Origin of the sequence: Allorhizobium sp. NPDC080224, assembly GCF_050281005.1 — a bacterium.
Classification (GTDB): domain Bacteria; phylum Pseudomonadota; class Alphaproteobacteria; order Rhizobiales; family Rhizobiaceae; genus Allorhizobium.
This window is the reverse complement of the sequence record NZ_JBNNWJ010000001.1, coordinates 1786321-1842390: the sequence shown is the minus strand read 5'-3', so window position 1 is coordinate 1842390 and position 56070 is coordinate 1786321. Positions and strand designations below refer to the sequence as shown.

The window sequence follows — 56070 nt, the reverse complement described above, 5'->3', positions numbered from 1 at the left end:
TCTACAATGTCGAAAAATTCTTCGGCTGGGTGGCGACCGTCAACGACTTCTGCGGTGCGATCGGACAGGCAGCGCCTGCCGATGCAGCCGAGTGACCAGCCTCATACCAACCAGCCCCTATTAGACCAGGAGAATGTCAGAATGCCCAAGACCATCGTCGTTCCGGAAGGCACCCAGAAGCCGATCGCCCCCTATTCGCCCGGCGCCCTTGCCGACGGCATCCTCTATGTCTCGGGGACCCTTCCCTTCGACAAGAACAACGACGTCGTGCATGTCGGCGACGCAGCCGCCCAGACACGCCATGTGCTGGAAACCATCAAGTCCGTCATCGAGACCGCCGGCGGCACGATGGATGACGTCACCATGAACCACATCTTCGTCACCGACTGGGCCAACTACCAGGCCGTCAACAAGGTCTATGCCGAATACTTCCCGGGCGACAAGCCGGCGCGCTATTGCGTGCAATGCGGCCTGGTGAAGCCGGATGCACTGGTGGAGATCGCGACCGTCGCGCATATCGGGAAGAAGTGAGCGGCAAGGATCGCCCCTCATCCGCCTCCTGAGCCGGTCGAAGGGCGCCACCTTCTCCCCGCGAGCGGGGAGAAGAGACCAGAACGCAATCGCCTGCACCTGGGCTTTCCTTGCACAAGGGCGGCCATCCCCTCTCCCCGCTTGCGGGGAGAGGGTCAGGGTGAGGGCTTAAGCCAGAGCAAAGACGCATGCATTACGACATCCACGGCCTCACCTCCCCCGATGCGCCGACCATACTGCTCTCGTCAGGCCTTGGTGGCTCGGGCGGCTATTGGGCACCGCAGATCCCTGTCCTCTCAGAGCGTTTCCGGGTCATCACCTATGATCATCGGGGCTGTGGAAAAACGGGTGGCTCAGTTCCGGAAGTCGGCGGCATCGCGGCCATGGCCGACGACGTGCTGGAAATCGTCGAGACGCTGAAGCTGGAGAGTTTCCATTTCATGGGGCATGCGCTGGGCGGTCTGATCGGGCTGGATCTGGTGCTGCGCCGGCCGGAACTGATCGAGAGCCTCGTGCTCATCAATGCCTGGAGCAAGGCCGATCCGCATTCCGGACGTTGCTTCGACGTGCGTATCGCGCTCCTGGAAAACGCCGGTGTCGAGGCCTTCGTCAAGGCACAGCCGCTCTTCCTCTATCCCGCCATTTACATGGCGGAAAACCCGGAGAAGATGGCGGCGGAAGAGGCCCATGCGCTTGCCCATTTCCAGGGCCGCGACAACATCCTGCGCCGCATCGCAGCACTGCGCGCCTTCGATGTCGACGACAGGCTCGGCGAGATCCAGACGCCGACGCTCGTCATCGCCACCCGCGACGACCTGCTCGTCCCCTATTCCCGGTCGCTGCGCCTTGCCGAAGGCCTGCCAAACGCAAATCTCGTACTCACCGTCGCCAGTGGACACGCCGTCAACGTCACCTATCCGCAAACATTCAACAGCGCGGTCGTCGACTTTCTGTCGACCCTCGAACACGCCTGAAGGAATTGCCCATGCTGGCCACCAAGACCATCGCACCTGTCGCATCTGCACCGGAAGCCACCTCGCCGGAAAAGAGCGCGACCTATCGCAACGGCATGGCTCGGCTTGCCGCCGCCGTCACCATCGTCACAACCGATGGCCCCGGCGGACGCGCCGGCTTTGCAGCAACCGCCGTCACCAGCGTCTCCGACAATCCGCCGACGCTGCTCGTCTGCCTCAACAAGGGATCTTCCGCCTATCCTGCCGTCAGCACCAACGGGTTCGTCACGGTCAATGCTCTCTCGGCAGAACACGAGCCTGTCAGCCGGCTCTTCGGCGGCAAGACGCCGGTCGATGAACGTTTCGCCGCCGCCACCTGGGAGACGACGGCATCCGGCACGCCGCGCCTGGTCGATGCGCTCGTCTCGTTCGAATGCCGGGTCACGGAAGTGCATGACGGCAGCACCCATGACGTGTTGTTCTGTGAGGTTCTCGACGTCACCACCCGCGACGAGGGTCAGGCGCTGGTCTATTTCGACAGGGCCTATCGTACCGTCTAAACATCTGTAGTGAAACGCAAAACGGCCCGCTTGATGCGGGCCGTTTCGTTAATTGCCTAATTCTCTCAGTACCAGCCGACAGCGACCTGCGCCTCTTCGGACATGCGGTCCGGCGTCCATGGCGGATCGAAGCTCATCTCGACTTCGACGCCCGAGACGCCCTCGACCGAGCCGACGGCATTCTCGACCCAGCCCGGCATTTCGCCGGCGACCGGGCAACCGGGGGCGGTCAGCGTCATGACGATCTTCACCGTGCGGTCGTCCTCGATGTCGATCTTGTAGATCAGGCCGAGTTCGAAGATATCGGAGGGAATTTCCGGGTCATAGACGGTCTTCAGCGCCGCGATGATATCGTCCGACAGGCGGGCGACCTCTTCCGGCGGGATCGCCGTGTTGATGATACCTTCGCGGACGTCGGGCTTGGTTTCGGTGTCACTCATGGTGTTCATTCCTCAGGCGAAGAAGCTGCGGGCGTAATCCAGCGCGTCCGCCAGCGCATCGACTTCTTCCCTTGTGTTATAGAGACCGAAGGACGCCCGGCAAGTGGAGGTCACGCCGAAACGAGCGAGCAGCGGCTGGGCACAATGGGTGCCGGCGCGAACGGCAACGCCGCGACGGTCGATCATGGTGGAGACGTCATGGGCATGAATGCCGGCGAGTTCGAACGAGAAGATCGCCCCCTTACCCGGTGCATTGCCGATGATCCTCAGCGAATTGATCGCCGAGAGGCGCTCATGCGCATAGGCGCGCAGGCTTTCCTCATGGGCGGCAATCGCCGGACGGCCCAGGCTTTCCATATAGTCGAGCGCATAGCCCAGGCCAATTGCCTGAACGATCGGCGGCGTGCCGGCCTCGAAACGATGCGGCGGCTCGTTGTAGGTGACGCGATCCTCGGAGACCTCGATGATCATCTCACCGCCGCCCATGAATGGGTCCATGTCGCGAAGCCGGTCCATCTTGCCCCAGAGCACGCCGATGCCGGAGGGACCGTAGAGCTTGTGGCCGGTCACGGCATACCAGTCGCAGCCCAGATCCTGAACGTCGACGGGCATGTGCACAGCACCCTGGCTGCCATCGACCATGACGGCGATGCCGCGCTCATGGGCAATACGGCAGACTTCCTTGATCGGGACGACCGTGCCAAGCGCGTTCGACATATGGGTGATGGCGATCAGCTTGGTGCGCTCGGTCAGGCAGCCTACAAAGGCCTCCATGTCGAAGGCGCCGTCATCGGTCACCGGCGCCCAGACGAGCTTGGCACCCTTGCGTTCCCGCAGGAAATGCCAGGGCACGATGTTGGAGTGGTGCTCCATGATCGAGAGAACGATCTCGTCGCCCTCGGCGATATGCTTCATGCCCCAGCCATAGGCGACCGTGTTGATCGCCTCGGTCGAGGACTTGGTGAAAATCACCTCGTCGATCGAGGGGGCATTCAGGAAGCGGCGGACCTTTTCGCGCGCCGCTTCATAGGCGTCTGTCGCGGCATTGGACAGGAAATGCAGGCCACGATGCACGTTGGCGTATTCGTGGGAATAAGCATGGGAAACAGCGTCGATCACGCTTTGCGGCTTCTGCGAGGACGCCGCGTTGTCGAGATAGACCAGCGGCTTGCCATAGACTTCGCGCGACAGGATCGGGAAATCCCGCCTGACGGCTTCGACGTCATATCCTGTCTTTACCGCGATCGTGTCAGCCATGATGCTCCAGCCAGTCGGTGATGATCTCTTCCAGGGCCTCGACGAGCGGCTCGTTTTCCAGCTCCTCGACGATCTCGGCAACGAAGCCATTGATCAACAGCGCACGCGCCTTCTTTTCCGGAATGCCACGCGACATTAGGTAGTAGAGATGGCTCTTGTGGATGTCGGCGACCGTCGCACCATGGGCGCACTGCACGTCGTCGGCGAAGATTTCGAGTTCCGGTTTCACCGAAAACTCGCAATCATCCGACATCAGCAGCGTGTTGCAGGCCATGCGGGCATCGGTTTTCTGGGCATCCGGAGCAACCCGGATCATGCCCTGGAAAACGCCCTTGGCGCGATCGAAGACGACGTTGCGGATGATTTCCGTCGAGGTGGTGTTCGGTACGTCGTGGCCGAGCGTCATGGTGACATCGGTATGGGTTTCGCCGCCGAGCAGGTTGACGCCGCGTAGCATGAAGTCGGAGCCTTCGCCCGCGGTCTTCACATGCACTTCCTGGCGCACCAGCTTGCCGCCGGCATTGACGATGAAGAGCCTGAACTTCGCATCCTTGCCCAGTTCGGCGCGGATCTGGCCGAGATGCGTGTCGGCATCGCCTTCGCCCTGCAGGATCACCCAGGTGATCTCGGCACCCTCGCCGAGCTTCAGATCGGCGACGACGGAGGCGAGTGCGGCCGAACCGCTCTGGCCGACATGACGCTCGATAATGGTTGCCTTGGAACCCTTGCCGAAGCTGGCGGGGAACCGCAGATGCAGCTGACCGGCCGCGTGAACCGACTGCAGCTCGATCGGGGCTTCGATCTCCGTGTCCTCTGCCACTTCGAGCGTAAAGCCGTCGCGCACGAAGGCGCCGTTCAGGCGGCCGATCGTGTCGTCCGCGTTGAAAGCCGTCAGACCTTCGGCAGCGGCGCCCGTGGAGAGCGCGTCGCGGTAGAGTGCGATGCTCAGACCATCCGGCAGCGCTGACGGTCGCTGGGCCACGCCCTGCAGGACGTTGAGCACATGAGTGCCCGACACCAAGGGGTCAACCGTCTTGGCAACAGCTTGCGGCTCATCCGCTGGAAGCGCACGCAGCAGCGCCTTGAGGTCGGTATAGTGGAAGGTCTCGACGCGGCGCGTCGGCAGACCCTGGCGCTTCAGCGCGTCGAACAGGCCGTCGCGCTTCAAAAGCACGGCGCCATCGCCCGGAAGGCTGCCGACCTGATTGGTATAGGCGTCGATGAGCTGGGTCTCGGCTACGGTGAGCCGGTTGGCCGCTTGCAATGTCATCGTTGCAACTCCTTCAAAACTTGAGAGCCCTTTAGGCTGCCTGACCGGTGATGTCGGCATAGCCGTTGGCTTCGAGTTCCAGCGCCAGGCTCTTGTCACCCGACTTGATGATCTGGCCCTGGTAGAGAACATGCACGCTGTCCGGCACGATGTAGTCGAGCAGGCGCTGGTAGTGGGTGATGACGACGGTTGCGCGGTCCGGACGCTTCAACGCGTTGACGCCGTCGGCGACGATCTTCAGCGCATCGATGTCGAGGCCCGAATCGGTTTCGTCGAGAATGCAGAGCTTGGGCTCGAGCAGCGCCATCTGCAGGATTTCGGCGCGCTTCTTTTCACCGCCGGAGAAGCCGACATTGAGCGGACGCTTCAGCATGTCAGGATTGATCTTCAACTCGCCTGTGGCTTCCTTGACGCGGCGGATGAAGTCCGGCGTCGTCAGTTCGGCTTCGCCACGCGCCTTGCGCTGCGAGTTCATCGCTACTTTCAGGAACTGCATGGTGGCCACACCCGGGATTTCGACCGGATACTGGAAGGCGAGGAAGATGCCCTTGGCGGCGCGCTCGGCCGGATCAAGTTCCAGAATGCTCTCGCCGTTATAGAGAATGTCGCCTTCGGTGACTTCATAGTCTTCGCGGCCAGACAGAATGTAGGACAGCGTCGACTTACCCGAACCGTTCGGGCCCATGATGGCAGCCACTTCGCCGGCCTTCACGGTCAGGTTCAGGCCCTTGATGATTTCGGTGCCGTCTTCGGCGATGCGGGCATGGAGATTTCTGATTTCAAGCATAGACAAATCCTTTCGGACGAATGGGTAACGCGCGAAGCGCAGAGAAATGACTGAGCGGGTGGTCGACCTTAGCCGACCGAACCCTCGAGCGAGATGTTGATCAGCTTCTGCGCCTCGACCGCGAATTCCATCGGGAGCTGCTGGATGACGTCGCGGACAAAGCCGTTGACGATCAAAGCGATCGCCTCTTCTTCCGGGATGCCGCGCTGCATGGCGTAGAACTTCTGGTCTTCCGAGATCTTCGAGGTCGTCGCCTCGTGCTCCACCTTGGCCGTCGAGTTCTTCACCTCGATATAGGGCACGGTATGCGCGCCGCAGGTGTCACCGATCAGAAGCGAATCGCAGTTGGTGAAGTTGCGGGCGTTTTCCGCCTTGCGGTGCATCGAGACCTGGCCGCGATAGGTGTTCTGCGACACACCGGCCGAAATGCCCTTGGAGATGATCCGGCTCTTGGTGTTCTTGCCGAGATGGATCATCTTCGTGCCGCTGTCGACCTGCTGATGGCCGTTCGACACGGCGATCGAGTAGAACTCGCCCTGGCTGTCATCGCCGCGCAGGATGCAGGACGGGTATTTCCAGGTGATGGCCGAGCCGGTTTCGACCTGGGTCCAGGAGATCTTCGAGCGCGCACCACGGCAATCGCCACGCTTGGTGACGAAGTTGTAGATGCCGCCCTTGCCGTCCTTGTCACCAGGATACCAGTTCTGGACGGTCGAATACTTGATCTCGGCGTCATCGAGCGCCACGAGTTCGACGACGGCTGCGTGCAGCTGGTTCTCGTCTCGCTGGGGTGCCGTGCAGCCTTCAAGATAGGACACGTAAGCGCCTTCTTCGGCGACGATCAGCGTGCGCTCGAACTGGCCGGTGTTCTTCTCGTTGATGCGGAAATAGGTGCTGAGCTCCATTGGGCAGCGAACGCCCTTCGGAATGTAGACGAAGGACCCGTCTGTGAAGACGGCGCAGTTCAGCGTCGCATAATAGTTGTCGGTGACCGGAACGACCGAGCCGAGATACTTCTTCACCAGATCCGGATATTCGCGGATCGCTTCCGAGATCGACATGAAGATCACGCCGGCCTTTTTCAGCTCTTCTTTGAAGGTGGTGACGACCGAAACCGAATCGAAGACGGCGTCGACGGCGATCTTCGAGGACTGGACGCCAGCCAGCATTTCCTGCTCTTTCAAGGGAATGCCGAGCTTTTCATAGACCTTCAGAAGTTCGGGATCGACTTCGTCGAGCGACTTCGGGCCGGCAGCCGTCTTCGGCGCGGCATAATAATAAATGTCGTTGAAATCGATCTTTGGATAGTCGACGCGCGCCCAGGTGGGCTCGACCATCGTCAGCCAACGCCTGTAGGCGTCGAGGCGCCATTCAAGCATCCATTCGGGCTCGTTCTTCTTGGCCGAAATGAAGCGGACGATATCTTCCGACAGACCCTTCGGGGCCTTGTCGACTTCGATGGTGGTTTCAAAACCATACTTGTACTGATCCACATCGATCTGGCGAACCTGATCGATCGTTTCCTGCACAGCAGCCATGGTCGTTCTCCAATCTTGCCGGGCCAAATTCCGACAGCTTGTTAACGTTGGGCGGTGACCCGCCATATCTAAGGTTCCCGAGCCACCATTTCACCCTCTTGGCAAGGGAAAAACGAGGATCGGGCCGGTTTTTCGCCGCTTATGCGGCCTGGCCAGCCGGTTTTCGCCGGGCGGCAATCTTCTCAAAGGTCGCAACGAAGCGATCGATGTGCGTTTCCGTTGTCGTCGGGCCGATCGACAGGCGCAGCGCTCCGGTTGCGGCGTCCTCGCCCATCGCGGTCAAAACGTGGCTGGCGCCCACCTTGCCGGACGAGCAGGCCGCACCCGCCGACAATGCGACACCTTCCAGATCGAAGGCGATCTGACCGGTTTCAGCCTTCAGCCCCGGCAGATGGAAGAAACTCGTATTCCCGACCCGTGCTTCGCTCCGGCCGTATATGACAGTCTCCGGTGCCGCAGCCAGCATGCCGGCTTCGGCCCTGTCGCGTAACGCTGCAATTGCGGCGTTGCGCTCGACCAGATCCTTCGACATCCGCGAGGCGGCAGCCCCGAAGCCAGCGACGGCTGCAAGATTTTCCGTACCGGCCCGATGGCCTTTTTCCTGACCGCCCCCGCGCACCAGCGGTTCCGGCATCAATGTTTCACCCCGGGCCACCAGTGCGCCGACACCCTTGGGCCCGCCGAGCTTGTGAGCCGAGAGGATCAGGAAGTCCGCACCGAGCTCGCAAATCGACAGAGGAATGCGCCCTGCCGCCTGCACGGCATCCACCACCAGCAGCCCACCAAACTTCTTTACGACGGCGGAGATCTCCTGGATTGGCTGAATGATGCCGGTTTCATTGTTGACCAGCATGACCGCGACCAAAGGCAGCCCGTCTGCGGGATCATGCGCGGCCAGCAGTGCCGAAAGCGCATCGAGATCTAGAACACCCAAACGCGTCACCGGTATTTCGGTGATCTGATGAGCGGCAAAGCGTCCGCCGGCTCTGACAGCCGGATGCTCGATCGCGGAAACGTAGAGCCGACCGAGCGAAACACGCGACTTGCCCATCCGATAGATGGGCGACAGCACCTGATTGGCGGCTTCGGTCGCGCTTGCGGTCAACGTCACATGAGAGGCTTCCGCGCCAACGAGACTTGCGATCTCGCGGCGGGCCTTTTCGATTAAGGCACGCGCTGCGCGTCCCTCGGCATGCACTGAAGACGGGTTGCCGGGCATTGCGAGCGCCTCGACCATGGCATCGCGCGCCGCGTCCATCAGGGGTGCGGTGGCGTTCCAGTCGAGATAGATGCGCGCAGCGGCCATCCTTGCTTCATACTCCCATACTCATGGCGGCGCATTTTCCTTGAAATTTCCGCCGGGCTTGCCTTATGACACCTTCACCCCGGATGCGACGCCATCCAGTTTCGAACGGTTCTAAACTTCGTTCTAGAAAAGCTGACTGACGCCGTCAAGTCAGCTTTCTAATTTGGTGTTGACGAACCGCAAAAATGTCAGGGACCGGAACCTAATGCCCGAAGTGATTTTCAACGGCCCCGCTGGCCGTCTCGAAGGCCGTTATCAGCCCTCCAAGGAAAAGAGCGCACCGATCGCGATCATCCTTCATCCGCATCCGCAATTCGGCGGGACGATGAACAACCAGATCGTCTACCAGCTGTTCTACATGTTCCAAAAGCGCGGCTTCACCACGCTCCGCTTCAACTTCCGCGGCATTGGCCGCAGCCAGGGCGAGTTCGACCATGGCGCCGGCGAGTTGTCGGATGCAGCGTCGGCCCTCGACTGGGTGCAGAGCCTGCATCCGGATTCGAAGAGCTGCTGGGTTGCCGGTTATTCCTTCGGGTCCTGGATCGGCATGCAGCTCCTGATGCGTCGCCCTGAGATCGAAGGCTTCATGTCGATCGCACCGCAGCCGAATATCTACGACTTCTCCTTCCTCGCCCCCTGCCCGTCATCGGGTCTGATCATCAATGGCGACAGCGACAAGGTGGCCCCTGAAAAGGATGTGCTTGGCCTCGTCGACAAGCTGAAGACGCAGAAGGGTATCCTGATCACCCACAAGACGGTGTCAGGTGCCAACCACTTCTTCAACGGCCAGGTGGAAACGCTGATGGGCGAATGCGAAGACTATCTCGACCGTCGCCTCGACGGCGAACTGGTCCCCGAACCGGCCGCCAAGCGGATCCGGTAAGACGATCCGGATCGTGGCCGATACAAACGTTCTCGTCAGCGCTTGTATCGGCCAGGGTCCTGCCTCGAAAGTGATCGAGGCTTGCCTGGACGGACGCCTTGTCCCTTTCCTGTCCGGTCCATTGCTACTCGAGTACCGGGACGTTCTCTCCAGGACCGAGCCTTTTGTTCAGGCACGATTGTCCGCCAATGAACGTTTAGCATTGCTGGAAATTTTCGTTTCTCGCTGCCACTGGCGCACGGCGCATTTCAAATGGCGGCCCAATCTCGTCGATGAAGCCGACAATCACTTGATCGAATTGGCAATCTCGGCCAACGCGCATATACTCGTTACGTCGAACATCCGAGATTTCGAAAAGGCGGAGCTCAGGTTTCCGCATATCAAGATCGAGACACCAGCAGCGACCGTTCGGAGGCTTGAATATGAACGCTTTAACCGTTGAGCTGAGTTCAGAGGTTCACGAAAAGGTGGATCTGATCGCGGCGGAAAAGGGTGTCTCTCCTGAACGCCTGGTATCAGAAATGGCAGCGGAAATGGTGGAGCAACACGAAGCTTACCGCTTGTTCGAGGAGATGGCCGCCCGCGGCAGGGGAAGAGAGGCGGAAGCCCTCGCCTTGCTTCGTCGCGACTGACCGTCGTGTTCGATTACAGACTGTGATGCTTTGAATGACCTCACCCATGACATTTGACGCCGTCGGCCTCGCAGGTGGCGGAAACCGTTGCTACTGGCAGAGCGGCTTCTTGAAGGCCTTCAGCGAGCATCATCCGCTCAATCCGCGCTTCTATGTGTCCGTTTCTGCCGGGGCCTATCACGGCGCGATGTTTCTTGCCGGTGTCGGCGATCGGGTGCGCGAATCCGCCTTCGCATTCGCCGAAAAGGGGCATCGTGGCATCGACTGGCGGGCGCTGAGGCGGCGGCAATCGCCGCTGGTCGTCGGTGCTCTGTTTCGACAATTGCTCGCCAGCGAATTCGGCGAGGCAGAACTCGCCACCTTGAAGGCTGCGCCGCCGATGCTGATCCAGCTCTCAGGCGTTCCGGACTGGATGCCGGGCACGCTCGGGGCGCTGGGCTCGATCGGCGCCTACCAAATCGAAAAGCTGTTGACCGATGGCACCCATTCGAAGGCAGGGCTTCGCATGAAATTGCGTCCGACCTGGTTCTCCACACACAATGTCGACTATCCCGGTGAGCTGGTCGATGCACTGATGGCGACCTCCTCGGTCCCACCCTTCATGCCGGTCGGACGGGTCCGCGGCCGCGCCTATCTCGATGGCGGGCTCGTCGACAATCCGCCGCTGATGAAGCTGAGCGAGGTCGAAGCGAAGGGCTGGAAGACGCTGCTGCTCTCCACTCGCTTTGGCCGCACGCCGCCGGCGGTCGCCAATCGCATCGTCGTCGGCCCGAGCGAGGACATCCCGGTCAACAAGTTCTCGGTCGGCGACGCAGCCGGCATCCGCCATGCCTATGAAGTGGGTTTGCGGGATGGGCTCGCCTTTGCTCAAAAGGGACCGGCTGCAGACCCCGTCAAGTGAAAGTCAGCTGCTCGGCTGTCGGGACGCCGCCACGAGCACTCCGCCACTTACCGGCTGACCGACACCCGTCGTCCCCGGAAAGGTAAGCGGCAGCCCGCTTGCCGATCGTACAGCCAGATAGGCCCAGGCCTCAGCTTCCATCGCGTCGCCATCGAAGCCGGCCTGTTCTGCGCTCATGACCTCCGCTCCTCTCTCCGCGGCCAATCGCACAAGATCGGCCATGATTGTGCGGTTCAGCCGTCCCCCGCCACAGATGACGAAGGTCTTCGGGAAAGCCGGCAGATGCCCGGCCGACTTCAAGACGGCCGCAGCCGAGATGTAAGCCAGCGTCCGCGCACCATCGGACAGCTCCGCCTCGTGGCCCTCAGGCGGGCGAAAATCGTTGCGGTCCAGCGACCGGCGCTTGCTAGCCGTGAAAAACGGATTGTCCAGATAGCGCTCGGCGAGCGCCATAATGACCGAACCTTCCGACGCGATGCGGCCGCCGTCGTCATAGGGGATGCCGGCATGGGCCTCGACCCATTGATCGATCAGCGTGTTGCCCGGTCCGCTGTCGAAGCCGATGATTATGCCGTCGCGGTCGAGGAAGGTGAGGTTCGAAATGCCGCCGATATTGACGAAGCAGACCGGCCATTGATCCCCCGGCATCTGCTGCGCCAGTGCTTGGTGATAGACCGGCACCAGCGGCGCGCCCTGCCCGCCATGGGCCATATCATTGGCGCGCAGGTCGTAGACGACATTTATGCCGGTTTCGCTTGCCAGGAGCTGACCGTCGCCAATCTGCACGGTCAGCGCTTCGTCGGGCCGATGCAGAACGGTCTGACCATGAAAACCGATGAGGTCGACATCCCCGGGCGTCAGGTTATGCTGCTGCAAGAAAAGGCTCACAGCTTCGCCATGGCGTAACGTCAGGTCTTTCTCCATACGGGAGAGGTCGCCTGGCCGCTCGTGGCGTTGCCTGATCGTCTTGGCATCTTCCAGCGCCTGCTTCAGCCGGTCGCGGAAGGCCGGCTCGTAGGGAACAGACAGGAAGCCACCACGCTCGACCACCGCCTCGCCATCGGTGCGCAACAGCGCCACATCGATGCCGTCCATCGACGTGCCGCTCATCAACCCGATCGCCGTCCTGATTTCCGCCATTTGCCACCCGATTCGGCTGCCGTTCACGCCGGACATTCATGACCGAGACGGGTGCACAATTCAAAAAACAATGCTAAAGCCCGCGCGGATTTCCAAGATCATCACCGAAAGACCAGAGAACCGAAAGCAACAGCGTCATGACGAAGTTCAAGTCCGATTTCCTCCGCATCCTCTCCGAGCGCGGCTTCATTCATCAGATGTCCGATGAAACGGGGCTCGACGATCTGCTCGCCAAGGAAAGCGTGACGGCCTATATCGGCTATGATCCGACGGCATCCAGCTTGCATGTCGGCCACCTCATGCAGATCATGATGCTGCGCTGGTTCCAAACCACTGGCCACCAGCCGATCTCGCTGATGGGCGGCGGTACCGGCATGGTCGGCGACCCCTCCTTCAAGGAGGAAGCCCGCAAGTTGATGACCATCGAGACGATCGAAGAGAATATCGCCTCGATCAAGCGCTGCTTCTCGCATTACCTCGACTATGACAAGGGCCCGAAGGGCGGCGCCCTGATGGTCAATAATGCCGAGTGGCTACGCGGCCTCAACTACCTCGAATTCCTGCGCGATGTCGGTCGGCATTTCTCGGTCAACCGCATGCTCTCCTTCGACAGCGTCAAGACGCGGCTTGACCGCGAACAGTCCTTGTCCTTCCTGGAATTCAACTACATGATCCTCCAGGCATACGACTACGTCGAGCTGAACCAGCGCTACGGCTGCCGGCTGCAGATGGGCGGCTCCGACCAATGGGGCAACATCATCAACGGCATCGATCTCGGCCACCGCATGGGCACACCGCAGCTCTATGCGCTGACGGCACCGCTGCTCACCACCTCCTCCGGCGCCAAGATGGGCAAGTCGGCCTCGGGTGCCGTCTGGCTCAATGCCGACCTGCTGCCGGTCTATGACTTCTGGCAGTACTGGCGCAACACCGAGGATGCCGATGTCGTGCGCTTCCTCAAGCTCTTCACCATCCTGCCGATGGACGAAATCGCACGTCTGGCAGCGCTTGGTGGTTCGGAGATCAACGAAGCCAAGAAGATCCTCGCCACCGAAGTGACGACGCTGCTGCATGGCCGGGAAGCCGCTGAGCAGGCTGCAGAGACGGCCCGCAAGACCTTCGAGGAAGGGGCGCTTGCCGATACGCTGCCGACTGTAGAAGTCGCGTCTGCTGAACTCGAAGCCGGGATCGGCTTGCTCGGACTGATCGTCAAGGCGGGCCTTGCTGCCTCGAACGGTGAAGCCCGTCGTCATGTCCAGGGTGGTGCGGTCAAGATCAACGATGCCGGCGTCTCCGACGAGCGCATGTCTGTGGGAACTGCAGAGGTCACAGCGGATGGCGTCATCAAGCTTTCGCTGGGCAAGAAGAAGCACATTCTCATCAAGCCTGTCTGACCGTCTAAAGACTTACACTGACGACACCCGAAAAGCCCGCGATTGCGGGCTTTTCTGCATTGATCAACAGCCGTTAACCTATGGCGCATTTTTCACCAGCCTACCCGCCCTGCCGCATATCACGGCAACCTCATGCACAAATGCATAGCAGTCGCACATTATTTGCACTGCACAATATTGTTTTACGGGCGTATAAGAACGTCAGTCGCCGATGCGGGAAAGACCGCAGGATCAGCGAACATTCGACGAGGAAACGACCATGAACCCGATCCGCATTGCAAAGAACTGGATCAGCTACCGCCGCACGATGAACGAACTGGGCAACCTGTCTTCGCAGACCCTCAACGACATCGGCATCACCCGCTACGAGATCCGCAACATCGCTTCGCGCTCTTTCCGTTAATCGGACCTGCGCAAAGCAGCCTGTCAAACGGCACCGCATGGTGCCGTTTTTGATTCCGGCTTCATCAAATTGAACGCCCGGCCCGCTGCATGGCTCCAGACATGATGGACCTCGCGCCGCCAGCCGTGATATGGAGCCGCCCATGACGAACAGCACCTTCTCCCCCATTCATATCATCGGCGGCGGTCTTGCAGGCTCGGAAGCTGCCTGGCAGGTCGCGCAATCCGGCGTTCCGGTCATCCTGCACGAGATGCGCGGCGTGCGCGGCACGGATGCGCACAAGACCGACGGCCTTGCCGAGCTGGTCTGCTCCAACTCCTTTCGCTCCGATGACGCAACGTCGAACGCCGTCGGCGTCATCCATGCCGAGATGCGGCTTGCCGGCTCGTTGATCATGGCCTGCGCCGACAGGCATCAGGTGCCTGCCGGAGGTGCGCTGGCGGTTGATCGTGATGGCTTTTCGGAAGCCGTCACGGCCGAGATCCAACGGCATCCGCTGATCACAGTCGTCCGTGAGGAAGTGACGGGCCTGCCGCCGGAGGATTGGGATCTTGCGATCATCGCGACAGGCCCCCTCACCTCGCCAGCGCTAGCCGAAGCCATCCGCGAACGGACGGGCAAGGATGCGCTCGCCTTCTTCGATGCCATCGCGCCGATCGTGCATACCGACAGCATCAATATGGACATCTGCTGGTATCAGTCGCGCTACGACAAGGTCGGGCCGGGCGGCACGGGCAAGGACTACATCAACTGCCCGCTCGACGAAGCGCAGTACAACGCCTTTATCGATGCACTCGTCGCGGGTGACGCCGTCGGCTTCAAGGAATGGGAAGGCACGCCCTATTTCGACGGCTGCCTGCCCATCGAGGTGATGGCCGAACGAGGACGCGAGACGCTGCGCCACGGGCCGATGAAGCCGATGGGCCTCACCAATGCCCACAATCCGACCGTCAAGCCCTATGCGGTCGTGCAGCTACGCCAGGATAATGCGCTGGGCACGCTCTACAACATGGTCGGTTTTCAGACGAAACTGCGCTACGGAGCCCAGGCCGAGATCTTCCGGATGATCCCGGGCCTGGAGAATGCCGAATTCGCCCGCCTCGGCGGCCTGCACCGCAACACCTATATCCACTCCCCGACCCTGCTCGACCAGAGCTTGCAGCTGAAGGCCCGTCCGGGCCTGCGCTTTGCCGGCCAGATCACAGGCTGCGAGGGGTATGTGGAAAGCGCCTCGATCGGCCTGCTCGCCGGCCGTTTCGCAGCAGCGCAGCGCAAGGGCGAGACACCAAGCACTCCGCCGGCGACGACAGCCCTCGGTTCGCTGCTCAATCACATCACCGGCGGACACATCGTCTCCGACGAGGAGCCGGGCAAGCGCTCGTTCCAGCCGATGAACATCAATTTCGGATTGTTTCCCGAGCTTGAGCCCGGTTCGATCATCAAGCCTGAGGGCGTCAAGCGCTTCCGCGGCAAGGACAAGACGATCATGAAGCGACAGCTGATCGCCGCACGGGCACTCGAACACTGCAAGACCTGGCTGGGTGCTGCCTGACGGCGACGTCAGGCCTCAGCCTGTCGTGCTGGAGGCGGTGTCCTGTTCCCGGTCGGCATGGCCAACGTAGTTTCCAAGCAGCCAGAGGGACACCTCTGCCGCGATTGCCGGATTGGCGAAGGTGAACTCGCCATTGTGGAAGGATGCGTCGAGAAACTCGACGGCAATTCCCTTGCCGTTCGGCAAGGGGTTTACACGCACGGTGCCTGGCTCGATCAGATGGCAGGCGAAATGGTTGCGCATGCTGCGCATGAAGCCTGCCTTGTTGTCATGAAGACGGACGAAAACCGCCTTGCCGTCGACCGTGGCGTGCAGGCTGCGGATCGCCTCTTGCGGAAAGGCGCGGCCGAATTCGAGGATAGCGAGGCCAGCATCCTGAAATCCCTCATCCTCCTGGCGCATCATACGCAAGGAGAAATAGGCCAGCGCCAGGACGAGCGCAAAGACGATACCCCAGGTCACCATGATTTGATCTCGCCTCCTTCCCCGCACACACTATCGCAATGGCTGCTAACAGGCGAGCCTTGCGTGAACGTGGTGTAGCCGGGACGTGGCCGCTGTGTCAGAGCCGACCCGTCAGCAGCAGACGCATCATCGCCATCTGCCGTCGCCATTGCGGCGGGCGAATATCAGTCGAGAGAGAGGCATGGCCGATCTTCATCGCCCGCTTGAATACCGATTCTGCCAGCGTCGCAGGCAGGAAGGCGGCAAGCAGGCTCTTCGGTATTGCCCCGGCGGCTCGCGCCTTGCGCAGGTGATCGAGACCAAAACCGGCAAAGGCCTGGATGGCTGCGGTCATCCGCTCGTCGTTGCCCCCGGCCAGAAATGCGTCCCGGTCGAGCCCGACGGAAGCAAGGATCTGTGTGGGGAGGTAAACCTGTCCTCGAGCCCTATGGATCGGCATCAGCAGGATCGCACCGGCAACCGCCAGTGCCACACCCGCATGCCCTGCGATCTCTGAGGCAGCCTCGGCTGCCTCTGCATCGAGGACCAGAGATGAAAGTTGAATGAGCGCCGCCGCCGTCTCGCCGGCATAGCCTTCGAACATCGCCGTCGTTTCCATCGGATCGTCGTAGAGGTCGAAGATGCGCGCGTCGGCCATGGCGACAAGCGGCGCCACCGGCAGGCGCCACGTCTGCACGGCGCGAAGAAGCTCTGCAGCGACAGGATTTCCGGCCGTCTCGCCATGGGCGGCACCTTCCAGCAGGTCCCGCCAGTATTGCAGCCGCACCTCGCCCGGCAAGGGTTCGCGCACGAGATCGCGCACCCGGGCGAGCTCGGCGTTATAGGCATAGAGCGCAACGATCGCGGCACGACGATCGGTCGGCGTCAGGAGGCTTGCCAAGTAGCGGTCGCGATCCGTCTCCTGCAGTGCCCGCAGGCAAAGCGCCTCATTGGCTGACGGGATATCGCTCACGATGCACCTTTCGACGATGATCAGACCGCAATCAAGGCGGCTGCGACCGGGCGTTGCTCGGCCAGCATGATGTTATACGTACGCACCGCAGCACCGGTTCCCATGGGATCGGTGGCAATGCCTTTCGCCTTCAGCGCGGATCGCAAATCAGGATCGACCAGACGCAACTGCCGACCGGTGCCCAAAAGCAGGAATTCGATGCCGGCCTCGGAGAACACACGCGCAAGCGAGGCTTGGGATATCGGCTCCTCCTCGGTCTGCTCCCAGCCATAGACCCCTGAGGGAAGCAGGAGAAGTGACCCACGATGCGACATGTCGGCGAATCGGAAGCCGCCATTGCCGTAGCTGTCTATACCGGGCCGCCCCGGGAAATGGGCGTCACGGATGGTGACGCCCTTGTCTCCGAAGCCAAAGACCATCGGGTCAGGCTCCGGCCTTGGCCGGCATCTTCTCGCCTTCGCTATCGTCCTGCTGGAACGATTCCGGACGCAGCTTGAAGGCGATCAGCACCGGACCGGCGATGTAGATCGACGAGAATGTACCGATCAGAACGCCTGCCAGCATGGCGAAGGTGAAGGAGGCAATGACTTCGCCACCGAACAGATAGAGTGCACCAAGGGCAAGGATCGTACTGCCGGCCGTCAGCACCGTACGCGAAAGCGTCTGGTTGATCGATTCGTCGATCAGGACCTCAAGCGGCATCTTCTTGTAGCGCCTGAGGTTTTCTCGCATGCGGTCATAGACGACGACCGTGTCGTTCAGTGAGTAACCGATAATCGTCAGGATGGCCGCGATACTGGTCAGGTTGAATTCGATGCCGGTTAGGACGAACAGGCCGAGCGTGAAGACGACGTCATGCAGTGTCGCGATGATTGCGCCTAGCGCGAACTGCCACTCGAAGCGGAACCAGATATAGATCAGGATACCGAACAGGGCGGCGGCAACGCCGACAGTCGCGGAATAGGTCAGATCGCTCGAGACGGACGGTCCAACCACTTCGACACGGCGGAAGTCGTATTCGGCTTCCAGTTCACCACGCACCTTGGTCAGAGCCGACTGTTCGGCATTCTCACCGCCATCCTGCGCCTGCAGACGGATCAGCGCGCTCGCATCGTCCCCGAAGCCCTGGGCTTGTACTTCGCCGAGGTTCAACTGGCTCAGACGCTCGCGTATATCGGAGAGATCAGCGGTTCCGTCACGTGCCTGCACTTCGATGATGGAGCCGCCCTTGAAGTCAATCCCGAGGTTCATGCCAACAGTCGCAAACCCGACCAGCGAGGCTACCGAGATGAGCATGGCCAGTCCGAAGTTGAACTTCCGGGCCGCCATGAAGCGAATGTTGCGGTTGTCGAAGAAACCGGTGCGTACGCTCTTCGGAATCTGTTTCGGGCGCTTCCAGCGGTACCAGAACGCCATCAACCAGAAGGTCAGGGTGAAGGCAGTAAAGACGGTCGTCACGATACCGATCGACAGCGTGACGGCGAAGCCACGAACTGGACCGGACCCGAGGAAGAAGAGGACGACTGCCGCAATCAAGGTCGTCAGGTTGGCGTCGACAATGGTCGCAAAGGCCTTCTTGAAGCCGACTTCGATCGCTTGCACCAGTGGTCGGCCATTTCGGGCTTCCTCTCTGATGCGCTCGTAGATCAGAACGTTCGAGTCGACCGCCATACCCATGGTCAGCACGATACCGGCAATACCCGGCAAGGTCAGCGTCGACCCGATCAGCGACAGCGCCGCGAGGATCATGGCGATGTTGGCCGCGAGCGCGATGTTCGCCATCACGCCGAAGGTGCCGTAGAAGGCGAGCATGAAGACGACGACCGCGATACCGCCGATGATGCTGGCGGTCACGCCGGCATTGATCGAGTCCTGGCCGAGGCCGGGGCCAACGGTGCGTTCCTCGACAACGGTCAGCGTGGCAGGAAGCGCACCGGCGCGCAGCAGAACGGCGAGATCGTTTGCGCCTTCGACCGAGAAACTGCCGGAGATCTGTCCGGAGCCGCCGAGGATTGGCTCGCGGATGACAGGCGCGGAAATGACCTGCTGGTCGAGGACGATGGCAAAGGGATTGCCGACATTTTCCTGCGTCGCCTGGGCAAAACGCTGGGCACCGCGGCTGTCGAAGCGGAAGCTGACCACCGGCTCATTTGTGCGCTGATCAAATGCTGCCTGGGCATCAACGAGGTTTTCACCCGAAATCAGCGCACGACGCTCGATGAGGTAGGGAACGGCCGGATCGTCAGCCGAATACAGGACCTCCGATTGTGCCGGCGGACGTGTGTTGATCGCCTCCATCACCGGCATCGACGTGTCGACCATGTGGAAGGACAGTTTGGCCGTCTGGTTCAGAAGCGCCTTCAGACGCTGCGGATCGGTCAAACCCGGCACCTGGACGATGATACGGTCATCACCCTGGCGCTGAATGAGCGGTTCGGTCGTTCCGAGCTCGTCGACACGGCGGCGAACGACTTCCATCGACTGCGTCAGGGCAGAAGACACACGGTAGTCGATGCCATCATTGGTCAGCGTCAGGCGCAGCAGGCCGCCTTCGGCCTGCTCGAGAGCAACCTCCGTCACGGAGCCGCCGGTCAGGCCGCCAACGCTGACGGGATCGGTCAGCGAGCGCAGCGCCTCGATCGCTTCCGGCACCTTGTCCGCGTCGGTGATGCGCACCTGGATCTGCTGGCCCACGCCGGAAAGGCCCGTGTAGCGGATGCCGGCTTCGCGAAGCTGGGTCCGGACGTCACCGACGATCGTCTCCAGGCGTTCCTTGACGATGTCCTGGCGCTCGAGCCTCAGCATGATATGCGAGCCGCCCTGAAGGTCGAGGCCCAGCGTCACCTTGCTTGTGGGGAACCACGAGGGAAATGCTTCCAGTTCCTCGTCCGTGAAGGCATTCGGCAGGGCGACAAAGACGCCGAGCGCAACGGTCAACCAGATGAACAATGTCTTCCAGCGGGAGATGTAAAGCATGGAACTCTCGAATCAGGGCATCGGAAAATGGCAAAGGCCGGCACGAGGCCGGCCCAGCGGGATCAGGCGGCGGTTTCGGTCTTGACCGGCTCGCCCTTGACGCGGACTTCCGCCACATACTGGCGCATCGCACGAACCTTCACGCCGTCGGCGATTTCCAGTTCGAGTTCCTTGTCGTCGATCACCTTGGTGACCTTGGCGACGATGCCGCCACCCATGATCACCTGGTCGCCACGACGAATGGCGGACAGGGTCTCTTCACGCTTCTTCATCTGCGTCCGCTGCGGACGGATCAGGAAGAAATACCAGACCACCATCAGCGGTGCGAAGAGCAGCAGCATTTCCAGTCCGGATCCCATAGCGCTCGGAGCGGCTGCGTCCTGGGCAAAGGCCTCGGTGATAAACATGAAAGACTCCCTATTAAAGCGTATTGGAGAGCCCCTCGGCCCCCTCGTCAGGTCGCCGGAATATAGTGAGAGAGCCCATGAATGCAACAGAAACAGCGCTGAAGCGTACCATTTTCAGGCGCCCTACCCTTTATGCCCGCAATTCTGCGTGATACCGCCCGAGCTGAGGCTTCTACAGCCTGACCGGACGAGGAGGAGTAGAACGATGGACGACCTGACCGCGAGCGCACTTCTGGCGGAAGTGAAGCGTCTCACCGAGGCCGTTGAACGGCTGGCAGGGCCGGCGCCCGCCGTCAACGACTGGGAGGCCGCAGACTGTTTCGTCTGGGCTCCGGCACGGCTCCATTTACAGCCAATCAAGCGCCCGAACCGCGTGGAACTGGACCTGATCCGCGGCGTCGATCATGTGCGCGACATCCTGCACGAAAACACATTGCGCTTCGCCGAAGGCTTTCCCGCCAACAATGTATTGCTCTGGGGCGCGCGCGGCATGGGCAAGTCGTCGCTGGTCAAGGCCGTCCATGCCGACATCATCAAGACGAATGGCCTCGAGCTGAAGCTCGTCGAAGTGCACCGCGAGGATATCGCGACGCTTCCGGGCCTGCTCGAGATCATCAAGGATGCGCCGCACCGGATCGTCGTCTTCTGCGACGACCTGTCCTTCGACCATGACGACACCGCTTACAAGTCACTGAAGGCGGCCCTGGACGGCGGCGTCGAGGGCCGGCCGGACAATGTGCTCTTCTATGCGACATCCAATCGGCGGCATCTGCTGCCACGCCACATGATGGAAAACGAGCAATCGACGGCGATCAACCCGTCGGAAGCCGTTGAGGAGAAGGTGTCCCTGTCGGACCGTTTCGGCCTCTGGCTCGGCTTCCACAAATGCAGTCAGGACGACTACCTGACGATGATCGACGGCTATGCCGCGCATTTTTCGCTGCCGCTTCCCCGCGAGCAGTTGCATCGCGAGGCCCTGGAATGGGCTACCACCCGAGGCGGCCGCTCGGGCCGTGTCGCCTGGCAATACATCCAGGATCTCGCCGGACGTCTGCGGATCTCCACCGACCGCCGCTGAAACAGGCACCACTGGACACAGAAAAGCCCGGAGCGCGAGCTCCGGGCTTTTTCACCACCTGGTACGCAACACACTATTCCAGGTAGGTGATCGGGTTGACCGGGGCTGCATCCTTGCGGACTTCGAAGTGCAGCATCGGACGCTTGACGTTGCCGGTCATGCCTGAGGTCGCGATCGTCTGGCCGCGCTGGACCTTCTGGCCACGCTGCACCGACAGGCTGTCGGCATGGCCATAGACGGTGACCTTGCCATCGTCGTGACGGACGAGAACCGTGTTGCCGAGTTCCTTCAGGCCGTTGCCTGCATAGATGACAACACCATTCTCGGCAGCCTTGATCGGCGTGCCCTGCGGCACGGAAATCGCGATACCATCGCTGCGCTTGCCATCGATATTGGCGCCGAAATTGGCGATCACGGCACCACGGGCCGGCCAGCGATACTTGCCGATGCCGGTCATTTCAGGAGCAGCCGTTTCCGGCTTGGCAGCAGCGACTTCCGTCACCGACTTGTTGGCGGCCGGGGCCTGATATTCGGCGGGCTGACCTGCAGCCGGCACGGAGGCCGTCTTGACCGGGTCGGCGGCGGGTGCTGCCGGAGCCTGGGCAACTGCGGGAGCCGCACTGCTCTTTGCCGGGACCACAAGCGGCTGTCCGATGCGGATGTTGCCGCTGGCCAGATTGTTTGCCTTCTTCAGGTCATCGACCGAAATGCCATTGGCCTTCGCAATTCGCGCCAAGGAATCGCCCGGCTTCACGATGTAGGAGCCTGCACCGGCACCGGCGCCTGCATCCGACTTGCCGGTGGCGGCTGATGCCGATACCTGCTGCTTCTCGCGGGAATTCGGGGCATTCGGCAGAACAGCAACGTTCTGCTGCTGGTCGCCCGGCAGCACAGGCTTGCGGCCATCGGTGGGCAGGCCGGAAGCGTCAGCCGCAGCGCGGGCCGCATTCGGACCGCCGAAGGTCGGGATAATCACGAGCTGGCCTGGAGCCGCGTCGCTGACATGAGTCAGACCATTGGCTTTCAGAATTTCCTTCTGCGGCACGCCGTAGCGATCAGCGAGCGTCGCGATGGTCTCGCCGGGCCGCAAGGTCACGCGGGCAGCACCCGCCGTCGACCAACCGCCCTGACGGGGCGTCGAGCCGGTCGAGGTCGGCTCGACCAGTACCTGACCTGGATTGACGGCCGCAACCTGGCCGGCCTGAGGCGGAGGCGCAGACGGGAAAGGCTGCGCCATGGCAGCGGAACGATCGGAATTGTTGCCAGAGCCAGACGGCGCTGCCAGTTCGGCACGCTGTACGGAGGCCGGAGTGCTTGCCGCCCGGGCAGAGGCCGGCGCCTCGTATGCGGGGCTTGCCGGCATCGGCTGCGCCATGGCCTGAGACTGACCATACATTCCGCCACCACCGATATTCTCGGTGGGGATCGGCGGCTGATTGCGCTGCTGACGAGGGATGGACGCCGTGGTCAGACTGTCGGTGGAGAAGACCGAGCTGAAGCGCGAGGCGTCTGAACTACACCCGGCTGCCGTACCCGCCAGGAGGAGCGCGCCGCACAAACGAGCGACAGGCAATCCAGCTTTCGGCGATACACTTTTACGCATGACTCGACCCACATATGACACAACTTGATGTAGGTTCATTAAAGCGCGTTAGTATTACCGGTCAGTTAACCCCGTGGATTCGTTATGAACGAATTCGGCGAAGCGCATATAAATTATGCAAAGGCGGGCGTCCTTGCGCCTGCGTCCAAAGGGTTTTCAAGAGTTCCAAAAAAATATCAGTTCAGAGGTGCTGGGCAATCTTCGGCTGCAGCGGCAGGAAGGGAACCTCGAACAGATCCTCCCGTTCGAACCGGCTTCCGGTCTTGGTCAGACGGACCATGACGCAGCGCTCCTCATCCAGCATGATCGGCGCGAGCAGCATGCCGCCGGATACAAGTTGTTCAGCAAAGAACCGGGGCATCACGGGATAGGCCGCCGTACAGATGATCCGGTCGAAGGTCCCCTCGCCCGGCAACCCGTTCGAGCCGTCTACCTGACGCAGTATGACGTTGCGAATCGCAAGCTGCTCCAATCGACGCTGAGCGCTCGCAATCAGGGTCTTGTATCGCTCGATCGAGATCACTCGCTCGGCGAGCCGCCCGAGAACGGCGGTCGCGAAACCACTGCCGGTGCCGATCTCAAGCACGCGATGTCCTGGCTTCACCTGCAGCATGGAAAGCAGCCGAACGGCGAGATCAGCCCCCTCCATGAACTGCCCGCATTCGATCGGGATGGAGCGGCTGGAATAGGCGTTCTGGGCAAATTCGGGCGGAACGAAGCTTGAGCGATGCGTCTGCTCGACGGCCGTCAGCAGATCGATATCGGTGATGCCTTCAGCCCTCAGCCGCAGGACCAGAGCCGCAAAGCCCTCGCGCTCGACCAGAGCCGATCTCACACCGCATCCCCATCGACCAGTACTGCCGCAACCCTATCCTGTACCGCATAGTCGGTCATGTCGAGCTTCAGCGGCGTCACGGAAATCTTCTTCTCGCGCAGCGCATGAATGTCGGTTCCGGCTCGGAAGTTGCCCTTGCGGTCGCCGAAGCGCAGCCAGAAATAGGGAAGGCCGCGACCATCCTGGCGCTCTTCCACCGAGAGGCCGAAGTCCAGTTTGCCTTGGGAGGTCACGTCAATGCCCTGCACTTCGCCGGGCTCGCAATTCGGGAAATTCAGATTGAGGAAGGTGCCAGGCGGCAGATCGACCTTCGACAGTTTCCGGATCAGATCGGGCGCAAGCGTCTCGGCGACATGCCACGGGATCGGGGTGCCAGTCTCATAGCTGTAGGCCTGGCTCAGCGCGAAGGACCTGACACCGTGCACCGTCCCTTCGATCGCGCCAGCAACCGTGCCCGAATAGGTGACATCATCGGCCATGTTGGCGCCGGCATTGACGCCGGACAGCACGAGATCGGGCTTGCGGTCGAGCACCTTGCGGATCGCCATGATGACGCAATCGGTCGGCGTGCCCCGCAGGGCAAATTTCTGGTCTCCGAGTTCCCGCAGACGCAAGGGTTCTGACAGCGTTAGCGAGTGCGCGAGCCCGCTCTGGTCGGTCTCGGGCGCGACGACCCAGACGTCGTCGGAAAGGCTTCGGGCAATGCGCTCAAGAGAGGCAAGGCCCGGGGCGTGGATACCGTCGTCATTCGTCAGCAGGATGCGCATGGCCACTCCGGTTGCGGCGTGATCAGGCCGCCTTCTCGATTTTCTTGATGCCGCCCATATAGGGCAGCAGCACGTCCGGCACGGTGATCGAACCGTCCTCGTTCAGATAGTTCTCCATGACCGCGATCAGGCAGCGGCCGACGGCCGTGCCCGAGCCGTTCAGCGTGTGCACGAAGGTCGTGCCCTTGCCGTCCTTGTTGCGGTAGCGGGCATTCATGCGACGGCCCTGGAAATCGCCACAGACCGAGCAGGACGATATTTCGCGATAGGTGTTCTGGCCCGGCAGCCAGACCTCGAGGTCGTAGGTCTTGCGGGCGCCGAAGCCCATGTCACCGGTGCAAAGCGTCATGGTGCGGAAATGCAGGCCGAGGCGCTTCAGCACCTCTTCCGCGCAGGCCGTCATGCGCTCGTGCTCTTCCATCGAGCTTTCAGCATCGGTAATCGAGACGAGCTCGCACTTCCAGAACTGGTGCTGGCGCAGCATGCCGCGGGTGTCGCGACCGGCCGAGCCTGCTTCCGACCGGAAGGACGGGGTCAGCGCGGTAAAGCGCAGCGGCAGCTTTTCCTGGTCGAGGATTTCGCCGGCGACGAGGTTGGTCAGCGTCACCTCGGCCGTCGGGATCAACCAGCGGCCATCCGTGGTCTTGAACAGGTCCTCGGCAAACTTCGGCAGCTGGCCCGTGCCATACATGGCATCGTCACGCACCATCAACGGCGACGAGACTTCCGTGTAACCATGCTCCGACGTGTGCAGATCCAGCATGAACTGGCCAAGGGCGCGTTCAAGGCGGGCAAGCTGGCTGGTGAGCACGGTGAAACGGGCGCCAGATAGCTTGGCTGCGCGCTCGAAATCCATGTAACCGAGGTTTTCGCCGATTTCGAAGTGCTCGAAGGGCTTGTGATTCCAAGTCGGCTTCTCGCCAACGACACGGGCGACGACATTGTCGGTCTCGTCCCTGCCGACGGGCACGTCGTCATGCGGGATGTTCGGGATGCGCGACAGGGCATCGGTCAGTTCCGCCGTCAGCTGACGCTCTTCTTCTTCGGCAGCCGGCAGCGTGTCCTTCAGCGAGGCAACTTCGGCCTTCAGCTTCTCGGCGAGCTCCATGTCCTTCTGCGCCATGGCGGCGCCGATTTCCTTGGACGCTGAGTTGCGGCGCGACTGCATGTCCTGCATCGCCTGGGCGACGGCACGACGCTTCTGATCGAGCGCGATCAGCGAGGCGGACAGCGGCTCTGCACCGCGCTTGGCGAGTGCGGCATCGAGGGCCTCGGGGTTTTCACGGATCCACTTGATATCGAGCATCGTCGTTCCAGGTCTTGAGCTTCGACCGGGAACGGATTGGCCGGCGGCCAGGTCCGGCCCCATGTCTCAATGGGTTATGTTGCAGCTGCCGACGCTGTCGGCCGATCAGGCCTCGTCTGGCGAAGACGCCTTGGCAAGTGCGGCCTCTTGGTCCGACTTGGCACGGCTCTTCTCCACGAGTCGCGCTGCATAGATAGCCACCTCGTAGAGAAGGATCGTCGGCAGCGCAAGACCGATCTGGGAGAGCGGATCCGGCGGTGTCAGCACGGCTGCGACGACAAAGGCAACGACGATGAAGTACTTGCGCTTGTCGGCCAGCCACTGGCTTTCGAGAATTCCGACCCGTGCCAGAAGCGTCGTGATGACCGGCAGCTGGAACACCAGGCCAAAGGAAAAGACCAGCGTCATGATCAGGCTCAGATATTCCGAAACCTTCGGCAGCAGAGAGATCGCCACATCGCCCTCACCCGGCGCCTGCTGCATGGCGAGGAAGAACCACATGACCATGGGCGTGAAGAAGAAATAGACGAGCGAGGCGCCGAGCAGGAAGAGCAGCGGCGACGCAACCAGGAACGGCAGGAAAGCGGCACGCTCGTTTTTGTAGAGCCCGGGCGCCACGAACTTGTAGATCTGCGAGGCGATCACGGGAAAGGCGATGACCATGGCGCCAAAGGCGGCAACCTTCACCTGGGTGAAGAAGAATTCCTGCGGCGCCGTGTAGATCAGCTCGGCCTTGCTCAGGTCCATGCCGGCCCAGGCCACCGCCCACTTGTACGGTACCACCAGCATGTTGAAGAGTGGTTTGGCGAAGTAGAAGCAGACGATGAAGGCGACGAAAAAGGAGCCTAGCGCCCAGATCAGTCGGGAACGCAACTCGATCAGATGCTCGATCAGCGGCTGGGGCTTGTCGTCGATATCGCCGCTCATGCGCGGTCCTCACTCTTGGTCTTGCGTGCCCGGAGCGCCGGCTTGGCAGCCGCCTTCTCCGCGGCGACAGGCTTGGCGACCTCGGCCTTAGCTGCAGACAGTTTGGCCGGCGCCTTGGCAGCGGGTGCTGCTGGCTTCGCCGTTTTGCCTGCAGGTTTGGCCGGCACGGCAGTTTTGGCCGCAGATGCGGTCTTGCCCGCCGCCGACTTGCGGACCGCCGTTTTTTTCGCAACGACCGGCGCTGCGGCCGGGGCGGATGTCGCGGGTGCCGTTGTCGCAACCGGCGCGGGCGTGGACGGGGTGGTTGGGGTCGCAACGGCCGGCGGCGGCGTCACGGGCCTCAGTTCCTGGGGTGGTTCTCCAAGGCCGAGCGGCACATCGGGGAGGATCGAATTGTCCTCGTAGCCATCATCCAGAGGAGCCGACTTGGTGTCGAGGCGCGTGGAACGCTCCAGGTCCGACTTGATCTCCTGCCCCATCTGGCGCAGCGGATTGAGCGTCTCGCGGATCGTGTTCGCAGGGTTGAGCGAGCGGATGTCGTTGACCGAATTCTTCAGATCATCGAGCTCGGCCTCACGCAAGGCTTCGTCAAACTGGGCGCGGAATTCGCCCGCCGTCTGACGCAAGCGCTTGGTCATCTTGCCAAAGGCCCTGATCATCGGCGGCAGATCCTTCGGCCCCACCACGACGATCAGGATGACGGCGACCACCAAAAGCTCGGTCCAGCCAATATCCAGCATGCAAACGGGCTCCTGATGCCACGCAATGGCGCCTCAATCCGGGCGCCGGTCTTCCAACATTTCAACGAAGAACGGGCAGTCGAAAAACTGCCCGTCCGACCGGCTTTAACCGATCACTTTACCTCGTCGGCCTTGTGGTCGACCGTCTTCGTGGTGGTCGGCTGTGCGTTCGAGGCCGTCTGGTTCTCGTCCTCGTCGCTCATGCCCTTCTTGAAGCTCTTAATGCCCTTGGCCACGTCACCCATCAGTTCCGGGATCTTGCCGCGACCGAAGAGAAGCAGGACGATCGCCAGAACGATGATCCAGTGCCAAATGCTAAACGAACCCATGCCTGCCACTCCTTAGATTTTTGTTTCCCCGATGTAGGGGCTTTCCGGTGTCTTTTCAAACACCAAAATGTCTTTGGGCTCAACCGCAATCGTCACGTCGCGCACACCAGGCGACAAGATGTCGGCCCGGATCCGCGCGCGAACCGGCCGCTCGGTGCCAGGGACTGCGAGATCGAGCAGTTCAACGACGCCGAGGAAGCGGCGCGCGATGATACGGGCCGGAATGGCACCGCCACTGTCGCGCACGGACAGACCCGACAACCTCACGGCAACTTCGACGTCAGCGCCTTCGGCGATGTCTCCGGAATCGGCTGCTCCCAAGGGCGTGTCGACGCGACCGCCACGCACTTTCCCGGAAAACTCGTTGATCTCCGAGAAGAAGGCAGCCGCGAAAATGTCGTTGGGCCGACGATAGAGATCGTCCGAAGTGCCGACCTGAACGAGCCGGCCATTCTTCAGCAACGCAATCCTGTCTGCCATGCGCATCGCTTCTTCGGCGTCATGGGTGACGACGACGGCAGTCGCGCGGGTCTCACGAAGAATTGCAAGCGTATCTGCCCGCACGGTGTCTTTCAGCCGCGAATCGAGGCCGGAAAACGGCTCGTCCATCAAAAGCACGCTCGGCCGGGGAGCGAGCGCTCTCGCAAGTGCCACGCGCTGCTGCTCGCCGCCCGACAGGGCATGCGGGAACTTCTCGGCATAATGCGCGAGGCCGACGCGCTCCAGTGCGGCCATGGCTTCGGCCACAGCCTCTTTGCGCGGCAAGGCGGTCAGTCCGAAACGGACATTGTCGAGCACGCACATATGGGGAAAGAGCGCGAAGTCCTGAAACATCAGGCCGATCCCGCGCTTCTCTGGCGGCAGGAAGGTCTGCGGCCCGGCCACTTCGCGGTCGTTGATCAGGACGCGGCCCGCGGCCTGCGCCTCGATGCCGGCTGCGATCCTCAGCAGTGTCGTCTTGCCCGATCCGGAGGGACCGAGGAGGCAAAGCACTTCGCCGGGTTCGGCCGTCAACGAGACGCCACGGATCGTCTCCTTGCCGTGGTAACGGTGGTGAATGTCCTCGAAGGTCAGGCGCGCGGCAAAGGTCACGCCCGCCGTGCGCTGGCCGTCTCCATGCTGGATCTTCGCTGGGTTCATTCTGCCGTCCGCGCGGCTCATCCCGGATCGGCGCGGTTTCTTTAAAACCGCACGACCCGGCATCACCGGTCACCGTTGAAAAAGCTGACCCTATTCCTCTGCTTCACCGCCCGGAGTCAAGAGGCCGAGTTCTTCGAGGTCAAGCTGCGTGATCGGATCTTCCTCGTCGGTCAGATCGTCATGGGTCATGGGAAGCGGAATATTGAAGTTTGCGGGGATGCGGCCAGAGAGCAGCCCTGCCCCCTTCAACTCTTCGAGACCCGGCAGATCGCGCAGCTCTTCCAGGCCGAAATGATCGAGAAAATCGCGCGTAGTGCCAAGGGTAACAGGACGGCCCGGCGAACGACGCCGCCCGCGAAATCGCACCCAGCCCGCCTCCATCAGCACGTCAAGCGTGCCCTTGGACGTCTGCACGCCTCTGATGTCCTCGATCTCGGCACGGGTGACCGGCTGATGATAGACAATGATGGCCAAGACTTCGAGGGCGGCCCGCGAGAGCTTCTTGACCTCGGCCTCGTCGTTACGAATGGCAAAGGACAGATCTGCCGCCGTACGGAACGCCCAGTGGTCATCGACCTGAACGAGGTTTACGCCGCGCGCGGCATAGTCCTCTTTCAGCTGGTGAAGGATATCGGTTGCGGAAATGCCGCGCGGCAGGCGCTCCTCGATGAACGTCGTCGAGACCGGCTGGGCCGATGCAAAAACGAGGGCTTCTGCGATGCGCAACGCCTCGCGGCGGTCGAGTTCGGCGCGCAGGGAGGCGGCGTGACCGCTTTCCTCGGCATCCCCACCCTCTTCCGGCTCAAGGTCCTCGACATCGGCCATGGGCTTACTCCACCGCCTTGAGTGCCTCGGCCTTAGGGCCGCTGCGCATGTAGATCGGCTGGAAGGCGCCGTCCTGGCGGATTTCGAGGCGTCCCTCGCGCACCAGTTCGAGCGAGGCTGCAAAGGCGCTGGCGATCGCAGTCACCCGCTCCTCCGGGCTCGGCAGATAACGCAGCAGGAAATGGTCGAGCGCCGTCCAGTCGGAAATCTCGCCGATCATGCGGGTCAGGATACCGCGCGCATCCGAGAGCGACCAGACACGACGCTTCTCGATGGTCACCTGCGTGATCGCCTGGCGCTGGCGAAGTGAGGCATAGGCAGTCAGCAGGTCGTAGAGTGACGCCTCATAGGCACTCACTGCGCGCGAGGGCACATGCTCCGGTGCGCCGCGCGGGTGGACATCACGCCCGAGACGATTGCGGTTGATGAGGCGGTTCGCGGCCTCGCGCATCGCTTCCAGCCGCTTCAGGCGGAAGGCAAGCGTCTGGGCCATTTCCTCCCCCGAGGGTCCATCATCCTTCGGCTGCTGCGGGATCAGAAGGCGGGACTTCAGATAAGCGAGCCAGGCGGCCATCACCAGATAGTCGGCGGCAAGCTCAATGCGGATGCGCCGGGCGCTCTCGATGAAAAGCAGATACTGCTCCGCCAATGCCAGCACCGAAATGCGGGCAAGATCGACCTTCTGGTTGCGGGCGAGGAAGAGCAGGAGATCCAGCGGTCCTTCGAAGCCAGCGACATCGATCAGAAGAGCGGGGTCACTCGCGGCCCTCTCCTCGGCAGTGTCCTGCCAGAGGCTGTCCATCGGCGTCGGGACCGGCGTCTCCCCCTGGGAGGACCGGTTCAGAACCGTCGGCTGGACAGGGCCGCGCACCATCAGGCCACCGCCATGAGTCTGGCGAATTCGTCGCGCAGCGCCTGCTCGTCAGAAGCGTCCGGGCCGACGAGAGCGGCTTCGACGGCATCCGCACGTTCGCGCGCCTTGCTAGACAGCTCGGACACGGCAGCCGCGACGGCTTTCATCTCGTCCATATGGCCGTGGCAATGCAGGACAACATCAAGTGCAGCGGCGATGCGCACTGCTCGCTCGCCAATCGTGCCTTCCAGCGCATTCATTGAGATGTCGTCGGACATCAGCAGGCCCTCGAAGCCAATCGCCTTGCGCACGATCTCCTCAATGACGATGCGCGAGGTCGAGGCCGGATGATCGGGGTCGATGTCGGTATACACGACATGGCAGCTCATGCCCATCAACTCGTGCGCCAGCGCCTTGAAGGGCACGAAATCATGGGCTTCCAGTTCAGCCCGCGAGACGGTCACGACGGGGAGCTCGTGATGGCTATCGGCCATACCGCGACCGTGTCCCGGCATGTGCTTCATGACCGGCAGGACGCCACCGGCCTTCAGGCCATCGGCTGCCGCCTGTCCCATCTTCGCGACGACATAGGGGTCGTTGGAATAAGCACGATTGCCGATGACATTGCTTGCCCCCTCAATCGGCACGTCGAGAACGGGCAGGCAATCGACATTGATGCCGAGGCGATAAAGATCGAAGGCATGCAGACGCGACATCAGCCAGGCAGCGCGCAAGCCCTTCTCGGCATCCCGATCGTAAAGCGCACCGAGGTCTGCGCCGGAAGGATAACGCGGTGCGATCGGCTCGCGGATGCGCTGCACACGCCCACCTTCCTGGTCGATCAGGACCGGCACTTCTGCTCCGCCACCGACGGTCTCGCGCATCTCGGCAACCAGATCCCTGACCTGCTCGGCCTCGCCGATATTGCGACCGAAGAGGATGAAACCCCAGGGCTGTTCATCGCGATAAAAGGCCTTCTCGTCGGCGCTCAAGCGCTGGCCGAGGCAACCGAGGATCATGGCTTTGGCGGGGCGGGACTGTGCTGTCATGGAAAGACCATATCGATGGGGATGAAAAAGCCGAAGGGACCGGAAGAGAGCCTAGCCCCTCATACACAAGAAAAGAGGCGGAACACGCGGTTCCGCCTCTTCAAGATTCTAAAATCGGGTCCGACCTCAGCGCGAAACGAGGCAGCTGCCACCGGCGGCACGATACTGCTCGCAGAGCGCCACGGCTTCATCCTTGGAGCCTGCGACGATGCGGACGCGGTAGAAGGTGCCCTTGCCGGGGATGTCCGCCTGACGGATTTCCCAGGGCTTGCCTCCCAACACGTTGCCAAACTTGGAGGACAGGCTGCGGTAGCTCTTCTGCGCGTCGGCTTCGGACGGCAAGGACGCGATCTGTACGCCGAAGCTTCCAGCCGGCGCAGTCGAGGCCGGCGCAGGCGTTGCAGCGGCCGGAGATGCGGCGGCAACCTCAGCCTGAGCGGCCGGCTGCGCCGGTGCCGTCGCAGACGCGCGAAGATTGCCCTGATCCGTCACTGTGCCAACGACGTTGACCGGCTGGTCTGCAGGACGGGTCGTCGGAACCGGTGCACGCGACGTAGTCGCATCTGCGGGAGCCGATAACGTCTCGGCTGCGGCCAGTTCAGCTGGAGCGGTCGTCGCCGCAGCAGGCGCAGCCGCCGACGACGCCGACGCCGCAGCGTCCGGGTTCACAACGCGCGTGTCGACCGTTCTGACGGCATCACCGGCATTGCTATTCGGCACGCTCGGCGGCGCGAGCACCGGAGCGTCGGCTGCCGGCTGAGACGAAGGCGCGGACGCCGTCTGGACCGAAGCCGGAGCCGATTCGACCGGGACTTCCTGTGCAACCAGCGTACCGTCGGGACGAACGATCATCGTTCGCACCTTGCGCGGCGTGATCGTCGCCGGGTCTTCGGCGGCGGCCTGCGGCGGCTGGCCATCGGGGAGCAGACGCGGATCCTCGGTTTCTCCGACCGGTGTCGCCAGGGCTTCGCTTCCACCATCCATCGGCAGCGTTTCCGGGATCAGGGTACGCTGTACGACATCGATTGGCTGCTCTTGCGAGGAAATCAAGCTAGGCTGCGTGGGATCTTCGACCCCATTGCCAGCCACCCGATCATAAACGGCCTTGTCCTGGTTCGGGACGGACTTGCCGCCCGGATCGTCAGGGACGATCTTCACCGGCGACTTGTCGGCAGCGATCACCTGCGGCTCACCTCCACTCAGCGTGCCGATAGCACCGCTTCCGAGCCAGGCATAGAGGCCGCCAGCGCCTGCGAGCAACACGATCACGGCTGTGCCCGCCATCAAATAGGGCTTGATGTGACGGAACCGGAAGCCCTGCCCCTCACCTGAGATGGTGATGTGACCACGGCTTTCTGGCTCCAGAGCGCCCGAGGAGGTCATTGAGGTGCGGAAATCTTCTTCCAATGCCTTTTCGAAAGCGTCGAAATCGTCGAGTGGTGCGGCAGCTGGGCGAACACCCACTGCGGCTGCCGGTGCGACCGCTGCAGCAACACGGCTGCCTGCGGCCGGGGCCGGCTGGCGAGCTGCGGGAACCACGGGCTCTTCGAACAAGGTCGCGAGCTCCGCATCGATATCGATGTCGTAGTCCGGCTGAGTCGCTGGGGTGGGTCGTGCGTCGGCCACCGGAACGTCCGGCACGTCCATACCGCTCAAGGTTTCCAGCAAGTCGTCCTGCTCGGAGATCTCGGACGGATCGAAAGCAAAGCTGTCATCGATCGGCGTTGCAGGGCGCGCGGGCGCGCTTGACGGAGCTGGCTCGACGACGTGGTTATCCACCGCAGGACGAGCGACGGCCGCAGCGAAGGCGGAAGCCGAAACGGTTGGTGCAGCGACATAGGCAGGCACAGAAGGCGCAGCAGCGTATGACGGTGCCGCTGTCACCGCAGGTTCGACCCGAGCCGGCGCGAACGCTGGGGCAGCAGGCGCCGCCGCGAATGCAGCGGCACTGACGACAGGCGCAAGCTTCTGCGGCGCTACATCGAGCTCCGAAAGATCAAGTTCGATATCGTCAAGCTGCAGATCGAATTCCTGATCCTGGAAGGGATCGAATTCCTCCTCGGCAACCACAGGGGCAGCGCGCTGAGCGACAGGCTCTGAGGCCTGGGGCGCAACATCGACATCCTCGTCGATCGCCAGTTCGTTCAGGAAATCGAAGCTGAACTCGGCATCGTCGCGGTCCAAAGCAGCCGCCGCCGGAATCGGCGCAGACGCTGCGACCGGCTGCGCCGCACGAGGCTCGGGTTCCAAGCCAAAGTCATTGACACCAGCCGAAATAGCCGGAGCAACAACGGGCTCGATCCGCTCCACTACCGGAGCGCTTGCCGGAATAGGCTCGACCGGGCCAGAGCCCCAGTCGAAACTTGCCTTACCGAAATCGAGCGCCACCGGCTCCTGCGCGACGGAAATCGAGGGCGCGGTTGGCGCATCAAAGTCCGACAGATCAAATGCTGGGGTTTCGCGCGGCGGCTCGACCGCAAGCTGAGGCTCTGCACGACGGACCGGCTGGGCGGAAAAATTCGCAAGCGGCAGCCGCAGACGCGGCGCCTCGGCCTGAGTCGGCTGCTGAGGCGCAACCGGCTCTACCGAACGCACATCGGCATCAGCGACAGCGAATTCCAGCTCGTCGGCAAGATCAAAGGCGATCTCCGGCTCGACCCGCGCCGCGACAGGCGCATCATCGACACGACCAAGCTCCGGGGCATCTGCGACGGACAGGTCCATGTCGGAAACATAGGGATCTTCGACGTAGGAGACCGGCTCCGGGTATTCGACCGGCTCTGACTCGTAGGCGGCCTGCGGCGCAGAATAGGAAGCCATGGGCTCCGGCTCAAATCGGGGCTCCTCGCGATAGTGGGTCGCAGGGACGCTCTCGACAAGGGCTGGCGCCGGGCGTGAGACCACCGGCTCGGGAGCGGACAGCGGCGGCGCATAGGCAGCCGGCGCAGGCGAGGCTTCATAGCCCTCGAACTCGCGCATCAATTCGTCTTCGAGATTGAATTCGGCCGACCCCATGTCGGGCACCTGCGGAAGCGAGACAACCGGCTCACGCTTCAGCGGCTGATCGAACCCAACGATGCGGGCGAGTTCAGCCAACGGATCATCATCCGCGAAACCGTCGCCCTGCGATCGAATGCTGTTTGCAGCCTGCTTCTGTACCATTACCTGTTCCACTCACTCACGCGACTCAACGCCTGCCAGCGCAATGTGGGGAATTGGTGACGATACTATCGCATTTCTACCGGTGCTTCGGTGCCAGTAATGGCCAGTCCCGATTTCAACACGGAGGCGACAGCATGCACCAGCCCAAGCCTGGCGATGGTTAATTCTCTATGTTTATCGTTAACAAAGCGTAATTCGGGCGAATCCTTGCCCTTGTTCCAGTGAGTATGGAGCGAGCTTGCCAGATCATGCAGGTAAAATGCAAGTCGATGCGGCTCCTGCGACAGTGCTGCCGCCTCGATGATCCGGGGATATTCGGCAAGCTTGCCAATCAGGGCGAGTTCCGTCGGATCTTCGATCCGTCCCATTACCGCACTGGCCAGATCGAGCTGCTCGATGTCGAGGTCCGGGAAAGCCTCCCTCGCCTGGCGCAGAATCGACATGCACCGGGCATGGGCATACTGCACGTAGAAGACCGGGTTGTCCTTCGACTGCTCGGTCACCTTGGCGAAGTCGAAATCGAGCGGCTCGGAATTCTTCCGGTAGAGCATCATGAAGCGCACCGAATCACGGCCGACTTCCTCGACCACTTCCCGCAGCGTCACGAAGTCGCCCGAGCGCTTCGACATCTTCACGGGCTCGCCATCACGGTAGAGCTTGACCAACTGGCACAGCAGCACCGTCAGCTTTGACTTGCCTTCCGAGACGGCCCGGTTGACGGCCTCGAGCCGCTTCACATAACCGCCATGGTCAGCGCCGAGCACATAGATCATCTCGGAGAAGCCGCGATCGAACTTGTCCTTGAAGTAGGCGACGTCGGCCGCAAAATAGGTGTAGGAGCCGTCCGACTTCATCAGCGGACGGTCGATATCGTCACCGACTTCGGTCGAGCGGAACAGCGTCTGCTCGCGGTCTTCCCAGTCTTCCGGAAGTTGCCCCTTCGGCGGCGGCAGCGTGCCACGATAGACATGGCCCTTGAAGGTCAGGTCGTTGATCGCGGTGCGGATCTTCGCGGCATTGTTGGCATGCAGCGTGCGCTCGGAAAAGAAGATATCGTGATGCACGTTGAGCGTCGCGAGATCGTCGCGGATCATCACCATCATCGCATCGATGGCCTTTTCCTTGACGATGGCCAGCATGTCCTCTTCCGGCATGCCGTAAAGCTTGGTGCCGTATTCGTCCGCAAGCGCCTTGCCGACCGGCACCAGATAGTCGCCCGGATAGAGCCCAGCGGGGATTTCGCCGATATCCTCACCGAGCGCCTCGCGGTAGCGGAGGAAGGCCGAGCGGGCCAGCACGTCGATCTGCGCGCCGGCATCGTTGATGTAGTATTCCTTGGTCACCTCGTAGCCGGCAAAACCGAGCAGATTGGCGAGCGTATCGCCGACGACGGCGCCACGGCAGTGACCGACATGCATCGGGCCGGTCGGATTGGCCGAAACATATTCGACATTGACCTTATGGCCGGCGCCGACCGTGGAGCGGCCGAAATCGGTTCCCTGACGGATCATGGTCGCCAGCAGACGCTGCCAATAGGGGACCGAAAGACGGATATTGATGAAACCGGGGCCAGCAACGCCGACTTCTGCAATATCGGGATCCTGCTTCAGCTTCTCACCGATCAGATCGGCGAGCGCGCGCGGGTTCATGCCCATGCCCTTGGCAAGCACCATGGCAGCATTGGTCGCAGCATCGCCATGGCTCGGATCACGCGGCGGCTCGACGACGATGCGGTTGAAGTCAAGGCTGTCGCGCTTCTCGCGCACCGCCTCGATCTCGTCTAGCGCTGCTTTGATCCGGATTTCGAAATCGGCGAAAAGGTTCATGGCGTGTTCCTGCGCGCCGAAGCTCAGCCCCGGCGTTCTCTGAAGAATTTTGTCGGCTGCCTATCGCAATTCGGGAGTCCGGTCAAACAGCTCGCGATGCGTTCGCACCGCATAGGTGTCGGTCATACCGGCCAGATAGTCGCCGACATGGCGGGCCTTCTGACCATCATTTAGGCCCGAGATATGGTTCACCCAGAAGTGGCTCTTCATCAGCTTCGGGTCGTTCATATAGGCGTTGAAAAGATCGGTGACGATCTCGGCGGCCGCCGCACGAATGCGCATGATGTCGGGGTGGCGGTAGATACGGCTGAACAACAGCTTCTTGATTGCCTTGTCGGTCTCGGCCATGCGATCGGAGAAGGTGGCGATGGTCATGGGGGCCGCCCTCACCTCCTCGACACTCTGCGGCTCGACCTGTTTCAGCCGGTCCTGTGCCACGCCGATCACGTCTTCCACCATGCGGGTGATCTGCCGGCGCATGATCTCATGGGTGAAGCGGTCGGGATCGAGATGCGGATAGCGGTCGCGCACCTCCTTCATCAGACCGGCGAGAAAGGGCACATCCTCAAGCATATCGAAGGTCAAATAGCCGGAACGCAGACCATCATCGATGTCATGGGTGTTATAGGCGATGTCGTCGGCAATCGCCGCGACCTGGGCTTCGAGCCCTGCAAAGCTCGCCAGTTCCAGATCATGGATCTCGCAATAATCGAGGATCGGCTGCGGAACCGGACCGCGTGTCCCCTGCCCGTCCTTCGTCAGCAGCGGCCCGTTATGCTTCACCAGACCTTCGAGCGCTTCCCATGTCAGGTTCAGGCCGTCGAAATCGGCATAGCGCCGTTCGAGCTTGGTGACGATGCGAAGCGACTGGGCATTGTGGTCGAAGCCGCCATAGGGCTCCAGCACCTCGTGCAATGCGTCCTCGCCCGTATGACCAAAGGGCGTGTGGCCGAAGTCGTGAACGAGCGCGACCCCTTCCGCCAGGTCCTCATCGAGCTTCAGGGCGCGGGCCAAGGCGCGTGCGATCTGGGCCACCTCGATCGTATGGGTCAACCGCGTGCGGTAATGGTCGCCATCCGGGCCGATGAAGACCTGGGTCTTGTGCTTGAGGCGGCGAAAGGCGGTCGTATGGACGATGCGGTCACGGTCGCGCTGGAATTCGGAGCGGGTGAGGCTTCCCCCTTCTTCGAAGAGACGGCCACGGCTCGCCCAGGGATTGGTCGCGTAGACTGCCCGCTCTCCGGTCCCGAAACCCAATGCTGCTTGATCGATCGTCATGCCGTGCCGCTTGCTCCCCATTGACGCAACTCTTGTGCCTTCATACCTATAGCGGACAAAGCCGCAAGGCGATGCGGGTTCCGAAGGGTCTTCGGGCCGTTTCGCCGGATCAAAAGTCGCGCAATTGCGTGACATTGTGGTGATTTGCGCCGAATAGAACCGTTTTCACCGGGCCTTGAACCCGGCAGGAGGCAGAATGAGCACCGAAACCGTTACCCTTTCCGAAGCCGCAGCGAAGCGAATCGCCGCGATCGTTGCCGCTGATGCCGAGAAGTCGGCGCTTCGCGTTTCCGTCGAAGGCGGCGGCTGTTCTGGCTTTTCCTACAAGTTCGACCTGGACGGCCAGCCTGCTGGCGACGACATCGTGATCAGCCGCGACGGCGCCACCGTGCTGATCGACCCGATGTCGATCATTTACATGGCAGGCTCCGAGATCGACTTCGTCGACAATCTGCTCGGCCAGTCCTTTCAGATCAGGAACCCCAATGCGGTGGCGAGCTGCGGCTGCGGCACCAGCTTTTCCGTATGAGCATGATGAAAATAGCCAGCTGGAACATCAACGGCGTCAAGGCGCGCATCGAGAACCTGTGCCAGTGGCTGAAGGATAGCGATCCCGATATTGCCTGCCTTCAGGAAATCAAATCTGTCGATGAAGGCTTTCCGCGTGGAGAGATCGAGGCGCTCGGCTATCACGTGGAGACGCACGGCCAGAAGGGCTTTAACGGCGTCGCACTGCTCTCCAAAATCAAGCCCGACGAAGTGAACCGCGGCCTGCCGGGTGACGAGACAGACGAGCAGGCGCGTTTCATCGAAGGCGTATTTTCCGTCGATGGCGGCGTCGTGCGCGTGGCCTCGCTCTACCTGCCGAACGGCAATCCGTCCGACGACCCGGTCAAATACCCTTACAAGCTCGCCTGGATGGCCCGCCTCGAGGCCTTTGCGCGCGACCGCATGGCGCTCGAAGAACCGCTGATCCTTGCCGGTGACTACAATGTCATCCCCGAGCCGCATGATGCCAAGGACCCGAGCCAGTGGGTCACGGATGCACTCTTCCTGCCGCAGACACGGGCGGCCTTTCGCCGTCTTGAAAACCTTGGCTTCGTTGATGCCGTGCGTGCGACGAGTGACGAGACGCCGCTCTTCTCCTTCTGGGACTATCAGGCGGGCGCTTGGCAGAAGAACAATGGCATCCGCATCGACCACCTGATGCTCTCGCCCGAGGCTTCCGACCGGCTGCGTTCGACCGCGATCGAAAAACACGTGCGGGCCTGGGAAAAGCCGTCGGACCACGTGCCGGTCGTCGGTCATTTCGCCTTCTGAGACCAGGACCAATCGCAGACAGAGAAATGGGCGCCGCAGCGCCCATTTTCATATGATGTTCGGCTTGAATGGTTCAGTCGGCCTGCTCGAAAACTTCCGGAGCCAGGGCCACCGCCACGCGGCGATCCTCTTCGTTGGCCAGAGAGAAAGCCCGCTCCTGCAGATCCTGCATCCAGGGACAATCCTTCGGATTGCACCGCTCCAGCGCCGCCGTCAGGAAGGCGAGACCACGCACCGTCTGCCCCTCTTCGAAAAGCACATTGCCGAAGATCGACATGGCGCCGGCATGGCCGCTCTTGCGCGCCAGGTTCAGCCACTTCTTGGCCTGCTGGACATTCACCCTGCCGCCTTCGCCTGCGAGGATCATACGCGCCAACTGGAACTGCGCTTCCGGCACGCCGAAGGTCGATGCTACCTGGAAATAGATCTGCCGGGCCTGGGCGAGGTCCGCCTTGACGGGACTGTTCGGGATGCCCTGCCGGTAATAACGGGCGAGCGAAAGAAGGGCGTTGACGAAGAAACCAGTATCAGCAGAACCCGGCTCTACACCCTGATTGGCAATTTCCGCATAGATCTTGAAGGCTTCGAAGTCGTTTTCGACCACCCCGTCGCCGGCCGCATACATGTTGGCGAGCGCCCAGCGCGATCCGGTATGACCCTTTTCCGCTGCATAGCGATAGGCCTCGACGGCCTCTTCCTTCTGGCCTTTCTTGTAGGCATTGAAGCCGAACTTGAAGAGATCGAAGGGACCGGATTCCTTGCTCACGCCGGTATTGATGTCGAACGCGCGGGCGGACGGGCTCGACGACAGCAGAAGAGCCGCCGTCAGAAGCATTGCCGAAGTCTTCCAGTCACCGAGACGCATGGGTCCGCACAATTTCCAAGTCATCATGGACATCAGAAGCCTCGCCCCGCTTGTGCGGCGAGTTCGCCTGCGCCCGATTTGAAGAATACATCCGACCGATGAATAGACGGTTCATGACCGGTTGCCCGATCGGAGCTTCCGTCACCGCTCTTTTGTGTTTTCGTCTGCATGGAGAAGAGACTAGACCCGATTTCCGGCAAGACCGGGGCGATCGATCGCGCCCCATCCAATTTCCCTTCGAGACAGTCTGGCCGCTCCCCAAAAACGACCGAAGTCATTGCTATCAGCACCGATTTTTCGCCCCAGAGGCTCATGTGAAACTCTTAACACCACCCACTTGAAACAGCCCCCGCCGTTTCTTGAAACACCGGTGCTCTTTGTTTGTGGCGGGAAATGGACAAATTTACCCGTTGCGCGGTCCGGCGGGAAGGATAGACGCGATGTTGCAGAATCATCACATTCCGGAAAGCTGAAAAACCGCAGCACGGCCCCAAACGAAAGAAGCCCGGACAAGCCGGGCTTCGATCGATTTGATTTCGCAGAGATCAGAAGCGAACCTTGAGCGACGTCGAGACGGCGGCTGCGAGGTCGGTGCCGAAGTCATAGGAGACGTCGCTGCCATAGGTTTCACCACCAGTGGTGATCTGGCCCGAACTACCCGACGTCAGCAGGCTGACGGCACCTGCGAGACGGAACTCAACATTTTCCGACGGCGTGTAGGACACACCAGTACCGAAGATCCATGTGTCGCTCTGAGCACCGAAGCCCTGAGAAGTGCCACGATCCCAAGTCACGGAACCTGCAACGCTCCACTGGTCATTAAGCTTGTGACCGATGCCGCCACTGACCGTCCAGCCGTCACGATAGGCCAGGTCAAGCGAAGTGCGCTCCGCATTCGTTGTCGAATTGAAGAAGCGGATACGCTGCAGCTGGCTCCAATCGGTCCACTTCACCGAGCCGAAGGCCAGCCAGTCAGGCGCGATACCCGACTGAAGCTTCATTTCGATGGAGTCTGGCATGGCCGCCGATCCATAGACGTTTTCGATCGATGTAGCACCTACCTGACGCAAGTCCAGTGTGCCTGTAATGTCATCCAACTTGACCTGGCTGTTGTACACAAGGCTGGCCCGAAGTGCGTACTCTGGGATCTCGTAAGCTGCGCCAATGCGCCAGCCGTATCCATCGCCTTCAAGATCTAGGCGACCGATACCCGTTCTGCCTCCTGGCAAGAGGGCTGGGTTTACGACAATGCGTTCTTTGAAGCCATCAACTTCCTGATAGAACGCACCACCAATGATACGCATTTGACCCGGCCCCACGTCAAACTTGTACGAGCACGTCAGCGCATAGTTGTGGCTGTTAACCTTCGTCTCAACGTTTTGGTTGGCGCCGGCCCAGTTCGTGCCAGGCTTTGTGTGCGCGCCCCATGGCTGCGAATAATCAGCCATGCAGGCTACGCCTTCCGTCACACCCGCCTTGAAGCCAATACGCGGCACGAAGTAGCTCTCGGTCTCTCCAACGGAATTTGACCTGCTATTCAGGTCCCCACCGCCGTTTGGAGAGGTCGGCCCCGTAGGATTTGAAGTATCCGTATCCCGCACATTCTTGAGCGTGCGATCCGGCGCAACATAGGTCACGCCGCTCTCGAACACATACTGGCCCGGATCGAACAGAAGGTCGATGTTGTAACCGCCACGTTCAAGACCGCCTGCCTGCGCGCCTCCCACGAATGCGCATGCTGCGATCAGGCCGAGGGCCGTTGTCTTCATCAAATGGTTCGCCATATCTCTCCCCAATTCAGGCAAAACTGTGATTTGGCATACTAGACATGTGCGACAGGATGGCAATCCGGTGATCGGCATCACAGGAATGTTCCCTTGCAGAAATTTTTACGTAACGTTCCTTACGCGCACGTCAAAATGCCGCAGCCGTGGACAAATAATCTCAAATATTGCCATAGATTCTGGTTTTTGAGAAAACGATTTTACGGATGTCGCCCTGCGTTGCATGCACGCCACAGTTTTGCCGATCATCGATTTGGGCGAAATTTATGCATTTCGCATCGCGGCTGCAGGCAAATCGAGCATTAGCAACAAGATAACGGTCAGAATCGATATGGAAGATAGCAAAGCAATTGTCTGCTCATGGTGCGACGCAAAAAGAAAAGGCCGGATGTGAAATCCGGCCTTTAGAATTTCATTCCTGAGACTAAGGCAGATCAACCTGCCTCGATAACTCTCGAAAGCGCAGTCAATAGGCTCGCTTTTTGCACTTCAAGCTCCTGCTGGCGCTCGCGTTCCGCTGCGACCACCTCCGGATTGGCATTGGCGACGAATTTCTCGTTGCTAAGCTTGCCGGCGATGCGGCCCAGTTCCTGGTCCACCTTGGCGATCGCCTTTTCGATACGGGCCTTCTCGGCCGAGAGATCGATCAGGGCACCCAGCGGCAGGCAGGCGGTCGCCTCGCCGACAATGATCTGGGCGGCGCCCTTCGGTGCGATATCGGCAACGGTAATCGCCTCGACTCGGGCGAGACGCTTGATCGCCGCATCATGACGGATCAACCGCTCCTGGGTCACGCCATTGGCACCCACCACGACGAGCGGGGCTGTCGCGCCCGGCGGCACGTTCATTTCCGAACGGGCAGAGCGGATACCGGTGACGAGATCGATCAGCCAGTTGATGTCAGCTGCCGAATTCTCATCGGAGAATTCTGGCGTCGGCCAGTCGGCGTGGCAGAGTAGCGTATCACGGGACACACCCTCGCCTGCCGTATGGGCCCAGAGCTCTTCCGTCATGAAGGGCATGAAGGGGTGCAGCAGCTTGTAAATCTGCTCGAGCACATAGGCCGCGCAGGCCTGCGCTTCCTTCTTCGCCTGTTCGTCCTCGCCCATGAAGACGGGCTTGAGCAATTCCAGATACCAGTCACAGAACTGGTTCCAGACGAAACGATAGAGGCTGCCCGCGGCATCGTTGAAACGATAATTCTCGATCGCCTCGGTTACCTCGGCTTCCGTGCGGGCAAGCTCGGTGAGGATCCAGCGGTTGATGGCGAGCGACGTCGTCTCCGGCAGGAAGGACGGATCGGCCTTCACGCCGTTCATCTCGGCAAAGCGCGTGGCGTTCCACAGCTTGGTGCCGAAGTTGCGGTAGCCGGCGATGCGGGCAGGATCCAGCTTCACGTCGCGGCCCTGGGCTGCCATGATTGCCAGCGTGAAGCGCAGCGCGTCGGCACCGTATTCGTCGATCAGTTCCAGCGGGTCGATGACGTTGCCCTTGGACTTTGACATCTTCTGGCCGTTCTTGTCGCGAACCAGCGCATGTACATAGACCGTGTGGAAGGGCTCGACCGGCTTGCCGTCCTCGTCCTTCATGAAGTGCAGGCCCATCATCATCATCCGGGCGACCCAGAAGAAGATGATGTCGAAGCCGGTGACCAGAACGTCGGTCTGGTAATACTTCGCCAGTTCCGGCGTCTCGTCCGGCCAGCCGAGCGTCGAGAAGGGCCAGAGCGCCGACGAGAACCAGGTGTCGAGAACGTCCTCGTCGCGGGTCAGGATCTCGCCGGGCTGGAAATTCTCGAGCTTCTCTTCGACCCAGGCCTTCCAGGGGCCTTCATGGGCGATGTAGTGCTGGATCGCCGAATGCAGCGCCTCTTCCTCGGTCTTCTCAACGAAGACCTGGCCGTCAGGGCCATACCAGGCCGGGATCTGGTGACCCCACCAGAGCTGACGCGAGATGCACCACGGCTCGATGTTTTCCATCCACTCGAAGTAGGTCTTTTCCCAGTTCTTCGGAACGAAGTTGGTGCGACCTTCGCGCACGGAGGCAATCGCCGGCTCGGCCAGCGTCTTGGCATCGGCAAACCACTGGTCGGTCAGCATCGGCTCGATGACGACGCCAGAGCGGTCACCGAAGGGCTGCATGATCTTCTTGTTCTCGACGAAGGGCACGTCGTTGCCTTCAGCGTCCTTGACGGTGACCGCGAGGCCTTCCGCATTGATCGCATCGACGATGCGCTTGCGGGCCTCGTAGCGGTCGAGGCCGCGATACTCGTCCGGCACCAGATTGATGTCGTCGACCTCAGCCTCGTTCGGCAGATGGCCGGTCTTGGCGATCTCCAGCGCGCGCGCTGCGTAAACGGCATAATCCTCGCCGTCGTCGCGCATCTTCGCCTGGGTGTCCATCAGGCGATAGAGCGGGATCTTGTTGCGGCGCGCGACCTGATAGTCGTTGAAGTCGTGGGCACCGGTGATCTTGACGGCGCCGGAGCCGAATTTCGGATCCGGATATTCGTCGGTGATGATCGGGATCAGGCGGCGATGCTCCTTCGGCCCGACCGGGATCTCGCAAAGTTTTCCAACGATTGCGGCGTAACGCTCATCCGACGGATGAACAGCGACGGCGCCATCGCCGAGCATGGTCTCAGGCCGCGTCGTCGCGATCGAGATGTAGTTGCGCTCCTCCTGGAAGGTGACGTTGCCGTCTTCATCCTTCTCGACATAGGTATAGGTTTCCCCACCCGCGAGCGGATATTTGAAGTGCCACATATGGCCTTCAACTTCCTTGTTTTCGACCTCGAGGTCGGAAATCGCGGTCTCGAACTTCGGATCCCAGTTGACCAGTCGCTTGCCGCGATAGATCAGGCCTTCCTTGTAGAGCGTGACGAAGACTTCAAGAACGGCGGCCGACAGGCCCTCGTCCATGGTGAAGCGTTCGCGCGACCAGTCACAGGAGGCGCCGAGACGCTTCAACTGGTTGAAGATCAATCCGCCCGATTCTTCCTTCCACTCCCAAACCTTTTCGATGAAGGCTTCGCGGCCCATGTCGCGGCGCGAAAGGTTCTGGCCGTTTTCGGCCAACTTTCGCTCGACGACCATCTGGGTCGCAATGCCGGCGTGGTCCATGCCTGGCTGCCACAGCACATCCTTGCCGCGCATGCGCTCGAAGCGGACCATGATGTCCTGCAGCGTGTTGTTCAGCGCATGGCCCATGTGCAACGAGCCGGTGACGTTCGGCGGCGGGATCACGATGGTGAAGGTGTCCTCGCCCGGCTTCGCGTTGGCGCCGGCGCGAAACGCATCGGCGTCTTCCCAGGCTTTCGCGATCTTCGGTTCGACGGCGGCTGAATCATAGGTCTTTTCGAGCATTTTCCGACCGGATTTTCGAGTTCTGGATGTGGCTTGGTAAATAGGACTGACAAAACCAAGTCAATAAAAAAGGCCGCTCTTGCGAGCGGCCCATGATCCCCAAAGGGAGTTCGGTCAGCGTCGCGGACCGCGGGCGACGCGTTCGATTTCTTCGCGCACGAGGCGTTCCACCAGCGTCGGCAGATTGTCGTCGAGCCAGTCTTTCAGCATCGGACGCAGCATTTCTTCGGCGACCTCGTCGAGCGAACGGCGCTCGCTGCCGTCAAAGGCGGCGGCAAGTTCGGAGAAGGAACGCGAAACCTGCTCGACGGTTGCGGCGGAAACAAGGGCGGTCAGATCCCGTCCCTCGTTTTCTGTGTTCTGATGCATATCGTCGGAAGCCGCAGATACCTGCATGTCCACCTCGAACGACGGCCCTGCCTGCTCCATATCGGGTTCCAGGAAGGCCGGCTCCCTGCGCTCAGCGCGAACCTCAACATGGGCCATGCGCGCGATCGGCGACGGTTCTGCGGGGCGCTCGGCTTCCTGTTCGGCACGCTTGACTGGTGCCTGAGCCGGTTCGGCGGCGATCGTTGGGCGCAGCTGCTGGTCGCGCATCTCCGAGAGACGTGTCGACATGACAGGCGCCGGCGCCCTGTGCTGCGCATCAGCCGCCGAAAACTCACTGTCGCGACGTGGCTGTGAGACCGTCACATGGGCAGTCGTGTTGGACAATTGCGGCGCGCTCGGACGCTCCGTGCGCTCGGAGGCCGATCGCACACGGGCCGCGAGATCGGCGAGCGACACGCTCTTGGGCGCTTCCGGAGCCTGATCGAGGACCGGCTCGCGACGCGGCTCGACTTCGGCGCGCTCCATGTCCCGCTGCGGAAACAGGGGGAAAGCGGAACCGGCATCGTTGGCCGGGACGAATTCGCCGCCGTCATAGCCCATGTCCTCGTCGCTTTCGCCCTGATCGTCGGTCAGCGACGCTGCATCCTGCGTCAGGCTTCCACCGTTCACGGGATCATTGCTCTCGATGATCCGGCGGATGGATGCCAGGATCTCTTCCATGGACGGTTCACGCGCTACGCTTGGCTGAGCCATACTAATCCCCGTTGTCCTCAGAAATTCTCGGTCGGGACACAAGCACCCACACCGATTCGCGCTCACCCTAGGATACGCGCCTCTCGAAAAAAATCACGTGCGCTGAATGAATTGCCGTGATGCACAGCTTTGTTGCGCACCAACGAAAAGGCCCGCACGTGGCGGGCCTTGCATGGTCTCTGTAAACGTTGCGCCTCAGAACACGAATTCGGCGGCCTTCCGGAAACCGGGCAGCGGCTTCACGGCGGCATTGAAATACTCGGTGTGGGAGGTGATACCGCCGTTCTTGACATAGAGGCGGGCGCGGGCCGCATTGCCATAACCGACGACGGCGACAAGACGACCACCCTCGCGCAGCTGCGCCAGCAGGGTTTCCGACAGCTCCTCGACGGCACCGTTGACGAAGATGACGTCATAGGGTGCTTCGGCGGCATAACCGTCTTCCAGCTTGGCGGAGACGACGGCGACATTGTCATAACCGAGTTCGGAGAGCGTTTCGGTCGACCGGGCCACAAGCGCCTCGTCACTCTCGGTCGCCACGACAGACCCAGCCAGCAGCGACAGAAGGGCTGCGGCATAACCGGCGCCACAGCCGATCTCGAGCACCAGGTCATCCTTGGTGATGGCGGCCAGCTGCAGAAGCTTGGCGAGCGGCGACGGCTCCATGATGTAACGGGCCGGATTGCCATTGGCGGCGGGCGCCACCTGCATGTCCTCGTCGATATAGGCGAGCGGCTTCAGCTCGGCCGGAACGAAGGCTTCGCGCGGCACCGAAAGAAAGGCGGTCAGCACGGAATGGGACGTGACGTCCGTCGTCCTGATCTGGTTGTCCACCATCTTGGTGCGTGCTGCTACGTAATCCATCATTTCATTCGCGCCCCGTGTCGACCGGCCATAGCGGCTTATTCCACCCGTGTCTTTAATTGCAGGGCGAGGCGCTTTCAAGCCGGTCTTCTCCTCGCACACGAGAATATCGCGGTCGCCATGTGACGCAGTCGACACGACAGAAGCCGGACAACCGACAATATCCATGCCGTCCAGCGTAGACCAGATGATAGAGAGAGAAAGTTCGGATGGAGGCCTCGCCCGGAATTGAACCGGGGTACAAGGATTTGCAGTCCTCTGCGTCACCACTCCGCCACGAGGCCATCCGGGTAGAAAAGTGCGTGTGGTGGCGCGGATTTAGACGCGTTCTAGGAAATCCGCAAGACCCATTTTCTGAAATTCGTCCTTTTAATTTTCTGAAATGATGTTCGCGATGGGTTCCCGGCAGCCCCCTCTACGATAAGAGTAAAAGGGCCTATGGAGTCGATGCTGGCAGCTCGTCATTCGGGAGTAAGGGGGCAATCGTGCAGGCCACCGCATGCGAAGCATTATGTTTGTTCAACTCGGAGTTTTGGGCCGCGATCGTCGGCGCCGTGGTCGGTGGGGTTATTGCCTACTTCGTCCAACTGCGGGCACTGCGAGAAGCAAGGGTAGCCAGAAAGGAGGCTCGACAGGATGAGAACAAGGCGTTGGCATACAGTCTGTTTTTCAAGATGCTCTCTGTTTGGAACAACCTCGCACATCTGAAAAACCATGTGGACGAGGCAAGAGCGCTCCAAGTCTCTGCGGGAGTGGATAGGCTCTCGACAGTGCTCCGGCCGCTTGCAAACCTGACGGATCCCGTAAGGTTCGAACCCGGGGAAATGAGCATGCTACTTGGCCTTGGAGAGGCTGACACCTTCAACGAAGTCATGTCCCAGGACGCAATCCATAACAGCATCCTCCCTGTCTGGAGCCTCTACGCAACCAAGAGGGATCAATTGCACGACGCAGCGCATTCCCGGGGGCTAGATATGACGTCGGGCATTGGCACCCTCGCCTTCGAGGCTGGGTCGCCAGCGGAGCTGCTATTCTATGAAGTCACAGAGCTCGCGGTTGTTCTAGCAGAAAGAGCCGACAAGGATGAGGCTCAGGCTAGGAACGCACGGGACTTATTGCTCCGCACATTAAATCAAAAGCTCGGCCTGAACTTAAACTTTACATAGTCGCGACAAGGTCCAAGAGATTTTAAGTCTCTTGCGGACGGTAGAGTCCTTCCGTCCGCACGCGGACCACTTCACACCCTCACGAGGAATGCGTCGGCCAGCGACGACGATCGAGCAGGCGTGTTGCGGCCATGGTGCTGGCGGCTTCGGCGAGGCGTCCGGGATCGGTCATGCCGGATGTATAGAGCCGGATCACCGCCTTGCCCACCGCTTCGCGGTGGCCGTCATCGGAATAAGCGGGCTCGGCCGGTTCGGCCGCCCGCATCGCGTGATCGATGATGTGAAAATCTTTCGGCGTCAGAATCAAGGAACTCTCCGCCTGAATGAATATTCTCATGTCGTTTGACCTTTCCGGGAACCAGACGGCGACTGCCGTGTTCGGTATCCCGTTTGAGTCCACCCAGCGTATCGGGTTGGAACCATCAGGTCATTTCACTATGACATGTGCTCCTTCGCGTGCCTCAGTCCTCAGGGCCGGGGCGCGGCGTGTCCTTGCGACGGGTCCACCAGACGGTCATGCGTCGCCGACGGCGGCGCACGGCCGGTAGGTCATGAGAGAGAACGATCAGGCCAAGCGGCAGCATCCAGAAGCCCAGGATCGGCAGAAAGCCCAGAAAGCCACCGCCGACAAGCGCCGTTCCCGTCACGATTCGACCCGCCCTGGAACGGGGAACGGGGATTTCGAGCTTGCCGAGCACAAGGCGACCTCGCTGCTGGTCGAGCCGATAGCGACGTTCTGGCATTCACGAGACTCCCTGCGTTTCGGCGGTTTTGGGCCCCTTTCCCACCGCCCTCCAGATGGTGAGCCCACAAATAAAAACAAGACGATGACATTTTTTTTGAAAAACCGCTTGGCAAACGGAGCGAGCATCAGTATTACCCCGCTCACACCGCGCCAAGCGGCTGTTCCCTGGTAGCTCAGCGGTAGAGCATTCGACTGTTAATCGACAGGTCGCCGGTTCGAATCCGGCCCGGGGAGCCATCTTATTTCAAAGCCCGCGCCTGACAAAGGCAGCGGGCTTTTTGATTCCGGACACCTCAGCTGCCTGCCAAACCTTAGACCTACAAGATCTTGGGTGATCTTTCCGGCAATGGTTCCGAAACCCCCTCTTCACCTTTGGCTGCTAACTCCGTCTTCGAACCTGTAAGAATGCAAGGAGGACGGCCGATGTGGCTTGAGCTTCACGATGGGGACGGCTTTCCCTTCTATGTCAACATGGACAATGTGGTGGATTTCCGCTGGTATGAGCGGGAAGGCTATACCTGTCTGCTGACCACCGCCCCAGTCGCCGAAAAGCTGCATCGCCTCTATGTCCGCGAAAATGCCCAGCAGATAATGGCCATGCTGCGGACCGAACAGGCCCGACGGGTCGCCACCGCACGCTCCGCCGCCTGAGCGCCGCTTCCCGTCGCGGCCGAAAACCCAGATTTGTGATGGCAGCGTGATCTTGTCGCGGTGACCCTTCGTATGGCTTTGAAAGCCAACGAAGAAGAACAACGCATGCCGCAATCCGCCAAGACGCTCATCCTCTGGTTCCGCAAGGATCTCCGGATCTCCGACCACGCCGCGCTCGCAACAGCGCTGGACGAGGGGTTTCGCTTAGTTCCTCTTTATATAATGGAGCCGGAGCACGCCGGCACCGGACCGCTCGGTGCTGCGCAAGCCTGGTGGCTGCATCATTCGCTCGAAGCCTTGTCGGCGTCACTCGACGCGCTCGGCGCGAAGCTGGTGCTGCGCAGCGGCGCCGCAGACGCCGTGCTCTCGGATCTCATCACGGAGACTGGCGCTTCGGCCGTCTTCTGGAATCGCCGCTACGATCCCTCAGGCATTGCGGTCGACAAGGGGTTGAAGGCGAAACTGATCGCTGATGGCATCGACGTGCGCACCTTTGCCGGCCAGATCCTGCACGAACCGACGAAGCTGAAGACCGGGGCCGGCGGGCATTTCCGTGTCTATACGCCTTTCTGGAAGGCACTGGACGGATCCGGCGAACCGCCAGAGCCGATCCCGGCCCCAAACTCGCTCACCGCACCTGAGCATTGGCCGACAAGCGAGACGCTTTCGGACTGGGGCCTGCTGCCGACTAAGCCGAACTGGGCGAAAGGCTTTGAAAGCGAATGGCAACCCGGCGAAGACGGTGCCAGGAAGCGCCTCGCCGATTTCATCGCATCCGGCCTCAAGGGCTATCGCACCCGCCGCGACTTTCCCGGCGAAGCGCATGTCTCGATGCTCTCGCCGCACCTCGCGCTGGGCGAAATCTCGCCCGCTTCCGTCTGGCATGCGACGCGAGGACTGTCGGACTCCTATTCGAGCGAGGACTACATCCACTTCCGCAAGGAGCTTGTCTGGCGCGATTTCTCCTATCACCTGCTCTTTCATTTTCCCGATCTCGCGACCAAGAACTGGAACACCAAGTTCGATGCCTTCCCCTGGCGCAACGCGCCGGACCTGCTTGAGAAGTGGCAGAAAGGCCAGACCGGCTATCCGATCGTCGATGCCGGCATGCGCCAGCTCTGGCAGACCGGCTTCATGCACAATCGTGTGCGCATGATCGTTGCTTCCTTCCTGATCAAGGATCTCCTGATCGACTGGCGGGAAGGCGAGCGCTGGTTCCGCGACACGCTCGTGGATGCCGACCCGGCGTCGAATGCTGCAAGCTGGCAATGGGTCGCCGGCTCCGGCGCCGACGCCGCCCCCTTCTTCCGCATCTTCAATCCGATCAGTCAGGGCGAGAAATTCGATCCCGAGGGCGTTTATGTCCGACGCTTCGTGCCGGAGCTGAAGGCCATGCCGGACAAATTCATTCACAAGCCCTTCGACGCGCCCTTCGCCGTTCTGAAGGAGGCGGGCGTCAGCCTTGGCAAGACCTATCCGCAACCCATTGTCGATCACGGCAAGGCAAGGGATGCGGCGATGGCTGCGTTCCAGGGGTTGAAGACCGAGTAACCCCTCTTTCCCGCGGTCCATCACGACTGGCGGAGACGGACCTGACCCGGCCGGCCGGAGCAACAACCGGCGGCCGTCGTCAACAGCTTTGGCTGGGCCGTCCAAGAAATCACCACAATCCGGTGCAACCGGCAACCGGTTGATATCGCCCGTCTTATGGCGAACCCCCGACCAAACTGCGATGGAGCGTCCAGGCGTTTCGATCGACCTTTACGAGTACAAGAGACTGATAAGCATGCATTTCACCAATCTGATCCCGCCCTTCGCCCTCGCGTCGTTGGCAACCGCCTTTGCCACGCCCGTCGTCGCAAACGACCTGCTGCCGATCGATCATGGACGTTACGTCCAGTCCCAGCATGAGTGCAGCGATCCCAAGGGTTCGATGCTGTTCATCTATGACGGAAAGGGTGTGAAGAGCGGCAAGACCAGTTGCACGCTGAGCAACGTGACCCAATCCGGAAACGTCTATCAGTTCGACGAGAACTGCTCCTACTATCACCGCTCCTGGAGCATTCTACCGACAACGGTAACGGACTATAGGAGCCGCCTGGAAATACTGAACACTCGGGAATTCGTGTTGAAGCGCGAGAATGAGAATCTTGAAATGACCGATCATTACCGCTGGTGCTCTGCCGAATAGATCTGACCTCGACCACCGGAAGCCGGCCTGACCGTCGCGCATTGTCGGCCTCCGAACGCATTTTCCCTCCCTTTGCCGCCACGCGAAAAGCCATTCCTTGCCTTTGCCAGTCCTCAGGCGGAAAAGACCGGTTCACGTTTCGCGCTGACCGCCGCCCCGCAGAATCTTGCCCAGAAGGACAAATTTGCGCGGCGTCCCGGTTTTCTTCCCCGCGCATTTGGTTCTAGTGTCCGCGTCAGACAAAAAAGGCAGGCATCATGGCATTTCATCCCTCCGTTCTCGAGGCGATCGGCAATACGCCCCTCATCCGGCTGAAGGGCGCCTCGCAGGCGACCGGCTGCACCATTCTCGGCAAGGCCGAATTCCTCAATCCCGGCCAGTCGGTGAAGGATCGCGCAGCACTCTTCATCATCCGTGATGCCGAGCGGCGCGGATTGCTGCGCCCCGGCGGCGTGATCGTCGAAGGCACGGCTGGCAATACCGGCATCGGGTTGACCCTGGTTGCCAAGGCGCTGGGTTATCGCACCGTGATCGTCATCCCGGAGACACAGAGCCAGGAGAAGAAGGACGCGCTGAGACTGCTAGGCGCCGAACTCGTTGAAGTCCCTGCAGTCCCGTACAAGAACCCGAACAACTATGTGAAGATCTCCGGCCGGCTTGCTGCCGAGCTTTCGAAGTCCGAGCCGAACGGAGCGATCTGGGCGAACCAGTTCGACAATACCGTCAACCGTGACGCCCATATCGCAACGACGGCGAAGGAAATCTTCGACGAGACCGGTGGCGCCGTCGACGGCTTCATCTGCGCGGCCGGCTCGGGCGGCACGCTTGCCGGCACCGGCATCGGCCTTCGCAACATGAAGCCGTCCGTGAAGATCGGTCTTGCCGATCCGGAGGGTGCGGCACTCTACGAATATTACCGGAACGGTGAGCTCAAGTCCTCGGGCTCCTCGATCACCGAGGGTATCGGCCAGGGCCGCATCACGGCCAACCTCGAAGGCTTCAAGCCCGATTTCGCCTATCAGATCCCCGATTCCGAAGCGCTCGACATCGTCTTCGACCTCGTCGAAAACGAGGGCCTCTGCCTCGGCGGCTCCTCGGGCATCAACATTGCTGGCGCCATTCGTCTCGCGAAGGAACTGGGCCCCGGCCACACGATCGTGACGATCCTCTGCGACTACGGCAATCGCTACCAGTCGAAGCTGTTCAACCCGGCCTTCCTGCGCTCGAAAAACCTGCCTGTCCCGACCTGGCTCGAAAAGCGCGTCGCCTTCGACCTGCCCTTCGAGACTGTCTGATATCCATCGAAAGCAATGCCATGACCACCATCGCCCTCTACCGCGACGATTTCTATCTCTCGACGGCGGAGGCGGTGGTCACGGTCGTGCATGAGGATGGCGCGATCGAGCTCGACCAGACGTGCTTTTATGCTGCCTCCGGTGGCCAGCCAGGCGATACCGGCTTCTTGGAGCGGGAAGACGGCAGACGCATTCAGCTCGGCGAGACCCGCCACGGCGCCACCAAGGATATCATCCTCCACCGCCCTCTCGACGGTGAGCCCCTGCCCTCCATTGGCGAAAAGCTCGTTCTGCATGTCGACTGGGCCCGCCGCTACAAGCTGATGCGCATGCACACCGCCTGCCACCTGCTCTCCGTCGTCTGCTCCTATCCGATTACGGGGGCTGCCGTCGGCGAGGAGGAAAGTCGCGTCGATTTCGACATGTCGGAGACAATCGATAAAGATCAGGTGACGGCAGACCTGATGAAGCTCGTCGGCGAAAATCACCCCGTTTATCTCCAGTGGATCACCGACGCGGAGCTCGCGGCCAATCCCTCAATCGTCAAGTCGAAGAATGTTCGGCCGCCCGTCGGCCTCGGCCGCGTCAGCCTTGTCTGTATCGGCGAGAACTCCGCCGTTGACAGCCAGCCCTGCGGGGGCACACATGTTTCCGAGACTCAGGAGGTCGGCGCGATTCATATCGCCAAGATCGAAAAGAAGGGCAAGGAGAACCGCCGGTTCCGCATTCGCTTTGGAGCCCCGGACGCCTGAGCCCTAAGGAAACTACGGGAGAAGTGCATGTCCGGTGAGAAAAGCCGTTTCGTCGTGTCGGCGGACTGGGTCGAAAAGAACCTCGGGGCACCCGGCTTCAAGCTCGTCGATGCCTCCTGGTATCTGCCCGCGCATAATCGCAACGGCGCCGTCGAATATGCCTCCGGTCATATTCCGGGTGCGGTCTTCTTCGACCAGGACGTGATTGCCGACACCACGACCGGCCTGCCCCATTCGCTGCCCTCACCCTCCTTCTTTGCCCAGGCCGTCGGCCAGCTCGGTATTTCCGCCGAGGACACGATCGTCGTTTACGATGGTCCGGGCTTCTTTTCGGCACCGCGTGTCTGGTGGATGTTCCGCGTCATGGGCGCGCGCCGCGTCTACGTGCTCGATGGCGGTATCGACGGCTGGAAGGCGGAAGGCCGAAAGCTCGAGACCGACCTGCCGGAACCGGCACCTGTTACCTTCGAGGCACAGTTCGACCGTTCGAGGATCACCTCCTTTGACCAGATGTCGGCGATTGCCGACGAAGGCGACAAGCAGATCGCCGACGCCCGCCCCGCGGGTCGCTTCACCGGAGAGGAGCCGGAGCCGCGCGAAGGCATGCGTTCCGGCCATATTCCGGGTGCCCGCAGCGTGCCTGCATCATCGCTCTCGGAAAACGGCCACCTGAAGGATCTGGCGACCCTGCGCTCGATCTTCACCAATGCTGGCGTCGATCTCAACAATCCGGTGGTGACGTCTTGCGGCTCCGGTGTGACGGCAGCTGTCGTGACGCTGGCGCTCGAAAGCCTGGGGCATACCGACAACTCGCTTTATGACGGATCCTGGTCGGAATGGGGCTCGAAGAGCGATACGCCTGTCGTTACGGGGGACGCTTCGCCGCTCGAATCGAAGACATCAGGGCCGCTGACGGCGCATGTCACGCGACTGGAAATGACGGCGCCGCCGAAATCCAGCCTGCCGGTGCCGGTCAACATCCAGACGGCCATCATGCGCACGCATGAAATCCCGTTGTCCTTCTATCGCTTCCTGCACCGCCAGGTGGGTGCCCGCTGGCACTGGTACGAGCGCCTGCGTTTGCCCGATGAGCAGCTGAAGGCGATCATCCACGCGCCGAAGGTGTCGATCTCGGTTCTTTACGTGAATGGCGCACCGGCCGGCTTCTACGAGCTGTCGCATGAAAACGACGATCTCGTCGAGCTCTCCTATTTCGGCCTCTTTGAACATGCGCTGGGGCTCGGCATCGGCAAGTGGTTCCTGCTGCAGTGTCTTTACGCGGCCTGGGCGAGCAATCCGAAGACTGTCACCGTCACCACCAACTCGCTCGACCATCCGCGCGCACTACAGCTCTACCAGCAGTTCGGCTTCTCGCCCGTCGGCACCTATGACGCTCTGGTCGATCCCCTGACCGACCAGGAACTGCTTGCCCTGATCAAGCGCGACGGCTGATGCCGTCGCCTATTCCTTCTTCTTCAACTTGACGCTGGTGGCTTCCGTTTCTTCCTCGGAAGCCTCGTCAGCGACGTTCTCCCCGTCCGGATCCTCTTCGCCAGCGGCCTGGTTCTCGAACCAATTGGCGATCAGACCGGCGTGAAAGGCGGCCATCTCGTAGCAGTAGGTGATTTCGCGGTCGCCCGCATACCAGAATGCGTTTTCCGTGCCGCAGGTCTTGCCGGTGATCTTGATCCCGTCTTTCAGATTGTAGCCCTCGCCGAAGACGGTGGCAATGGTCTCCAGCGCGCCCGCACTCTTCAGGAGATCGGCGAAACCCTGCAGGTCCTCGTTTCCGGCCGGCTCATAGGTGACCTCGAATCTCGTTTTCACGCCGTCCTTCATGTTGGCGGCGAGCAGGCTCATCCAGCTGTCGCGGGCCCTTTGATATTCGAAAACGCATTCCTGGCGGCGCTCTTCCGGAAAATCG

The 56070-nt window shown here is 61.3% G+C and carries 56 protein-coding genes and 2 tRNA genes (2 of these 58 cut by a window edge); 22 read left to right on the top strand and 36 right to left on the bottom strand.

All coding sequences use genetic code 11. The features are described from left to right. The 4 genes from rutB to ACQKP1_RS09225 all read left to right on the top strand — a co-directional run. Positions 1 to 95, top strand: partial view of a pyrimidine utilization protein B gene (gene rutB / locus ACQKP1_RS09240; RefSeq protein ID WP_427275015.1) — the final stretch only. 652 nt of this gene lie to the left of the window's left edge; the window shows 95 of its 747 coding nt (coding positions 653-747); the start codon falls outside the window, past its left edge; its stop codon occupies positions 93 to 95. 46 nt (positions 96 to 141) lie between these two features. Next, positions 142 to 531 carry a pyrimidine utilization protein C gene (gene rutC / locus ACQKP1_RS09235; RefSeq protein ID WP_102019895.1) on the top strand — a complete coding sequence of 130 codons (390 nt, stop codon included), beginning with the start codon at positions 142 to 144 and terminating at the stop codon, positions 529 to 531. Between the two features lie 188 nt (positions 532 to 719). Beyond that, on the top strand, positions 720 to 1505 hold the full coding sequence (rutD, locus tag ACQKP1_RS09230) for a pyrimidine utilization protein D (RefSeq protein ID WP_427275014.1): 786 nt from the start codon (positions 720 to 722) through the stop codon (positions 1503 to 1505). Positions 1506 to 1519: 14 nt separating this feature from the next. Continuing rightward, the gene (locus ACQKP1_RS09225; RefSeq protein ID WP_425958087.1) at positions 1520 to 2044 is read left to right on the top strand and encodes a flavin reductase; all 525 of its coding nucleotides are present in this window, start codon (positions 1520 to 1522) and stop codon (positions 2042 to 2044) included. 65 nt (positions 2045 to 2109) lie between these two features. Here the strand turns inward: ACQKP1_RS09225 and ACQKP1_RS09220 are convergent, their stop codons facing one another. The 6 genes from ACQKP1_RS09220 to ACQKP1_RS09195 form a co-directional block, all read right to left on the bottom strand. After that, on the bottom strand, positions 2110 to 2484 hold the full coding sequence (locus ACQKP1_RS09220) for an SUF system Fe-S cluster assembly protein (protein WP_203015652.1): 375 nt from the start codon (positions 2482 to 2484) through the stop codon (positions 2110 to 2112). 12 nt (positions 2485 to 2496) lie between these two features. Then, entirely contained in the window at positions 2497 to 3741 is a 1245-nt protein-coding gene (locus tag ACQKP1_RS09215) for a cysteine desulfurase (RefSeq protein ID WP_427275013.1), read from the bottom strand. Next, on the bottom strand, positions 3734 to 5011 hold the full coding sequence (gene sufD, locus ACQKP1_RS09210) for a Fe-S cluster assembly protein SufD (RefSeq protein WP_427275012.1): 1278 nt from the start codon (positions 5009 to 5011) through the stop codon (positions 3734 to 3736). Before sufD ends, ACQKP1_RS09215 begins: the two co-directional genes overlap by 8 nt. Positions 5012 to 5042: 31 nt before the next feature. Further along, positions 5043 to 5798 (bottom strand): Fe-S cluster assembly ATPase SufC, encoded by a 756-nt coding sequence (gene sufC, locus ACQKP1_RS09205; protein ID WP_427275011.1) that lies wholly within the window; start codon positions 5796 to 5798, stop codon positions 5043 to 5045. A gap of 68 nt (positions 5799 to 5866) precedes the next feature. Next, positions 5867 to 7336 carry a Fe-S cluster assembly protein SufB gene (sufB, locus tag ACQKP1_RS09200; RefSeq protein WP_427275010.1) on the bottom strand — a complete coding sequence of 490 codons (1470 nt, stop codon included), beginning with the start codon at positions 7334 to 7336 and terminating at the stop codon, positions 5867 to 5869. Between the two features lie 139 nt (positions 7337 to 7475). Then, positions 7476 to 8642, bottom strand: coding sequence for a cysteine desulfurase family protein (locus tag ACQKP1_RS09195; RefSeq protein ID WP_427275009.1), 1167 nt, complete (start codon positions 8640 to 8642; stop codon positions 7476 to 7478). Between the two features lie 205 nt (positions 8643 to 8847). Here ACQKP1_RS09195 and ACQKP1_RS09190 point away from each other — a divergent pair, with 205 nt between their 5' ends. Genes ACQKP1_RS09190 through ACQKP1_RS09175 form a run of 4 tightly spaced genes read left to right on the top strand, consistent with a single transcriptional unit; the run spans position 8848 to position 11058 of the window. Next, positions 8848 to 9525, top strand: a complete 678-nt coding sequence (locus ACQKP1_RS09190; protein WP_427275008.1) for an alpha/beta hydrolase — start codon at positions 8848 to 8850, stop codon at positions 9523 to 9525. Positions 9526 to 9538: 13 nt separating this feature from the next. After that, a complete protein-coding gene (locus ACQKP1_RS09185) occupies positions 9539 to 9967 on the top strand; it encodes a putative toxin-antitoxin system toxin component, PIN family (protein WP_427275007.1) in 429 nt (142 codons plus the stop codon). After that, positions 9948 to 10157 (top strand): hypothetical protein, encoded by a 210-nt coding sequence (locus ACQKP1_RS09180; RefSeq protein ID WP_203015634.1) that lies wholly within the window; start codon positions 9948 to 9950, stop codon positions 10155 to 10157. Before ACQKP1_RS09185 ends, ACQKP1_RS09180 begins: the two co-directional genes overlap by 20 nt. 46 nt (positions 10158 to 10203) lie before the next feature. After that, the gene (locus ACQKP1_RS09175) at positions 10204 to 11058 is read left to right on the top strand and encodes a patatin-like phospholipase family protein (RefSeq protein ID WP_427275006.1); all 855 of its coding nucleotides are present in this window, start codon (positions 10204 to 10206) and stop codon (positions 11056 to 11058) included. Between the two features lie 3 nt (positions 11059 to 11061). On the opposite strand, the gene ACQKP1_RS09170 is transcribed toward ACQKP1_RS09175, so the two are convergent. Next, on the bottom strand, positions 11062 to 12198 hold the full coding sequence (locus tag ACQKP1_RS09170) for an anhydro-N-acetylmuramic acid kinase (protein ID WP_427275005.1): 1137 nt from the start codon (positions 12196 to 12198) through the stop codon (positions 11062 to 11064). A 137-nt stretch (positions 12199 to 12335) separates the two neighbouring features. On the opposite strand from ACQKP1_RS09170, the gene tyrS reads away from it, so the two are divergent. The 3 genes from tyrS (at position 12336) to trmFO (ending at position 15547) form a co-directional block, all read left to right on the top strand. Continuing rightward, on the top strand, positions 12336 to 13592 hold the full coding sequence (gene tyrS / locus ACQKP1_RS09165) for a tyrosine--tRNA ligase (RefSeq protein WP_203015628.1): 1257 nt from the start codon (positions 12336 to 12338) through the stop codon (positions 13590 to 13592). A gap of 259 nt (positions 13593 to 13851) precedes the next feature. Next, positions 13852 to 13995, top strand: a complete 144-nt coding sequence (locus ACQKP1_RS09160; protein ID WP_006728564.1) for a DUF1127 domain-containing protein — start codon at positions 13852 to 13854, stop codon at positions 13993 to 13995. 142 nt (positions 13996 to 14137) lie between these two features. Continuing rightward, a complete protein-coding gene (gene trmFO, locus ACQKP1_RS09155; protein ID WP_427275004.1) occupies positions 14138 to 15547 on the top strand; it encodes a methylenetetrahydrofolate--tRNA-(uracil(54)-C(5))-methyltransferase (FADH(2)-oxidizing) TrmFO in 1410 nt (469 codons plus the stop codon). A 15-nt stretch (positions 15548 to 15562) separates the two neighbouring features. Here the strand turns inward: trmFO and ACQKP1_RS09150 are convergent, their stop codons facing one another. The 5 genes from ACQKP1_RS09150 to yajC all read right to left on the bottom strand — a co-directional run bounded on the left by ACQKP1_RS09150 (position 15563) and on the right by yajC (position 20347). After that, positions 15563 to 16012, bottom strand: coding sequence for a hypothetical protein (locus ACQKP1_RS09150; protein WP_427275003.1), 450 nt, complete (start codon positions 16010 to 16012; stop codon positions 15563 to 15565). Positions 16013 to 16109: 97 nt separating this feature from the next. Next, positions 16110 to 16964: a phytoene/squalene synthase family protein gene (locus ACQKP1_RS09145; protein WP_427275002.1), complete on the bottom strand. Its 855-nt coding sequence runs from the start codon at positions 16962 to 16964 to the stop codon at positions 16110 to 16112. Between the two features lie 20 nt (positions 16965 to 16984). Continuing rightward, the gene (locus ACQKP1_RS09140; protein ID WP_427275001.1) at positions 16985 to 17383 is read right to left on the bottom strand and encodes an Mth938-like domain-containing protein; all 399 of its coding nucleotides are present in this window, start codon (positions 17381 to 17383) and stop codon (positions 16985 to 16987) included. A gap of 4 nt (positions 17384 to 17387) precedes the next feature. Continuing rightward, positions 17388 to 19940, bottom strand: a complete 2553-nt coding sequence (gene secDF / locus ACQKP1_RS09135; RefSeq protein ID WP_427275000.1) for a protein translocase subunit SecDF — start codon at positions 19938 to 19940, stop codon at positions 17388 to 17390. Between the two features lie 62 nt (positions 19941 to 20002). After that, complete coding sequence (gene yajC, locus ACQKP1_RS09130) at positions 20003 to 20347, bottom strand: preprotein translocase subunit YajC (protein WP_203015620.1); 345 nt, start codon at positions 20345 to 20347, stop codon at positions 20003 to 20005. A 205-nt stretch (positions 20348 to 20552) separates the two neighbouring features. On the opposite strand from yajC, the gene ACQKP1_RS09125 reads away from it, so the two are divergent. Further along, positions 20553 to 21425, top strand: coding sequence for an ATP-binding protein (locus tag ACQKP1_RS09125; protein WP_427274999.1), 873 nt, complete (start codon positions 20553 to 20555; stop codon positions 21423 to 21425). Between the two features lie 73 nt (positions 21426 to 21498). Here ACQKP1_RS09125 and ACQKP1_RS09120 read toward each other — a convergent pair whose 3' ends face one another. The 14 genes from ACQKP1_RS09120 to ACQKP1_RS09055 form a co-directional block, all read right to left on the bottom strand. Beyond that, positions 21499 to 23028, bottom strand: a complete 1530-nt coding sequence (locus tag ACQKP1_RS09120; protein WP_427274998.1) for a peptidoglycan DD-metalloendopeptidase family protein — start codon at positions 23026 to 23028, stop codon at positions 21499 to 21501. 181 nt (positions 23029 to 23209) lie between these two features. After that, on the bottom strand, positions 23210 to 23863 hold the full coding sequence (locus tag ACQKP1_RS09115; RefSeq protein ID WP_203015614.1) for a protein-L-isoaspartate(D-aspartate) O-methyltransferase: 654 nt from the start codon (positions 23861 to 23863) through the stop codon (positions 23210 to 23212). Then, entirely contained in the window at positions 23860 to 24630 is a 771-nt protein-coding gene (gene surE, locus ACQKP1_RS09110; RefSeq protein WP_427274997.1) for a 5'/3'-nucleotidase SurE, read from the bottom strand. Before surE ends, ACQKP1_RS09115 begins: the two co-directional genes overlap by 4 nt. A 22-nt stretch (positions 24631 to 24652) precedes the next feature. Next, positions 24653 to 25936 carry a serine--tRNA ligase gene (gene serS, locus ACQKP1_RS09105; protein WP_427274996.1) on the bottom strand — a complete coding sequence of 428 codons (1284 nt, stop codon included), beginning with the start codon at positions 25934 to 25936 and terminating at the stop codon, positions 24653 to 24655. 105 nt (positions 25937 to 26041) lie between these two features. Then, positions 26042 to 26863: a twin-arginine translocase subunit TatC gene (gene tatC / locus ACQKP1_RS09100; protein WP_006728577.1), complete on the bottom strand. Its 822-nt coding sequence runs from the start codon at positions 26861 to 26863 to the stop codon at positions 26042 to 26044. Continuing rightward, positions 26860 to 27603, bottom strand: coding sequence for a Sec-independent protein translocase protein TatB (gene tatB, locus ACQKP1_RS09095; RefSeq protein ID WP_203015611.1), 744 nt, complete (start codon positions 27601 to 27603; stop codon positions 26860 to 26862). The genes tatC and tatB overlap by 4 nt, the downstream gene beginning before the upstream one ends. A gap of 113 nt (positions 27604 to 27716) precedes the next feature. Next, positions 27717 to 27932, bottom strand: coding sequence for a twin-arginine translocase TatA/TatE family subunit (locus tag ACQKP1_RS09090; RefSeq protein WP_006728579.1), 216 nt, complete (start codon positions 27930 to 27932; stop codon positions 27717 to 27719). Between the two features lie 12 nt (positions 27933 to 27944). Next, a complete protein-coding gene (locus ACQKP1_RS09085) occupies positions 27945 to 29072 on the bottom strand; it encodes an ABC transporter ATP-binding protein (protein WP_427274995.1) in 1128 nt (375 codons plus the stop codon). Between the two features lie 90 nt (positions 29073 to 29162). Further along, complete coding sequence (scpB, locus tag ACQKP1_RS09080) at positions 29163 to 29897, bottom strand: SMC-Scp complex subunit ScpB (RefSeq protein WP_427274994.1); 735 nt, start codon at positions 29895 to 29897, stop codon at positions 29163 to 29165. 4 nt (positions 29898 to 29901) lie between these two features. Next, the gene (locus tag ACQKP1_RS09075) at positions 29902 to 30699 is read right to left on the bottom strand and encodes a segregation and condensation protein A (RefSeq protein ID WP_203019995.1); all 798 of its coding nucleotides are present in this window, start codon (positions 30697 to 30699) and stop codon (positions 29902 to 29904) included. Positions 30700 to 30770: 71 nt separating this feature from the next. Continuing rightward, on the bottom strand, positions 30771 to 31799 hold the full coding sequence (gene nagZ, locus ACQKP1_RS09070; protein ID WP_427274993.1) for a beta-N-acetylhexosaminidase: 1029 nt from the start codon (positions 31797 to 31799) through the stop codon (positions 30771 to 30773). A 126-nt stretch (positions 31800 to 31925) separates the two neighbouring features. Further along, positions 31926 to 34961, bottom strand: a complete 3036-nt coding sequence (locus tag ACQKP1_RS09065; RefSeq protein WP_427274992.1) for an SPOR domain-containing protein — start codon at positions 34959 to 34961, stop codon at positions 31926 to 31928. Between the two features lie 65 nt (positions 34962 to 35026). Further along, positions 35027 to 36787 (bottom strand): arginine--tRNA ligase, encoded by a 1761-nt coding sequence (argS, locus tag ACQKP1_RS09060; RefSeq protein ID WP_427274991.1) that lies wholly within the window; start codon positions 36785 to 36787, stop codon positions 35027 to 35029. A 60-nt stretch (positions 36788 to 36847) separates the two neighbouring features. Further along, on the bottom strand, positions 36848 to 38065 hold the full coding sequence (locus ACQKP1_RS09055; RefSeq protein ID WP_427274990.1) for a deoxyguanosinetriphosphate triphosphohydrolase: 1218 nt from the start codon (positions 38063 to 38065) through the stop codon (positions 36848 to 36850). A gap of 196 nt (positions 38066 to 38261) precedes the next feature. On the opposite strand from ACQKP1_RS09055, the gene erpA reads away from it, so the two are divergent. Next, positions 38262 to 38594, top strand: a complete 333-nt coding sequence (erpA, locus tag ACQKP1_RS09050; RefSeq protein ID WP_427274989.1) for an iron-sulfur cluster insertion protein ErpA — start codon at positions 38262 to 38264, stop codon at positions 38592 to 38594. 5 nt (positions 38595 to 38599) lie between these two features. Continuing rightward, positions 38600 to 39385 (top strand): exodeoxyribonuclease III, encoded by a 786-nt coding sequence (xth, locus tag ACQKP1_RS09045; protein ID WP_427276428.1) that lies wholly within the window; start codon positions 38600 to 38602, stop codon positions 39383 to 39385. A 73-nt stretch (positions 39386 to 39458) separates the two neighbouring features. Here the strand turns inward: xth and exoR are convergent, their stop codons facing one another. The 7 genes from exoR to ACQKP1_RS09010 form a co-directional block, all read right to left on the bottom strand. After that, positions 39459 to 40220, bottom strand: coding sequence for an exopolysaccharide production regulator ExoR (gene exoR, locus ACQKP1_RS09040; protein ID WP_006728589.1), 762 nt, complete (start codon positions 40218 to 40220; stop codon positions 39459 to 39461). 62 nt (positions 40221 to 40282) lie between these two features. Beyond that, complete coding sequence (locus ACQKP1_RS09035) at positions 40283 to 40564, bottom strand: hypothetical protein (RefSeq protein WP_427274988.1); 282 nt, start codon at positions 40562 to 40564, stop codon at positions 40283 to 40285. A gap of 231 nt (positions 40565 to 40795) precedes the next feature. Further along, complete coding sequence (locus ACQKP1_RS09030; RefSeq protein ID WP_427274987.1) at positions 40796 to 42034, bottom strand: OmpP1/FadL family transporter; 1239 nt, start codon at positions 42032 to 42034, stop codon at positions 40796 to 40798. Positions 42035 to 42468: 434 nt separating this feature from the next. Next, on the bottom strand, positions 42469 to 45399 hold the full coding sequence (locus tag ACQKP1_RS09025) for a valine--tRNA ligase (RefSeq protein WP_427274986.1): 2931 nt from the start codon (positions 45397 to 45399) through the stop codon (positions 42469 to 42471). A 114-nt stretch (positions 45400 to 45513) separates the two neighbouring features. Continuing rightward, complete coding sequence (locus ACQKP1_RS09020; RefSeq protein ID WP_427274985.1) at positions 45514 to 46482, bottom strand: DUF2497 domain-containing protein; 969 nt, start codon at positions 46480 to 46482, stop codon at positions 45514 to 45516. Between the two features lie 195 nt (positions 46483 to 46677). After that, on the bottom strand, positions 46678 to 47346 hold the full coding sequence (locus ACQKP1_RS09015) for a protein-L-isoaspartate O-methyltransferase family protein (RefSeq protein ID WP_427276427.1): 669 nt from the start codon (positions 47344 to 47346) through the stop codon (positions 46678 to 46680). A gap of 210 nt (positions 47347 to 47556) precedes the next feature. Then, positions 47557 to 47630: transfer RNA gene (locus ACQKP1_RS09010), tRNA-Cys, on the bottom strand. Between the two features lie 201 nt (positions 47631 to 47831). On the opposite strand from ACQKP1_RS09010, the gene ACQKP1_RS09005 reads away from it, so the two are divergent. After that, a complete protein-coding gene (locus tag ACQKP1_RS09005) occupies positions 47832 to 48512 on the top strand; it encodes a hypothetical protein (RefSeq protein ID WP_427274984.1) in 681 nt (226 codons plus the stop codon). Between the two features lie 79 nt (positions 48513 to 48591). On the opposite strand, the gene ACQKP1_RS09000 is transcribed toward ACQKP1_RS09005, so the two are convergent. Further along, positions 48592 to 48819 (bottom strand): hypothetical protein, encoded by a 228-nt coding sequence (locus ACQKP1_RS09000; protein WP_427274983.1) that lies wholly within the window; start codon positions 48817 to 48819, stop codon positions 48592 to 48594. A 154-nt stretch (positions 48820 to 48973) separates the two neighbouring features. Next, the gene (locus ACQKP1_RS08995; RefSeq protein WP_203015567.1) at positions 48974 to 49255 is read right to left on the bottom strand and encodes a hypothetical protein; all 282 of its coding nucleotides are present in this window, start codon (positions 49253 to 49255) and stop codon (positions 48974 to 48976) included. A gap of 164 nt (positions 49256 to 49419) precedes the next feature. Here ACQKP1_RS08995 and ACQKP1_RS08990 point away from each other — a divergent pair. From ACQKP1_RS08990 to sseA, 7 genes are all read left to right on the top strand, one after another. Continuing rightward, positions 49420 to 49494 (top strand) — tRNA-Asn (locus tag ACQKP1_RS08990). A gap of 186 nt (positions 49495 to 49680) precedes the next feature. Then, positions 49681 to 49908 carry a hypothetical protein gene (locus tag ACQKP1_RS08985; RefSeq protein ID WP_203015565.1) on the top strand — a complete coding sequence of 76 codons (228 nt, stop codon included), beginning with the start codon at positions 49681 to 49683 and terminating at the stop codon, positions 49906 to 49908. A gap of 105 nt (positions 49909 to 50013) precedes the next feature. Continuing rightward, a complete protein-coding gene (locus ACQKP1_RS08980) occupies positions 50014 to 51459 on the top strand; it encodes a cryptochrome/photolyase family protein (protein WP_427274982.1) in 1446 nt (481 codons plus the stop codon). Positions 51460 to 51694: 235 nt separating this feature from the next. Further along, positions 51695 to 52099 (top strand): hypothetical protein, encoded by a 405-nt coding sequence (locus ACQKP1_RS08975; protein ID WP_427274981.1) that lies wholly within the window; start codon positions 51695 to 51697, stop codon positions 52097 to 52099. Positions 52100 to 52356: 257 nt separating this feature from the next. Further along, positions 52357 to 53394 carry a cysteine synthase A gene (locus ACQKP1_RS08970; protein WP_427274980.1) on the top strand — a complete coding sequence of 346 codons (1038 nt, stop codon included), beginning with the start codon at positions 52357 to 52359 and terminating at the stop codon, positions 53392 to 53394. A gap of 20 nt (positions 53395 to 53414) precedes the next feature. Next, positions 53415 to 54146, top strand: a complete 732-nt coding sequence (locus tag ACQKP1_RS08965) for an alanyl-tRNA editing protein (protein WP_427274979.1) — start codon at positions 53415 to 53417, stop codon at positions 54144 to 54146. A 27-nt stretch (positions 54147 to 54173) separates the two neighbouring features. Beyond that, positions 54174 to 55598, top strand: a complete 1425-nt coding sequence (sseA, locus tag ACQKP1_RS08960) for a 3-mercaptopyruvate sulfurtransferase (protein ID WP_427274978.1) — start codon at positions 54174 to 54176, stop codon at positions 55596 to 55598. Positions 55599 to 55607: 9 nt separating this feature from the next. Here sseA and ACQKP1_RS08955 read toward each other — a convergent pair whose 3' ends face one another. Continuing rightward, on the bottom strand, positions 55608 to 56070 hold the 3' portion of the coding sequence (locus ACQKP1_RS08955) for a DUF4344 domain-containing metallopeptidase (protein WP_427274977.1). It continues 452 nt past the right edge of the window; 463 of the gene's 915 nt are visible here — the last part of the coding sequence; its start codon lies beyond the right edge, outside the window — the gene reads right to left on this strand; its stop codon occupies positions 55608 to 55610.

What these genes read in the sequence shown, in the direction of transcription:
- rutC (WP_102019895.1), top strand. Translation starts at nt 142, where the DNA reads ATGCCCAAGACCATCGTCGTTCCGGAAGGCACCCAGAAGCCGATCGCC.
- rutD (WP_427275014.1), top strand. Translation starts at nt 720, where the DNA reads ATGCATTACGACATCCACGGCCTCACCTCCCCCGATGCGCCGACCATA.
- ACQKP1_RS09220 (WP_203015652.1), bottom strand. Translation starts at nt 2,484, where the DNA reads ATGAGTGACACCGAAACCAAGCCCGACGTCCGCGAAGGTATCATCAAC.
- ACQKP1_RS09215 (WP_427275013.1), bottom strand. Translation starts at nt 3,741, where the DNA reads ATGGCTGACACGATCGCGGTAAAGACAGGATATGACGTCGAAGCCGTC.
- sufD (WP_427275012.1), bottom strand. Translation starts at nt 5,011, where the DNA reads ATGACATTGCAAGCGGCCAACCGGCTCACCGTAGCCGAGACCCAGCTC.
- sufC (WP_427275011.1), bottom strand. Translation starts at nt 5,798, where the DNA reads ATGCTTGAAATCAGAAATCTCCATGCCCGCATCGCCGAAGACGGCACC.
- sufB (WP_427275010.1), bottom strand. Translation starts at nt 7,336, where the DNA reads ATGGCTGCTGTGCAGGAAACGATCGATCAGGTTCGCCAGATCGATGTG.
- ACQKP1_RS09195 (WP_427275009.1), bottom strand. Translation starts at nt 8,642, where the DNA reads ATGGCCGCTGCGCGCATCTATCTCGACTGGAACGCCACCGCACCCCTG.
- ACQKP1_RS09190 (WP_427275008.1), top strand. Translation starts at nt 8,848, where the DNA reads ATGCCCGAAGTGATTTTCAACGGCCCCGCTGGCCGTCTCGAAGGCCGT.
- ACQKP1_RS09180 (WP_203015634.1), top strand. Translation starts at nt 9,948, where the DNA reads ATGAACGCTTTAACCGTTGAGCTGAGTTCAGAGGTTCACGAAAAGGTG.
- ACQKP1_RS09175 (WP_427275006.1), top strand. Translation starts at nt 10,204, where the DNA reads ATGACATTTGACGCCGTCGGCCTCGCAGGTGGCGGAAACCGTTGCTAC.
- ACQKP1_RS09170 (WP_427275005.1), bottom strand. Translation starts at nt 12,198, where the DNA reads ATGGCGGAAATCAGGACGGCGATCGGGTTGATGAGCGGCACGTCGATG.
- tyrS (WP_203015628.1), top strand. Translation starts at nt 12,336, where the DNA reads ATGACGAAGTTCAAGTCCGATTTCCTCCGCATCCTCTCCGAGCGCGGC.
- ACQKP1_RS09160 (WP_006728564.1), top strand. Translation starts at nt 13,852, where the DNA reads ATGAACCCGATCCGCATTGCAAAGAACTGGATCAGCTACCGCCGCACG.
- trmFO (WP_427275004.1), top strand. Translation starts at nt 14,138, where the DNA reads ATGACGAACAGCACCTTCTCCCCCATTCATATCATCGGCGGCGGTCTT.
- ACQKP1_RS09150 (WP_427275003.1), bottom strand. Translation starts at nt 16,012, where the DNA reads ATGGTGACCTGGGGTATCGTCTTTGCGCTCGTCCTGGCGCTGGCCTAT.
- ACQKP1_RS09140 (WP_427275001.1), bottom strand. Translation starts at nt 17,383, where the DNA reads ATGGTCTTTGGCTTCGGAGACAAGGGCGTCACCATCCGTGACGCCCAT.
- secDF (WP_427275000.1), bottom strand. Translation starts at nt 19,940, where the DNA reads ATGCTTTACATCTCCCGCTGGAAGACATTGTTCATCTGGTTGACCGTT.
- yajC (WP_203015620.1), bottom strand. Translation starts at nt 20,347, where the DNA reads ATGTTTATCACCGAGGCCTTTGCCCAGGACGCAGCCGCTCCGAGCGCT.
- ACQKP1_RS09125 (WP_427274999.1), top strand. Translation starts at nt 20,553, where the DNA reads ATGGACGACCTGACCGCGAGCGCACTTCTGGCGGAAGTGAAGCGTCTC.
- ACQKP1_RS09120 (WP_427274998.1), bottom strand. Translation starts at nt 23,028, where the DNA reads ATGCGTAAAAGTGTATCGCCGAAAGCTGGATTGCCTGTCGCTCGTTTG.
- surE (WP_427274997.1), bottom strand. Translation starts at nt 24,630, where the DNA reads ATGCGCATCCTGCTGACGAATGACGACGGTATCCACGCCCCGGGCCTT.
- serS (WP_427274996.1), bottom strand. Translation starts at nt 25,936, where the DNA reads ATGCTCGATATCAAGTGGATCCGTGAAAACCCCGAGGCCCTCGATGCC.
- tatC (WP_006728577.1), bottom strand. Translation starts at nt 26,863, where the DNA reads ATGAGCGGCGATATCGACGACAAGCCCCAGCCGCTGATCGAGCATCTG.
- tatB (WP_203015611.1), bottom strand. Translation starts at nt 27,603, where the DNA reads ATGCTGGATATTGGCTGGACCGAGCTTTTGGTGGTCGCCGTCATCCTG.
- ACQKP1_RS09090 (WP_006728579.1), bottom strand. Translation starts at nt 27,932, where the DNA reads ATGGGTTCGTTTAGCATTTGGCACTGGATCATCGTTCTGGCGATCGTC.
- ACQKP1_RS09085 (WP_427274995.1), bottom strand. Translation starts at nt 29,072, where the DNA reads ATGAACCCAGCGAAGATCCAGCATGGAGACGGCCAGCGCACGGCGGGC.
- scpB (WP_427274994.1), bottom strand. Translation starts at nt 29,897, where the DNA reads ATGGCCGATGTCGAGGACCTTGAGCCGGAAGAGGGTGGGGATGCCGAG.
- ACQKP1_RS09075 (WP_203019995.1), bottom strand. Translation starts at nt 30,699, where the DNA reads ATGGACAGCCTCTGGCAGGACACTGCCGAGGAGAGGGCCGCGAGTGAC.
- nagZ (WP_427274993.1), bottom strand. Translation starts at nt 31,799, where the DNA reads ATGACAGCACAGTCCCGCCCCGCCAAAGCCATGATCCTCGGTTGCCTC.
- ACQKP1_RS09065 (WP_427274992.1), bottom strand. Translation starts at nt 34,961, where the DNA reads ATGGTACAGAAGCAGGCTGCAAACAGCATTCGATCGCAGGGCGACGGT.
- argS (WP_427274991.1), bottom strand. Translation starts at nt 36,787, where the DNA reads ATGAACCTTTTCGCCGATTTCGAAATCCGGATCAAAGCAGCGCTAGAC.
- ACQKP1_RS09055 (WP_427274990.1), bottom strand. Translation starts at nt 38,065, where the DNA reads ATGACGATCGATCAAGCAGCATTGGGTTTCGGGACCGGAGAGCGGGCA.
- erpA (WP_427274989.1), top strand. Translation starts at nt 38,262, where the DNA reads ATGAGCACCGAAACCGTTACCCTTTCCGAAGCCGCAGCGAAGCGAATC.
- xth (WP_427276428.1), top strand. Translation starts at nt 38,600, where the DNA reads ATGAAAATAGCCAGCTGGAACATCAACGGCGTCAAGGCGCGCATCGAG.
- exoR (WP_006728589.1), bottom strand. Translation starts at nt 40,220, where the DNA reads ATGCTTCTGACGGCGGCTCTTCTGCTGTCGTCGAGCCCGTCCGCCCGC.
- ACQKP1_RS09035 (WP_427274988.1), bottom strand. Translation starts at nt 40,564, where the DNA reads ATGAGCCTCTGGGGCGAAAAATCGGTGCTGATAGCAATGACTTCGGTC.
- ACQKP1_RS09030 (WP_427274987.1), bottom strand. Translation starts at nt 42,034, where the DNA reads ATGGCGAACCATTTGATGAAGACAACGGCCCTCGGCCTGATCGCAGCA.
- ACQKP1_RS09025 (WP_427274986.1), bottom strand. Translation starts at nt 45,399, where the DNA reads ATGCTCGAAAAGACCTATGATTCAGCCGCCGTCGAACCGAAGATCGCG.
- ACQKP1_RS09020 (WP_427274985.1), bottom strand. Translation starts at nt 46,482, where the DNA reads ATGGCTCAGCCAAGCGTAGCGCGTGAACCGTCCATGGAAGAGATCCTG.
- ACQKP1_RS09015 (WP_427276427.1), bottom strand. Translation starts at nt 47,346, where the DNA reads ATGGATTACGTAGCAGCACGCACCAAGATGGTGGACAACCAGATCAGG.
- ACQKP1_RS08995 (WP_203015567.1), bottom strand. Translation starts at nt 49,255, where the DNA reads ATGCCAGAACGTCGCTATCGGCTCGACCAGCAGCGAGGTCGCCTTGTG.
- ACQKP1_RS08985 (WP_203015565.1), top strand. Translation starts at nt 49,681, where the DNA reads ATGTGGCTTGAGCTTCACGATGGGGACGGCTTTCCCTTCTATGTCAAC.
- ACQKP1_RS08980 (WP_427274982.1), top strand. Translation starts at nt 50,014, where the DNA reads ATGCCGCAATCCGCCAAGACGCTCATCCTCTGGTTCCGCAAGGATCTC.
- ACQKP1_RS08975 (WP_427274981.1), top strand. Translation starts at nt 51,695, where the DNA reads ATGCATTTCACCAATCTGATCCCGCCCTTCGCCCTCGCGTCGTTGGCA.
- ACQKP1_RS08970 (WP_427274980.1), top strand. Translation starts at nt 52,357, where the DNA reads ATGGCATTTCATCCCTCCGTTCTCGAGGCGATCGGCAATACGCCCCTC.
- ACQKP1_RS08965 (WP_427274979.1), top strand. Translation starts at nt 53,415, where the DNA reads ATGACCACCATCGCCCTCTACCGCGACGATTTCTATCTCTCGACGGCG.
- sseA (WP_427274978.1), top strand. Translation starts at nt 54,174, where the DNA reads ATGTCCGGTGAGAAAAGCCGTTTCGTCGTGTCGGCGGACTGGGTCGAA.